Raw genomic sequence first — 57,671 nt, 5'->3', positions numbered from 1 at the left:
CAAATGAATAATGATATTTGTATAGAGATGGTTTTTCAGGAGGTGGCTTCGTTACTTGTTCGGTTTGGGTGTGAGGCTGATGATATAAATACTTGGCAGTTGAATATACTAAATAAATATCAGCCTCTATTTGATAAATATAGGCAAGATATAGAAGTTGTGAAAGATGATTTAGTCTCAATGGGCATTTCTGTTTCTGAGTGTTGGAAATTATTACAGGGCCATACGTTTGCAAATTACTTATTACGGGTTTTAATTGCTGTTTCTCGAGAACAAAAACGTGATAATGAAAAGAAAATTAGGGGAGATGTGAATATTTGTGATAAAGGAGCTTTTATTGATGCGTATCATCGCTCATTGTCATTTGTGACGAATAATTTGAGTGATGAAATTGAATATTATTTTATTAATAAGCCATTTCTTTCTTCACAAGATTATTCTATTAAATTAATCAGAGACCAAATCAGAAATTTGTGATCCATTATTGAGGTAATACAGAGATATTTATTACCGATCTATAGCTGTTTCTTGCACAAATCTTTTTTCAATTTACATATTTATGAAGGTTTTACTGACCGGCTCCGCCGGCTTTATCGCCTCGTTCGTCGCACGGCGTTTGCTGGAGCGGGGGAACGAGGTCGTGGGTTTGGATAATGTCAATGGGTATTATGATACGGCCTTGAAGTATGGTCGCTTGAAGGAGGCGGGCATACGGGAAGAGGAGGTGGATTGGTATAAATTGACTCCGAGCCATACGTATGAGAAATACCGTTTTATCCGGATGAATCTGGAGGATCGGCAAGCGATGCGGATGCTTTTCTCCAACGAGGGGTTCGACGCTGTGGTTAATCTGGCCGCCCAAGCGGGCGTACGTTATTCGATCACGAATCCGTATGCGTACGTGGAATCGAACTTGGATGGTTTTATCAATGTGCTGGAGGGATGTAGGCATCATAAGGTGAGGCATCTGGTGTATGCTAGTTCCAGCAGCGTGTATGGGCTGAACGCTGATGTGCCTTTCTCTGAGAAAACGAGTATCGCCCATCCCGTGAGCTTGTATGCCGCATCCAAGAAGTCTAACGAGTTGATGGCGCATGCGTATAGCCAATTGTATGGGATTCCTACCACGGGTTTGCGCTTCTTCACGGTGTATGGGCCATGGGGGAGACCGGATATGTCTCCATTCTTGTTCGCCGACGCTATCCTGCACGATCGTCCGATCAAGGTGTTCAATAACGGGGATATGCTACGTGACTTTACGTATATAGATGATATCGTGGAGGGAGTGATACGGGTCTTGGACCGGCCGGCTACACCGAATCCGGATTGGGACCCGGAGCATCCGGATCCTAGTTCCTCCTTCGCACCCTATCGTATTTATAATATAGGCAATTCACGGCCTGTCAGGTTGATGGATTTTATACAAGCTATAGAGAGCGCTTGCGGGAAAGAGGCGGTGAAGGATTTCCTTCCGATGCAACCGGGGGACGTGTATCAGACGAACGCCGATACTACATTACTTCAACAGGCAGTGGGTTTTAAGCCTTCAATGGATATTCAAGAGGGTGTTAATCGAACCGTGGCGTGGTTCAAATCATATTATAATCTATAAAAATAAATTCTACGGTATGAAAATAGCGATTGTCGGGACAGGATATGTCGGTTTGGTAACGGGTACCTGTTTTTCGGAGATGGGTGTGGACATTACGTGTGTGGATGTGATGGCCGAGAAGATCGAGAACTTGAAGAAGGGTGTCATCCCGATTTACGAGCCGGGCTTGGAGGATATGGTCCATAAGAATTATAATGCCGGACGTTTGAAGTTCACGACGGATCTCTCCTCCGTTCTGGGTGACGTGGAGGTGGTGTTCAGTGCGGTAGGTACACCTCCGGACGAGGATGGCAGTGCGGATCTGCGTTATGTGCTGGAGGTTGCCCGTACGGTAGGGCAGCATATCAATAAATATACGTTAGTGGTGACTAAAAGTACGGTACCGGTGGGTACGGCCCGGAAGGTCAAGGTCGCTATCCAAGAGGAATTGGATAAACGGGGTGTGTCTGTTGAGTTTGACGTGGCCAGTAATCCGGAGTTCTTGAAGGAGGGAAATGCGGTGGATGATTTCATGAAGCCGGATCGTGTGGTGGTCGGCGTGGAATCGGATCGGGCACGAAAGCTGATGGAGAAGTTGTATAAGCCGTTCATGATGAATAACTATCGCTTGATCTTTACGGATGTGCCTTCCGCTGAGATGATCAAATACGCCGCTAATTCCATGTTGGCTACCCGTATCAGTTTTATGAATGACATCGCCAATCTTTGTGAGTTGGTGGGTGCTGACGTGAACATGGTGCGTAAGGGGATAGGCTCGGACAGTCGTATCGGGAGTAAGTTCTTGTACCCGGGATGCGGCTATGGTGGTTCTTGTTTCCCGAAAGACGTAAAGGCGTTGATCAAGACGGCTGAAAAGAATGGCTATACGATGAATGTCTTGAGAGCGGTCGAGGAGGTAAATGAGCGGCAAAAGAGCGTATTGTTCCATAAACTTCAAAAACATATCCCGGACTTATCCGGGAAGACGATAGCCCTATGGGGCTTGGCTTTTAAGCCGGAGACGGATGATATGCGTGAGGCTACCTCTTTGATCTTGGTTGATTTGCTGACGAAAGCGGGTGCTACGGTCAAGGTGTATGATCCGATCGCTATGGCGGAGTGCAGACGTAGGCTGGGTGACAAGGTCGTCTACGCGAGTGATATGTATGACGCTACGGTGGATGCGGATGCCTTGTTGCTGGTTACGGAATGGAAGGCATTTCGTATCCCTAGTTGGGCTGTACTTAAAAAGCTTATGCGTAATTCCTTATTGATCGATGGCCGTAATATTTATGATGCCTATGAGCTTCATGAGGCCGGTTTTACCTATGAGTGTATAGGGAAATCATAGATCAGTTACCGGAAGTAGTTGGTATTTGATAGAGATATTTAATCAGTTTAAAAGGCAATGTTATTCGTAGCATTGCCTTTTTTGTTAGCTTTGTGGGAGTATAATCTAATTAATATCGTGAAAAGAATGAGTGTAGTCAAGAAAAACGCTTATATCGGAGTGGATTTAGGGGGGACGAATATGCGTGCCGGCCGTATCGCAGGGGATCGATTAGTGGCTCAGGGGAACGCCCCGACTCCCCAGGACGCCGCGGATTGCGGGGAGACATTGGAGGCTTTGATAGAGGTGATCCGTTCCGTGTGGGACGAGGGCGTGGTAGCTATCGGTATCGGTGTGCCGAGCGTGGTGGATCGTGAGAAGGGGATCGTATATAACGTGGTGAATATCCCGCATTGGGAGGAGGTACATTTGAAGGAGATCTTGGAGGCTCGCTTCTCCGTGCCGGTTTATGTGGATAACGATGCGAATTGCTTCGCTCTGGGTGAGCGTATCTTTGGCGACGGAAAGACGGTTGATAACTTCGTGGGCCTCACCTTGGGTACGGGCCTGGGGGGTGGAATTATCCAGAATGGCAAGCTGCTGGCCGACGCTAATTGTGGCTCGGGAGAGTTTGGCATGATTCCCTACCAAGGACAGATCTTGGAATATTTCTGTAGCGGTTCCTATTTCATGAACGTATGGGGCGTGGATGGGAAGGAGATGTACACCCGTGCGATGCGGAAGGACGAGCAGGCGCTGGAGGCTTACCGGCAGTTGGGCGTACATGTGGCCGCCGCTATCAAGATCGTGGTATTGACAGTAGATCCAGAGATGATCGTTTTCGGAGGCTCGGTGACCGCCGCCCATGAGTTGTTTGAGGAGAGCATGTATGAGGACTTGAAGGATTTCGCTTATCCGAACTCTATCAAGAACTTGAAGATACGTTTCTCTAAGCTGGAGAATCCGGGGCTATTCGGTGCCGCTTCCCTTTGTTATTAAATAAAGACGGATAATTTATAGTTTACTTAAATCTTATTCATACCATGAGACATGTATTTTGTAGGAAGATCGTTTTCCTTTTGGCCGCTTTACTGGTTGTATGTGGCATGTCGGCCCGTAAGCCGATCAAGACGTTATTAATAACGGGGCAGAATAACCATAATTGGCAGGTGAGCCATGTGGTGCTTAAACAGATATTGGAGAACTCGGGACGCTTCTCCGTGGATTTTGCGGTCTCTCCGGAGGCGGGGAAGGATATGTCCGGCTTTGTCTTGGATTTTAGTCCTTACGAGCTGGTGGTGCTGGATTATAATGGGGATGCTTGGCCGGAAGAGACAAACCGTCGTTTTTTGGAATATGTGCGAGGAGGTGGTGGTGTCGTGATCTATCATGCCGCTGATAACGCCTTCGTGAACTGGCCGGAATACAATAAGATTTGTGCCTTGGGCGGTTGGGAGAACCGGGATGAGAAAGCGGGACCCTATGTATATTGGAGCGATGGTAAGTTGATAAAGGATAGCTCGGCGGGCGTGGGTGGCTCTCATGGCAAGCAACATGAGTATGTGCTGAATGCCCGGAACCATGAGCATCCGATCATGAAGGGGCTGCCGAATAAATGGAAACATGCGCAGGATGAGTTATATGATCGTATGCGTGGCCCGGGAAATATAAAGGATTGCTTGTATACCGCTTATTCGGACAAGGAGACCGGAGGCTCCGGCCGTGAGGAGCCGTTGATCTTTACGGTTGATTATGGGAATGCCCGTATATTCCATACGATGCTAGGGCACGCGGGGGAAACGGTAGAGAATTGTCCGGCTATGCAATGCGCCGGCTTCCAGATCACCTTGTTAAGAGGTGCGGAATGGGCCGCTACCGGCAAAGTAACCCAAAAGGTTCCCGCTGATTTCCCGACGGAAAAACAAGTATCTAATCGGAGTAATTATAAGCGGTGATACTTGGTTTATTAGAATGCCCATTGTAAGCTCCTTATGATGGGCATTCTAGCAAGCTAACAATGGGCATTCTAAGGAGCTTACGATGGGCATCGTGCTATTTTGCTGAATCCTCGTGCGATAGATAGCCGTCGCTTAATGTGAATCGGGGATCTTGATCCGCCAGAAAGCGGATGGCCGTGAGGCTTTTCTCTTGAGGGAAAGGTAATTTCTCAATAAGTTCTTTCACGGGGATAGGGGATTCCCCGGCCAATACCTTTACGAGACTTTCCCGGATAGCGCTGAATTCCCAATTCATAAGCTGTGATTCATGCTTCGATAGGCATACGTCGCAACAGCCACAAGGGGCGGAATCTTCCTCGCCGAAATAGGATAGGAGCATGCGGCTACGGCATACCCGCTCCTCGTTGATATATTCCAGCACCTTCTCGATCCGTTTCCCGAAACGCTCCTTGCGTTCCTCATACGCCGAGCGGGGTATGGAAAGATACCGCTGTTCCTCCCGGGTCTGGGTATAGATAATCAACGGGGTTTTCTTATGCGGGATGTAGTTTACGATCCGGTATCTGGATAAACCTACCAAGGTCTCATACACCTCGTGAGGCGTTACTCTCGCACGGGTAGCGATTACGCTCTCATCTATATAAACATAATCCGCGAATAACCCGGTGTAAGAACGCAAGATCGTCTGAATCACCTCATCCGTTCGCTTGTTCTCACTTAAATACCTGTAAAGCTCGTCACGGGTAGCCGTGAACATCAGGCGGGAAGCGTTGTCCACCTCCTCCGTATACTCGATATAGCCCGATAACCCAAGGATCTTCAAGGCATGATGTGCTTGCAATAAAGAGAACTTATAAGCGGAACAAAAATCCGTTAACGAGAAATCGTGTACCGTATCTAGCCCGTACCCTACGGCGATCTGGTAATAATTACCCAACGCCTCATAGACCCGGTAGATAAACTCCTTGTCCGGAAACTCATCCGCCAGCCGTTTCTTTAGCTTGGCGCTATCCGTGGAGGAACAAAGAGCCACGGCGAAGGCTTTCTTCTCATCACGTCCCCCGCGTCCGGCCTCTTGATAATATTCCTCCAACGATCCCGGCATATCCATATGCACGACCAATCGCACGTCCGGCTTATCGATACCCATACCAAAAGCGTTGGTCGATACGATTACCCGGCACTCGTTGTTTTTCCAACGGGCCTGACGCAGTTCTTTCTCGTCACGGTTTAATCCGGCATGGAAGAAATCGGCGGAGATACCCGCCTGTTGCAGCACGACGGCGATCTCCTTGGTGCGTTTCCGATTGCGGACATATACGATGGCCGTACCCGGAACTTTTCCTAATATATAAACGAGTGTATTTAACTTATCTTCCGTCTTCCGGACAATATAAGCCAGATTTTTGCGGGCGAAGCTCTTTTGAAATACGTTCTTCTCCTTGAACCGCAGACGCTCTTGTATGTCATTCACCACTTCCGGGGTAGCCGTGGCGGTCAAGGCCAATACCGGAACACCCGGCAATAAGTCCCGGATCTCAGCGATATTGAGGTAAGAAGGACGGAAATCATATCCCCATTGCGAGATACAGTGACTCTCGTCGATCACTAGCAGACAAACTTGCATGGCCTCCATCTTGATCCGGAAAATATCCGTACTAAGCCGCTCCGGGGAGACATACAAAAACTTATACTCCCCGAAGATGCAATTCTCCAGTTGCGTGATAATCTCTTGCCGGCTCATGCCCGAATAAATAGCCGTAGCCTTGATGCCGACCCGGCGTAAGTTCTCCACTTGGTCTTTCATCAAGGCGATCAAGGGAGTGACGACGATGCAAATCCCCTCCATCGCCAAGGCCGGCACCTGAAAGGTGATGGATTTACCACCACCCGTAGGCATCAGCCCAAGCGTATCTTTTCCGGCACAGACGGAATGGATAATATCCTCCTGCAAGGGGCGAAAAGCAGGGTATCCCCAATACTTCTCTAATATCTTATGGTAGACGTCCACCTGTCCTCCTCATATATCGTCGGGTTTGATGTCTTTGATCATCAGCTGGATAGAGGTGTTGCCGTTGTAGGTATTCTCCTCCACCGTGTAGCAGATGTTGAAAGGCTTCATACCCTTGATATGGTCGTTGTGCCTGTGCATGCCGAAAGCGATGGCGTGCATGGGGGTGCTTGAGTTTCCGTCGATCAATTCCAGCTTGAGATGCTCCAGTTCCTTACCCACGAGCTTACTGGTGCCGTAGTCCTTTACGCCAAGCGAGCAGAATACAGGCTTCTGGTTGTCCGGTCCGAACGGGCTCATCTTCTTTAGGTCGTTCACGAACTTCTGGTTGATCTCTTTCAAATCCAAGATAGCGTCGATATCGATCTGTGGGATCATCTGTTCCGGTATGATCTCCTCGGATGCGATCTTCAAGAAACGCTCGGTGAATGCCTCTAGGTTCTCCTCCCGAAGGGAAAGCCCGGCGGCGTAGGTATGTCCCCCGAAATTCTCCAATAAATCCCGGCAACTCTCTATCGCCTTGTAAATATCGAAACCCGTTACGGAACGTGCCGATCCGGTGATCAACTCGGACGATTTGGTAAGAACAACCGCCGGACGGTAATACTTCTCGGTCAAACGGGACGCTACGATACCGATCACGCCTTTGTGCCATCCCGGGTTATACACCACGATCGCCTTCCGGTCATCCATGTTCTCTACTTCGTCGATGACAGCGTTGGCCTCGTCGGTGATCTTCTTGTCCAATTCCCGGCGTTCCTCATTATATTGGTTGATGCTCTCGCTCTTCTCCCGGGCACTGGCGCTATCCTTGGACAGTAGCAGTTCCACCGCCTCCTTCCCGTTCATCATACGGCCGGAAGCGTTGATACGGGGACCGATCTTGAATACGATATCACTGATCGTGATCTCCTTTCCGGTCAATCCGCAGATATCGATGATCCCTTTCAGCCCGAGGCTGGGGTTGCTGTTCAATTGCTTCAGCCCGTAATAGGCGAGGATGCGGTTCTCTCCCGTAATCGGGACGATATCCGAGGCGATACTGACCGCCGTCAGTTCCAACAACTTCTCCAGATCCGAGAACGGGAAATTATTACTCTTGGCGAACGCCTGCATGAACTTGAATCCCACTCCGCAACCCGATAAATGCTCATACGGATAGATAGAATCCGAGCGCTTGGCATCCAATACGGCGACAGCGTCCGGCAAAGTGGCGTCCGGCATATGGTGGTCGCAAATAATAAAGTCGATACCTTTCTCCTTGGCGTACTCGATCTTCTCGATCGCTTTAATACCGCAATCCAGCGAGATAACCAGCGACACGCCGTTCTCGGCGGCATAATCGATACCCTTGTAAGAGATACCGTACCCCTCGTCGTATCGATCTGGGATATAGAAATCCAAGGTAGACGAGTAAGGTCTTAAATACTTGAAGACGAGCGATACCGCTGTCGTTCCATCCACGTCGTAATCGCCGTAGATTAAAATCTTTTCTTTATTCCCCAAGGCTTTGTTCAAGCGCCTCACCGCCTTATCCATATCCGGCATAAGGAACGGGTCGTGCAAATCGTTCAAGCTGGGTTTAAAGAATTTCTTCGCCTCTTCGATCGAAGTGATACCTCGTTGAACGAGCAAGAGACAGATTACCGGGCTGAATCCTAATTCAGCCACCAATTGGTCTCTCTTATGTAACTCTTCTTCTGATGGGGTTTGAAAGTTCCATTTGTTAATCATTATATATTGTTTTTTTCTTTTTTGCTTGCCTGATACTACGGATACCTTGTCATCCTTAATCTACCGTATGACAAAGGCGAGATTTCCGCAATATATTTCAACCCGTAAAGTTAGAAATTAAATATGGTATATCCGGTATGGCTTAAAGAAAATAGTTTTTTTGTTATTATTTTTTTGAAGTAGGAGAATGATTCGTACATTTGCCTAAATATTATAAAATACAATGACGGAAGATATTAAAAAAGCTTGCGAAGTAATGGCCGCAGGCGGCATAATACTTTATCCTACAGACACTATCTGGGGAATTGGTTGCGACGCTACCAATGAAAAAGCCGTACAAAGAGTGTACGAGCTAAAGCGAAGGGCAGACAATAAGGCTATGTTGGTCTTGATGGACAGCGAGGCTAAATTGGATAGGTACGTGTCGGATGTTCCCGATATCGCTTGGGATTTGATTAGCGTGTCTGATAAGCCGTTGACCATCATTTACTCAAGTGCCAAGAACTTGGCGACAAATCTATTGGGAGCCGATGGTAGCGTGGGTATCCGCATCACGAACGAGGAGTTCTCCAAGAAATTGTGCGAGCGCTTCCGTAAACCCTTGGTCTCTACTTCCGCCAACGTAAGCGGCGAGCCTTCTCCCGCTAATTTCAGCGAGGTATCGGAGGTGATCAAGGAGGGTGTGGATTATATCGTGAGTTATCGTCAGGACGATATGAGCAAGGCCGCTCCGTCCGGCATTATCAAGCTAGGAGCCGGTGGGCTTGTGCAGGTAATTAGATAAGGATGAAGAAAAGCGTACAAGCCGGAAAATATATTGTCTCGGATTTTATAGCGTCGTCGGTAGTCTGGTTATTATTTAACCTGATACGCTATGAGGAGGTGGCGGTGTATGAAGGGTTTGATACCGTCGGGGCCTTTTTGCTGCATATCCCCTCGTTGAAGGGGCAGCTATTGATCCCGTTTTTCTGGTTCGTATTATATTGGTTTTCCGGTTATTATAATAAACCGTTCGGTAAGTCGAGGCTTACTGAGTTGTTCTCTACCCTTGGGAGCGTGTCGATCGGTGTCGTGATCTTGTTTTTTGCCTTAGTGCTGAATGACTTGCCCCGTTCCTATCATGTGTATTATGATATGTTTTTCTCTTTATGGGGATTACAGTTTGTCTTGACGTATATTCCCCGGTTATTGATTACGCAGGCCGGGTTACGGAAGATAAAGTGCAGGGAATGGGCGTTGAACGTATTGATGATTGGGGCGGGGAAGAAGGCGGCGTGTATTGCCGACGACCTGTATGGGTTGGGTTATAATATCGTCGGTTTTGTCTCCGATGGTACGGAGAAAAAAGGCGGGGTCGCCGGAGATCGTGTGATCGGTAGGCTGGAATCTTTGCCGGTGATTGTAGAGGAGAAAAAGGTGGATGAGCTGGTTGTCGCCTTGGAGACGGTGGATAATAGCCGTTTGATGGATATCCTGTATTCGTTATATTGCTATAAACGGCCGATCAAGATATTGGCGGATAAATCCAGTTCATTATCGCAAGTAAAGATCAAGGCGATAAAGGGCGTTCCGCTGGTGGACGTGACGGATAACAACTTCTTGCCCATCGAGCAGAATGTAAAGCTCTTTATGGATAAGATGTTATCTCTGATTTTCTTGGTGCTCTTATCTCCCTTGTTCCTGTATATCGCTTGGCGGGTGAAGCGGGATTCCCCCGGCCCGGTGTTTTTCAGTCAGGAACGGATCGGATACATGGGCGAGCCTTTCATGATCTATAAGTTTCGTACGATGTATACGAACGCCGAGGAAGAAGGTCCGTTGCTCTCTTCCGAGGACGATTCCCGTATCACTCCCTTCGGACGGGTGATGCGGAAATACCGCTTGGACGAGTTACCGCAGTTCTGGAACGTGCTGAAAGGGGATATGTCGCTAGTTGGCCCCCGTCCGGAACGTAAATATTTCATCGAGCGGATCGTGAGGAAAGCCCCCTTCTACTATCTGCTGCATAACGTACGTCCGGGAATCACCTCGTTGGGTATGGTGAAATATGGATATGCCGGCAGTGTGGATGAGATGATCGAGCGCTTGGAATATGATATATTATACTATGAGAATATGTCCTTGATTCTGGACATAACGATTCTCATTTATACAGTTAAAACAGTGTTTACAGGTAAAGGTATTTAAAATGGCTAACGAAGGGTTATTCTATAAATTGTTGTTATGGCGGGAAAAGCGCATCAAGGAGAAGCATTTTATCCTTATTATCAGCTTTATCGTGGGAATTTGCACAGCTGCGGCCGCTATCATATTGAAACAATTGATCCATTTCATACAACATGTATTGACGGGTAATTTCAGTGCTGATGGCGTGAACTATCTCTATTTGCTTTATCCGGTGATCGGTATCTTGTTGGCCGGCTTGTTCGTGAAATATATCGTGCGTGACGATATCGGCCATGGGGTGACGAAGATCTTGTATGCCATCTCGCAACGAAAGAGCCGTATCAAGCCGCATAATACATGGACGTCTATCGTAGCCAGTTCCGTGACGATCGGCTTTGGTGGATCGGTCGGGGCGGAGGCTCCTATCGTATTGACAGGGGCGGCTATCGGTTCTAATCTGGGACGGGTGTTCAGGATGGAGCAGAAGACGTTGATGTTGCTCGTGGGATGTGGTGCCGCCGGAGCGATCGCCGGTATCTTCAAGGCGCCTATCGCCGGGTTGGTGTTCGTGATCGAGGTATTGATGCTGGACCTTACGATGACTTCCGTGCTTCCTTTGCTGATCTCGTCGGTGACGGCGGCTACGATGTCTTATATCTTTACCGGTACCGAGGCCATGTTTAAGTTTTCTCAGACCGAGGCATTCGAGATCGAGCGTATTCCTTACGTGCTCTTGCTGGGTGTTTTTTGCGGATTGGTATCCCTTTATTTTACCCGTGTGATGAACAAGGTGGAAGGGATGTACCGGAAGTTGGGTACGTATTGGAAGAAGTTCATGTTGGGCGGCGTGATGCTGAGTATCTTGATATTCCTGTTCCCCCCACTATATGGTGAGGGCTATGATACGATCGGCTCGTTGCTGAACGGGCAGTTCTCGCATATCATGGACAAGAGTTTGTTTTACGATCTGAACGATACGTATTTCGGGGTCTTGATCTTCTTGACCTTGATCTTGCTTACGAAGGTATTCGCTTCCAGCGCCACGAATGCCGGAGGGGGTTGCGGTGGTATCTTCGCTCCTAGTTTGTATCTGGGCTGTATCGCCGGTTTTATCTTTGCGCATACGTCTAATTATTTCCCGTTCACGATGTATATCTCAGAGAAGAATTTCGCTTTGCTGGGTATGGCGGGCATTATGTCCGGGGTGATGCACGCTCCTTTGACCGGTGTTTTCTTGATCGCCGAGCTGACGGGTGGGTATGATTTGTTCCTCCCCTTGATGATCGTCTCGATCAGTTCCTATATCACGATCCTTATGTTTGAGCCTCATAGTATCTACTCCATGCGTTTGGCACAGAAAGGCGAGTTGCTGACGCACCATAAGGATAGGGCGGTGCTTACCTTGCTACGGGCGGATAGCGTGATCGAGAAAGATTTCCAGATGGTGTCTCCGGAGATGACGTTGGGCGATATGGTAAAGGTCATTTCTCGAAGCGGACGTAACACCTTTCCTGTCGTGGACGAGCGGGGCGTGTTGCTGGGTATCGTCTTGCTGGATAATATCCGGAATATCATGTTCCGTCCGGAGTTGTATAATCGTTTCCATGTATCGAAGTTCATGGTTTCCGCCCCGGCCAAGATCGTAATCAACACGCCGATGGATCAGATCATGCAGACGTTTGATGATACGAAAGCGTGGAATCTTCCGGTGGTCGATGAGAATGGCCATTATATCGGCTTTATGTCGAAATCGAAGATATTTAATTCCTATCGGGAGGTATTGGTCGATAACTTTTCCGGGGACTAACTTGTTAAAAACAGATCCAATTTATTGTATATGAAGAAAGAGGATTTACGAATCGTATATATGGGCACTCCCGATTTCGCCGTGGAGAGCCTGCGTGCCTTGGTAGAAGGTGGATATAATGTGGTAGGTGTCATTACGATGCCGGATAAGCCAATGGGCCGTCATGGTAGCGTGCTTCAGCCGAGCGCTGTGAAGCAATATGCCGTATCGGTGGGTCTTCCGGTCTTGCAGCCAGAGAAATTGAAGGACGAGGCATTTTTAGAGGAACTGCGTGCCTTGCAGGCGGATTTGCAGATCGTGGTGGCGTTTCGTATGCTGCCGGAGGTGGTCTGGAATATGCCCCGTCTGGGAACTTTTAATCTGCATGCCTCCTTGCTTCCGCAATACCGGGGCGCCGCTCCGATCAACTGGGCGGTTATCAATGGTGATACGGAGACCGGCGTGACTACTTTCTTTCTTACGCATGAGATTGATACGGGTAAGATCATCCGTCAGAAACATCTGCCGATCGCTGATACCGACGATGTAGAAACCGTTCACGATGCCTTGATGGCGATGGGGGCGGGGTTGGTTACCGAGACCGTGGACTTACTGTTGGATGGAAAAACAGACGCTATCCCTCAAGAGGAGTTCTATAAGGATGCCGCCGAGTTGCGTCCGGCCCCGAAGATCTTCAAAGATACCTGTCATATCGACTGGAACCAACCGGTGAAGAAGATCTATGATTTCGTCCGTGGGCTTTCTCCTTATCCTGCCGCTTGGACGGAATTGATCTCAGCGGATGGCAAACGTATGGTCTTGAAGGTTTACCAGACGAAGAAGCGTCCGGCAACGCATAACTTCCCGGTAGGTTCTATCCATACAGATCATAAATCGTATATCGATGTGGCCGTGAAGGATGGTTTCCTTCGATTGCATTCCTTGCAACTTGCCGGAAAGAAACGGATGAATATAACGGACTTCTTGAACGGTTTCAAGCAAATCGCAGAATATACGGTTGGCTGATGAACGGGACGAGACGTATCATATACATTACGTTAGGAACGTTTTTTCTCATATTGGGAGCGATCGGCATCTTTGTCCCTTTGCTCCCGACCACTCCTTTTTGGTTACTGACTTGTTGGTTTTATGTCCGTAGCTCGGAGAGACTTTATAACCGGGTGATGAGCAATCGTTATTTCGGGCCGCATATTAAGGGCTTTGTGGAAGATAAGGCTATTCCTTTGCGTTCCAAGATTATCACGATCGCTATCATGTGGCTATCTACGATCATTACTTCCCTTTTGCTAGTCGGCTATTGGTGGGTGAAAGCTTTGTTAGGGCTTATCAGTATCGGGGTCTCATGGCATATCCTCTCTTATCCTACTAAAAAAGAATGAGATAACCTGTTCATCCATAGGATTACTGGGGTTATCCCTCTTTTATCGCTTTCTATCGTAGCCTTACTACTTTATCGGTCTTCTTTCAAGGCCTCTTCCAAGCTGATTCCTAGAGCTTCAGCTACTCCCTTACCGTAAGCAGGGTCTGCCTTGTAGCAATTGCGTACGTGGCGTTGCTTGATGAACAGTTGGGCGTTACCCATCGCACGGGCGGTATTTCCGAATAACAACTGTTGCTCTCCCGGCGGCATCAAACGGAATAAGGCACCCGGTTGGCTGTAATAATCATCATCATACTCACGCTCGTTGTAATTATAAACATCCCCGTGTACTTTCAAAGGCGGTTCCTTCTTCTCGGGAGAGTCTTTCCATTCGCCGAAGCTGTTAGGTTCGTAACCCTTTGCGGCTCCATAGTTTCCGTCTACACGCATCGCTCCGTCACGGTGATAGGCATGGAACGGACAGCGGGGCTTGTTCACCGGGATCTGCTCTAGGTTCACGCCAAGGCGGTAACGCTGGGCGTCGCCATAAGAGAATAGACGACCTTGTAACATCTTGTCTGGGGAGAAGCCGATACCTTCGACAGTATTCATCGGGTTGAATGCGGCTTGCTCCACGTCTTGGAAATAATTCTCCGGATTACGGTTCAACTCGAGGATACCGACATCCATTAACGGGAAGTCCTTATGCGGCCATACTTTCGTGAGGTCGAACGGGTTGATCGGATAGGTCTCGGCCTGCTCCTCAGTCATCAATTGGATCTGGAATTTCCATTTCGGGAAGTCCCCACGCTCGATACTCTCGAACAAATCACGCTGATGGGATTCACGATCCTTGGCGATGATCGCAGCCGCTTCCTCGTCACTCAAGTTCTTGATACCTTGCAGGGTTCTGAGATGGAACTTCACCCAGATACGTTCGTTCTTATTGTTGATAAAACTGTACGTATGGCTACCGAAACCATGCATATGTCGATAAGAGTAAGGAATGCCGCGAGAACTCATCGTAATCGTTACTTGATGCAGGGCCTCGGGAAGCAAAGTCCAGAAATCCCAGTTGTTATCCTCGCTTCGTAGATTCGTTTTCGGGTCACGTTTGACCGCATGATTCAAGTCCGGGAACTTTAGGGGATCACGCAAGAAGAATACGGGGGTGTTGTTGCCTACCAAGTCCCAGTTACCCTCCTCTGTGTAGAATTTCATGGCGAATCCACGGATATCACGCTCTGCGTCGGCTGCTCCGCGCTCTCCGGCTACGGTGGAGAAACGGACAAAGCAGTCAGTTTTCTTGCCTACCTCGCTGAAAATAGCCGCTTTCGTATACTTTGTGATATCATGTGTAACGGTAAAGGTACCGAATGCGCCGGAACCTTTGGCGTGCATGCGTCTTTCTGGGATCACTTCACGGTCGAAGTGCGCTAGCTTCTCAATGAACCAAGGGTCTTGTAATACCATCGGGCCACGTGGCCCCACTGTTTGTACGTTCTGATTGTCCGCAACAGGGCGCCCGTTGGCGGCAGTTAGTTTTTTGTCTTCCATAACTTTAGTTTTTATGTCGCAATAAAGAATTTTAGATAAAGTAATCTTTAAATAAAACTGTTTAGAAACAACAATTGTTTTTAACTTCCTAACAAAAATAAGATGTTGTTAGACAGTTGTCAAATAGTTAATATCTATAAATATATAGACGGGTAGTAGAAACTCAGTGGGGATAGGCGCATGAGTTATAAAAGTATCTTAGTTTCATCGCCCCATACACCTAAGATACTTCGCCAATGAACTTAGGATACTTTCTCTATGAAACTAAGATACCTTGTTTAAAAGGTATGGATACAAAAAAGCGGTTGTCTGGTAAGATGCCAAGCAACCGCGGTATGGTTTGAAAAAATCAAATGTTCACCTTCCCGGTAAAATGGGGTGTTACTTATTTATTGTAACCCCATTTCGTTAACTCCGACTGACCGATAGCAGCGAGTGATCTCAAGCAGCTATCCAAAAAATGTCTAATAAAACTTTTCATAGCTCATTTTCTTTTTAATTAATAAATCTGTGCCTTTCGACACGTTCTAAATCTCACATAACTTTTGAAGTCCGAGTAACGAATGAATTGAAAACCTAAACCTTTAACCTTTTAACCTATTACTAACCTAATCCCGGACTTCTGATAACCTTAACCTAAACCTTCCTCTTTTTCATCGTGAGGTTTACCACATGCGGTAAACCCAAATTGTCCAAGGTTGAAACCCTAGCAAATCGATGTAACGTTTAAACAATCTCTTTACCATATTTGCTTTACAATTATGTTTTACGACACAAATATACGGCGTTATTCCATACGTGGTATGTTTTATAGCATGTTTTTTGCGGATTCCTATGTTTTCTTGATCTATGATAAAAAAAGCGGGAATCAGATTCATATAATGATAGTATTTGAACGTTTGGCATGTCTATTGTGTTACCATGCCATTGCGTTTCTATTTCTATTTGCTACATTTGCGGAGCTAAATGTAAGATAATGTAATATATATGAGTAGAAAAGAGGAGTACAAAGAGAAGAATCTATTGTATTTGGACGAGATCGCTTCGGAAGAGGGAATCCGGACATTACCGTGTGGTATATTATATAAGGTAATACAAGCGGGTACAGGCAAAGTCTCTCCTAATCGGGAAAGCGTAGTTTCCGTACATTATAAAGGAACGTTGATTAACGGAAGGGAATTTGATAACTCATGGAAACGGGGTTGCCCGGAAGCCTTTCGCTTGAACCAAGTGATTGAAGGCTGGCAATTGGCTCTTCAAGAAATGCGGGTAGGGGATAGATGGATAATCTATATCCCTTACAATTTTGGTTATGGTAATCGTGCCTCGGGTCCGATCCCTGCTTTCTCCACATTAATATTTGAGGTAGAGTTGTTGGGAATCGCCTAATTCCAATCATAGAATATATAATAATGTATCCGAAGGGAGTAAAAAAGAATAGCCATGGCTAAACCCATGGCTATTCTCTTTTTGCCTCATTAGAGGATTGGAAACTTTCTATTGTTTAGGCGTAACATCCGTCTTCTTTCCTTTATTCAGCCATTTCTCTTGGATGGTCTGCATCAGTTCATAGAAGTTAGGGATGAACATCGTGGCGAATATCGTATTGATAGCCATACCGAATACTACCGCCGCACCTAAGGATATACGGCTGGCCGCTCCCGCTCCGGTAGCGAAAAGCAAAGGCATGACACCCAATACAAAGGCGAACGAGGTCATCAGGATCGGACGTAAACGAACGTGTCCGGCTTCCAAGGCGGAATCCCGTATCGGATTACCTTCCTTTCGGAAATCCCGGGCGAACTCTACGATCAAGATACCATTCTTGGCGGACAAGGCGATCAATAAGATAATACCGATCTGGGTATATACGCTTACCGGAACCCCCATCACCCAGCAGCCGATAATAGCTCCCAACAAGGCGATCGGCAAACCCATGATAGCCGCCAACGGACTTGTCCAGCTCTCATATTGAGCCGAGAGAACCAAGAAAGCGACTAGCAACGCCATGGCGAAAATAATCACCGTCGTAGATCCTGCTTTCGTCTCTTGATAAGCGACCGAGGTCCATTCATATCCAAAATTATCACCTAATTGTTCCTGTATCAGCTCCTCCATCGCTAGGATCGCTTCTCCGGAACTATATTTCGGGTTGGCGATACAAGTAATAGCCGCCGATGAATACATATTATATAGGTTGATCTGGTCTAATCCCAATTGCTCGTCTAATTCGATAAAAGAGGAGAAGGGTACCATCTCTCCTTTACTATTCGCCAGACTCAAACGGAGTACATCATCGATCACTTTCTGCGCCTCTCCGTTCGCCTCGATCTTAACTTGGTAAATACGTCCGAACTCCACGAAATCGTTCACGTACGCCGCTCCCATATAATAGCTGAGCGTGGAGAATACTTGATTCAACTGAAGACCGAGCATCTGCACCTTATCCCGGTCTATCTTCAGTAGATACTGCGGGGTATTGGCCTGATACATACAAGAAAGGTTCAGCAATTGCGGTTTCGAGCGGTAGCTGGCCAGCAATGTCTCCACGGCATGCTGCATCTCCGTCGGACCTAGGTTCTTACGATCCTCCAATTGCAGTTGCAAGCCGCCCGAAGCGCCCAACCCCGGGATAGCTGGCGGTACCATACCGAATACCTGCGCTTCTTGGATAGCCGATGCCTCCCGGTTGAAACGGTTGGTCACGGCCTCTGCCGTATGCTCCTTACCTTTACGTTCGTTCCAGTTCTTTAGGATCACGAAGAAGGTGGCCGTATTGGATTGCTCCCCTCCACCCATCACGGAGAATCCGCTAACGCTGATGAATGATTTCACCTCGGGGTATGTCTTTAGGATCTCGTCGATCTGCTTGGTGACCGCCTCCGTCCGGTTCAAGCTCGCCGCCGGGGGTAATTGGGATACGATTAGGAAATAGCCGTCATCCTCTTCGGGTATAAAGGTTGTCGGCCAACGCATAAACAAGATAACCGCTACCGCCGTGATGATACCGTAAACGATCATCGCCGCTCCCGGTCGTTTCAGCATCCGCTCCACGATCGAGTCGTACATCTTCTGAGTCTTTCCGTATACCTTATTGAATCCTTTGAAGAGGAAGAATTTTGGTTCTTCCGTATTCTTCTCCAAGAAAAGGGCGCAAAGCGAGGGCGTAAGCGTAAGCGAGTTAAATCCGCTTAATACGGTAGCGGCGGCGATTGTCAAGGCGAATTGCTTATAGAGCTGCCCGGAGATACCGCTGATAAACGTTGTCGGGATAAATACCGCCAATAATACCAATACCACGCCCACGATAGGCCCTACGATCTCATCCATGGCCTTCGATACCGCCTCGTGGGCCGTATATTTTCCGGTATCGAGGAGCCGGGTGGAGTTCTCTACCACCACGATGGCGTCGTCTACCACCACCGCTATCGCCAGAATCAAGCCGAATAAGGTCAACGTATTAATGGAGAAGCCTAAAGCCGCCATGACCGCCAGCGTACCGATCAATGAGACCGGAATCGTAATGAACGGGATGACTACCGCCCGGAAATTCTGTAAGAATAAGAAGATAACCAAGACCACCAGCAAGGTTGTCTCCAAGAACGTGATAAGCACCTCATGGATGGAGGCGTCGATCACCTCTGTCGTATCCAAGGTCACTTTGTATTCCACGCCTTCGGGTAAGGAACTGCCTAATTCTTTCATCTTGGCCTTTACCACCTTCGATACATCCAAGGAGTTGGAGCCCGGCAGCTGGTAGATCGCTATCGCAGCCGTCGGCTGTCCGCTTAATTTAGAGACCACGTTGTAAGAGGAGCTGCCCAACTCTATGCGGGCGATATCCTTCAATCGCAGGATCTTGCCACCTTGTCCGGTCTTAAGGACAATATTGCCGAACTCATCCGGTGTCGTCAACCGTCCTTTCACGGTCAAGGTATATTGATAGGGGTTATCCGCCCGTAGAATCGGTTGGCCTACGTAACCGGCGGATACTTGGGCGTTTTGCGTGGATATGGCTTGATAGACCATGTCCGGCGTCAAGTTACGGATACGCATCGCCTCCGGGTCTAGCCAGATACGCATGCTATAGTTTCCGGCTCCCATTACCTGTACCGAGCCTACACCCGGCAGGCGGGTTAGCTGGTCTATCATATTTAAGGTGGCGTAATTACTTAAATACAACCCGTCGTAAATGGAATCCTTGGAACTTAGGGTAAGCATCATCACGATATTGGAGGATTGCTTGCGGGTGGTGATACCTTGTACGATCACGGGTTCCGGCAAGCTACTTTGGGCGATACTCACTCGGTTTTGCACCATGACGGTCGCCATGTCGATATCCGTTCCCACGGCGAAGGTGATCGTCAGGGAGTAAGCCCCCGAACTGGAGGAGTTTGAACTCATGTAAAGCATACCGTCCACGCCGTTTACCTGTTGCTCGATCGGTAAACCTACGGTTTGCGCTACCGTCTGTGCGTCCGCCCCGGGATAAACGGCGGATACCTGTACGGTAGGCGGCGTGATCTCCGGATACTGGGCGATCGGTAATATATTGAGGGTGACCAAACCCGCCACGACGATGATCAGAGCAAGTACGGTGGCGAATATCGGTCTGTTAATAAAGAACTTTACCATAGCTTGCTTATTTTATAGGTTTGATAGTCATGCCATCTCGTACCTTAAGCAGGGCGGAGGTGACATAGGAGTCTTTGGGGCTGATACCGGCGGTCACTTGGCGAAGCGTATCGTCTACCAATTGGCCCACCTCGATAGGACGGTATCGTACGACATTGGAGTCGTTCACGATATAAAGGTACTTCCCTAATTGGTCGGTACCGATCGAGGCGTCGCGAACCAAGACCGCATTCGGCTGCTCGGCATACGGCAGGGTGATGGTGACATATAAGCCACTCTTCAATACATGCTTCGGGTTATCCAGATTGGCACGTACGTTCAGGGTACCGGTCGATAGGTCGATATTTGGGGATAGATAATCCAGCCGGCCCGTATACGCATTGCCGCCATCCTTGCCTATGCTGACGAGGATCTCGGTCGGAAGCTTCACGGTGCTATCGTTGCGGGCGGCTTCCAGCATCATCTTCATGAACTGGTTATCCTCGATATTGAAATTGGCGAACATCAAGTCGTCCTTGTATAAGGTGGCCAAGGTAACCGGCTGGACGGCTCCGTTGATGTAATTACCTATATCGTAGCTGGCCCGGGTAACCGCACCGTCGAAAGGCGCACGGATATAGCAATAGCTCAAGTTGGTCCGTGCGGTATTCAACTCCGCCTCGGCATTCTTCACGGCAGCCTCAGACTCCGATACGGTAGCCTCCGCTTGGATCACTTGTATCTGGCTTACGGCGCCGCTCTTAGCCGCCTCCTTCATACGCTCGTAGTTACTGCGTGCATATTCCAGCTGGGCTTTGGAGGTCTTTACGGAAGCCTCGGCTTGGGTGACGTTATCTTGATAGGTGTCCGGTTCGATCACGAAGATAAGATCGCCCTTCTTCACCCGGCTTCCGGCCTTGAGGTAAGAGGTACGCAAGTATCCGTTGACACGGGCTACCAAGTCTACTTTCAGTTGTGAACTAAGGTATCCGGGGTATTCTTTCGTCAAGGTAATGTCCCTCACGATCGGAGTGGATACGCTTATGGAGGGCACGGGCGTTTCCATCGGCTTGCTTTTCCCCTTGCAAGACGCCAGTAATAAGGCGGAGGCTCCGATAATCCCTATGTAAACAAATGTCTTCATATCTTTTGTCTTTAATGATTATTTATATTAATTGTTTGAGTGGGCTTTTGTTCGATCGGATCGAACGGCCTACATAGGATTCCATCCTCCGCCCAATGACTGATAAAGCTGTATCAAGTTCAGTAGTGAGCTACCTTGAGCCTGTGTCAATTGGTTCTGGTAGGTGAGGAGGGAGCGTTGCGCGTCCAGTACGTTTTGGAAAGGCGTAAGGCCCTGCTTATAGAGGTCAAGGGAAAGATCCAAGGTCTGTTTTCCTTGGTTTACCACTTCCCGGAGGGCTACGATCTGCTTGATCGAGTTCTTGTACGAGCTCATGGCGTTATCCACTTCCTGTACGGAGGTAAGCACGGTCTGGTTGAATTGCCGGATCGACTCGTCCAACTGGGCTTTCGCCAACCGGGTAGCCTGTATCTTCTGGGTGCCTTGGAAGAAGTTCCACGTAAGGGTAGGGGCGATCTCATAGGTCAAGCTATTATGATTCGCCAGCTTGTCGAAGTCGTGGGAGGCGAAACCGATCGAACCTTTCACGAATACTTTCGGCCACCAATCGGACTTAGAGGCCCCGAGCGAGGCGGCAAGCGCATTGACCTGCCGTTCTGCCGCACGTACATCCGGACGGCGTAGCAACAGGTTTGCCGGTAGCCCTACACCGACCGGCTCGATATATTCCGGCAAGGAGGCCTCTGTCTCCATGATCTTTTGCAGATCGGAAGGGTACAGGCCTAGCAAGATCGCCAAGGAGTTCGCATATTGGATGATACCGGCCTCCAGCATCGGTAGGGAGGCTTTCGTGCTGTAGTATACGGATTGCGCCTGCGCTACATCCAGTTTGGAGACTAGCCCGGTCTCATACCGTTTCTGGGTGATCTGTACGACGGTCTGTTGGGAGCGGCAGTTCTGTTGCGCTACCTTTACCTCTTGTTGCAGTTCCCTCATATTGATATAGGAGGAGGCTACTTGAGCGCAAAGGGAGACCATGGCGGCGTTGTATTCCTCTTTCGAGGCGGCGAAATTCTCTTTCTCCGCTTTCACCCGGTTCCGGATACTCCCGAATACGTCCACCTCCCAGTTCATATCTACGGTAGCGCTGGAATATTGGGTGATCGCCTTGGGTACCTGATTGATATTGCCGCTACTTTGTTGCCGTGTCCATCCAGCGGAAAGCCCTAGGGTGGGCGAGTAGCTTCCTTGTGCCGACCGCAGGTTGGCTTTCGCCATGGCGATCCTGTCCATCGCCATTCGCACGGAATAGTTTTGTTTCACGGCTACTTCTATCAGCGAGTCCAGTAACGGGTCCTTAAAATTTCTCCACCAATTATCTTCTACGGGAAGTGTCTGCTGGAAATCACTCCCTTCCTCAGACCATGACCCGGGTAGGGCACGGTCTAAATACGTATGCTCTGTCTGCGCCATTACCCCGATCGGTACCAGCAAGCACAACAAAGCATAACATGTCAGGCGTAAATGTTTGTGCATAAATATATATGTTTAGATTTAGCTTTTAGCAAAACAGTTAAGGGTGGGAAATGTTTGTATCTTTGTCTATTTATATATCCTAAAAACTGAAATGTATGGATATCTTATTGGTTATACTAGGCGTTATCTGTTTGTTGGTGGGATTGGCGGGGGGTTTTTTGCCGGTCTTGCCGGGGCCGCCGGTGGCGTATTTGGCTTTGTGGCTGCTGCATTTTACAGGCTATGCGGAATTCACGGTTACGGAGTTGGTCGTGTGGGGATTGCTGGTCGTGTTGGCACAGGCGATGGACTATGTTACGCCCATGCTGGGGACTAAGTATAGCGGAGGGTCCAAGTGGGGAAATTGGGGATGTGCCGTGGGAACCGTGGCCGGCATATTCGTGTTTCCGCCTTGGGGGATCTTGCTGGGTCCTTTCGTGGGGGCTTTCGTGGGGGAACTTTTGGGAGGCAAGGCGTCTGGGGATGCGTTGAAGGCTGGTTTTGGGGCGTTCGCGGGTTTTTTATTGAGTGTCGTGCTGAAGGTTACCCTTTGCGGCTATTTTATTTATAGCTTTGTGAGAGGGATAATTAATTGAAGATGGTAATTAATAATGTGAGATATGTTTGAGAAAATAGTAGTGGTAGATTCTACCGGGTTGAATACATGGGGAGTGGAACGTTTGAAGGAGCTTGGAAAAGAGGTTGTTTTTTATACCGGCATTCCGGAAACGGATGAGGAGACCGTGAACCGGATCGGGGACGCAGATTGTGTGCTCGTCTCTTATAATACACAGATCCGGAGGAACGTGATCGAGGCTTGCCCGAATATCAAATACATCGGGATGTGCTGTACCCTCTATAGCGAGTCTAGTGCGAATGTGGATATCGCCGCCGCACGTGAGCGGGGGATAACGGTCTTGGGCATCCGCGACTATGGCGATGAGGGAGTCGTGGAGTATGTCATTAGCGAGCTGGTCCGTTTGTTGCATGGTTTTGGCGGGAAACAGTGGAAACATAAGGCGTATGAGCTGGGCGGGCAAAAAGTAGGCATCGTGGGATTGGGTCGCACCGGGAGAATGATCGCTGACGCTCTTCGTTTCTTGGGGGCTGAGGTTTATTATTTCAGCCGTACCCGTAAGCCGGATGCCGAGGCCGCCGGTATCGCTTACCTGCCTTTGCGGGAGTTGCTGCCGGAGGTGGATATTTTATGTACTTGCTTACCTCGTAATACGATTCTTCTGGGGGCGGGTGAGTTTCGTTTGTTCGGTAATCTGAAGATATTGATCAATACGTCGGTAGGGCCTACTTTCCGTGTCCCGGATTTACAACGTTGGCTTAGCGCCCATAAGCGGAATTTCTTCTTATGCGATGAGGTGGGTATCGGGAACTACGCGGATACCTTGACGCAATTCGATAATGTCATATATACCCCGAAAGTCTCCGGCCACTCGGAGCAATGTATGGAGCGATTGTCGCAAAAGGTAATAGCGAATATCGAAAGCTATCTAAATTGACATGACCCTGTGTCAAAACTCTTGGTGGTCTATCTTTTAGACGCAGATGACGCAGATGACACGGATTTATTTTATTCTTATCCGTGTTATCCGTGTCATCTGCGTCAAAACTTATCTATTTTCTTTCTCGATCTGCTCCTGAACGATAGCGTCTACGACAGCTACGGTAGTCAGGTTCACGATATCACGGGTAGAGCTTTCTACGTCGGTGAAGTGGATCGGTTTGTTCAATCCCATCTGGATCGGGCCGATCGTCTCGGTGATACCCAGCGTATCCAATAGCTTATATGCGCTGTTGGCGGAGCTTAGGTTCGGGAAGATCAAGGTATTCACGTCTTGTCCTTTCAGCTTGTTGAACGGGTACATATCGTCGCGCAGCTTCTTGTCGAGGGCGAAGTTTACTTGCATCTCTCCGTCTACTACCATGTCTGGGTATGTCTTATGCAAGAAGTCGATCGCCTCGTGTACTTTCAGCGGACTGCCCTGCTTGTCGGAACCGAAGTTCGAGTAAGACAACATCGCCATAACCGGCTCGTGAGCGAAGAACTTCACGGCGTCGTGCGTCAGGCGGGCGATATCGATCAATACCTCGGCCGACGGATGACGGTTGATCAACGTATCGGCCATAAAGAACGTACCCTTCTTGCACGTCAGGATGTTCAAGGCACCGAAATGCTTGTAACTCGGGCGGATGCCGATGATCTGCTCCGCCATCTTGGTAACCTCCGAGTAGCGGCTGTATACACCCGTCACGAAAGCGTCAGCGTCGCCGGTAGCCACCATCATCATACCAAAGGCGTTACGGTCTACCATTTTCTCGCAAGCCTCCGAGTAGGTCACGCCCTCGCGCGCCTTCTTGTCGGTAAGGATACGGGCGTAGCGGTGGCGGCGTTCCGTCTCACGGTCGTGGCGGAGGTTGACGATCTCGATACCGTCCAGACTGATATTCTCCTCGGCGGCGATCTTGGCCAGACGCTCCTCGTTACCCAGCAAGATCGGGAAACAGATACCTTCCGCTTTCGCCTCGGCGGCGGCTTTCAGCATATTCACGTGGTTCGCCTCCGCGAATACCACCCGTTTCGGGTTCGCTTTCGCCATATCGGTGAACGAGCGCAAGAGTTTATTATCGTACCCCATCATCTCACGCAAATGGTTGGCGTAGCCCTCCCAGTCGGTGATCGTCTTGCGAGACACGCCCGAGTCGATAGCGGCTTTCGCCACGGCGCAAGATACACGGGTCAGCAAGCGGGGATCGAGCGCTTTCGGAAGGATATAGTCGCGTCCGAAAGTGGTTCGTTTCAGCTTATAGGCGGCGTTCACCACGTCGGGAACCGGCTCCTTGGCAAGGTCGGCGATGGCGTAGACGGCGGCCCGCTTCATCTCCTCGTTGATCGCCTTGGCGTGCGTATCCAAGGCGCCGCGGAAGATATAAGGGAATCCCAGCACGTTGTTGATCTGGTTCGGATAGTCGGAACGTCCGGTAGCGAAGATGATATCGTCCCGCGAGGCCATCGCATCGGCGTAGGAGATCTCCGGGTTCGGGTTCGCCAAGGCGAATACGATCGGGTCGGCGTTCATGCTACGTACCATCTCCTTGGTCAATACGTTCGCCACGGAGAGGCCCAAGAATACGTCGGCTCCCACCACGGCCTCCTGCAAGGTCTTGATCGGACGGTCGGTAGCGAACTCCCGCTTGGCGGCGTTCAAGTCCGGGCGGCTGGTAGAGATGACGCCCTTGCTGTCGCACATGACGATATTCTCCTTGCGCGCTCCCAGCATCACGTACAGTTTCGTACATGAGATGGAGGCGGCTCCGGCGCCGTTCACCACGATCTTCACGTCCTCGATCTTCTTGCCGGCGATCTCCAAGGCGTTGATCAGCCCGGCGCCGGAGATGATTGCCGTACCATGCTGGTCGTCGTGCATGACGGGGATATCCAGCTCGTTCTTCAGGCGAGTCTCGATCTCGAAACACTCCGGTGCCTTGATATCCTCCAAGTTGATTCCTCCGAACGTGGGCGAGATCGCCTTCACGGTCTGGATAAACTTCTCCGGATCTTTCTCGTTCACCTCGATATCGAATACGTCGATGCCTGCGAATATCTTGAATAGCAATCCCTTGCCTTCCATCACCGGCTTACCGGCCAAGGGACCGATATCGCCCAGCCCGAGTACGGCGGTACCGTTGGAGATTACGGCTACCAAATTACCTTTCGCCGTATATTCGTACGCGTCCAGCGGATTCTTCTCGATCTCCAGACACGGCTCGGCTACGCCCGGCGAATAAGCCAGGGATAAATCCGTTTGCGTGCTATGAGGCTTTGTCGGGATAACCTCGATCTTACCCGGTTTGCCCTCGGCATGGTACCGAAGGGCCTCCTCTTTTGTAATCTTTGCCATAGGTATGTTTATTAATTATGTTGTTCCTATTTAAAACCACCGCAAAAGTAACAAATTATTATGAGTTGGCTAGGTTTTGCTTACAAATAGTTTTTTCAAGAAAGTGCGAATAGTAATCCGGTTTTAACTTGTGAGAGTGGAACTCTATTGTTATCTTTGAAGATTTAATAATCAGGGCCTCCATCCAAGAGAGACCTATAAATCTATTTATCATGGCAATACTAGTAAAACCCGTGCAACGAATAAACCCTTTGGACAAGGAAGCGCCTAAGAAATGGTATGTAACTCAAGTAACTACCGCCCAAGCGGACGAGACCGAGGTAGCGATGGAACTCGCCGACGAGACTACGTTGAATCCTTCCGAGGCGATGATGGCCATCCGCCAGCTTCGTAAGATCTTGCTTCGCAGGCTGCTGGGAGGAGAGAGCGTGAAACTGGGTAACTGGGGTAGTTTCAGCGTTACGCTTTCCAGTTTGGGGGTACCTACCAAGGAGGAGGTCAACGCCAAGAATATCAAAAGTGTGAACCTTAACTTCCAGCCTGACGAGGCTTTCAAGACGGATCTTCAGAAGGCTACTTTCGCTTGGGTGGACAAGCTGGCGGAAGGACGACCGGGTGGCTCGGGCGGCTCCGACTCGGAATCTCCGGACGAGATATAGGCTAGGATGATAGCTGCGGGCCGGTATCCGGGCAGGTACTTACATGTACCCGCCCAGATACCGGCTTTTTGTTGCCCGGATACAAGCGGGTACCCGTACGGTTACGTTCTTGCACTTACGTATCTGCGTCCTTGTATCTACGTATCTGCATCTTCGTATCCGTACGGATACACGGATGCAGATACGTAGATACAAGAATGTAGCCGTACGGATACGAGTAAGGAAGATGCCGGGTAGATAAATAATCGTGGAAGAGGTGTAGGCGTTGTCCCTGCGGGACTCTGGTTGATTATGAGATCAAAGATAATAATATTTATTAAATAGCTGGTGAAAATCAATAATAGTCTTAAGAAAAAAACAATAGTGTTAATGAGCGGAGTGAAATAAAACCATTTACCACCAGAGTCCCGCAGGTACTCGTAAACTTAAAGAACCATGAAACACCTACTTTATATATTTTTAGTTTTAGCAACCTTGCTTACGGGGTTGTACTTGCTACCTAAGCATACTCCCTTATTTGAGTATTATAGGCTGAGGCCTGTTTTTGAGGTAGCTACTATCGTATTTTTAATCGGTGTCTTATGCTTGTATGGGCGGGAGAAGAGGCAAGTCAAGATGATCTTCTCCCGTCTGTCTCAAAAGAATTTCTTCTTGGATTTGGCCATACAGTGTGGAGGCATATACATCTGGGAGTTTAAGGACGAGGAGTTCTTTTTCGAGTATCCTGTCGGTGACCAGTCATCACGGATCGAGTTGGAAGAGATGTGGAGGCTGATACATCCCGATGATCTCACTGCTTTCAAATTACTTTGGCAATCCTTATGGAAGGCGGACAAGGAGGTATTCCAATGCCGTGCCCGCTTCGCCGGATCTGATTATGAATGGTGGGAATTCCGCTTTAGCGCCATGCCTGCGTTAGATAATGCGGAGGGAGGCAAAGACGTGAGTGGTATACTTATCAATATCAATGACATGAAGAAACGGGAAAAAGAGCTTATCCTCATGAGGGGATATGAGCAAAAGTTCTTGGCGAACATGAGCCATGAGATACGTACGCCGCTGAACTCTATCGTAGGCTTCTCGAACCTGCTGGCCTCGGAGAAGGACTTAGACGAGGCCGACAAGCAGCTGTTTGCCAAGACGATCAATCAGAGCTGCGATCTGCTGTTGGTGCTCATCAATGATATTCTGGAGGTTTCGAGACTTCAATCGGGACAAATGAAATTCGAGAAAGAGAGCTGCTCCGTCAAGGAGTTGGTAGACGATCTTTACCTCGCCCATCAGTTATTGGTCCCCGCCCACCTACGATTCTCGAAAGAGGCGGAGGGGGATTTGTTTATCTATACGGATAAAAAGAGACTTTCGCAAGTTATAACCAATTTCTTGACAAACGCTTGTAAATTCACGAATAGCGGATATATAAAGTTGGGATTTAAGCATCTGAGGGGGACGGATGAGGCGGCGATTTTTGTCGAGGATTCCGGGATCGGTCTATCGGAGGAGGAACAAGAGAAGGTATTCAGCCGTTTTTTCAAGCAAGATGAATTCAGCCAAGGGGCCGGTCTAGGGTTGTCTATCTGCCAAGGAATCGTACAAAACTTGGGGGGACGGATAGCGCTGAGTTCTAAGCAGGGAGAAGGAAGCCGCTTCTCGGTCGTGCTGCCGGTATATAAGGGGGGATACGCTTGATCATTCGTCTTTTTCATTCTACCAAAATCTGATATCTGAAGGGAAAGAAGTACATTTGCCGGATCAAAATAGAAGAAGATAAATGGCATTGAAACTTATCCATACGGCCGACTGGCATCTGGGCCAGACCTTTTTCGGCTACGACCGGGAGGCGGAGCACGAGGCTTTCCTCGGTTTTCTGACAAATCTTTTGGTGGAGCGGCAGACGGATGTCCTGTTGATCGCCGGCGACGTGTTCGACGTGACGAACCCTTCTGCGGGGGCGCAACGCCGTTTCTATCGTTTCCTGCGGGAGGCGAATCGCCTGAATCCGGGCTTGCAGATCGTGATCATCGCCGGCAACCACGACTCCGCGATCCGTCTGGAAGCCCCGAATCCCTTGCTGGAGGAATTGAATACCTCGATTGTAGGTATCGTGGGGAGGACGGATTCCGGGGAGATCGATCTCGGATCGCTCGTTGTCCCCTTGAGGAACCGGGCGGGAGAACGGGAGGCGCTTTGCCTGGCGGTGCCTTTCCTCCGCCAAGGGGATTACCCGGCGGTGCCCGAGGGAGAGCTTGATTCGTATGTGGCGGGTATCGGTCGGATGTACCGGCGGCTCTACGCCTATGCCGATGCCCAGAGGAATCCCGGCGAGGCGATCGTAGCCTTGGGACACCTCCACGCTACCGGAGCCGAGTTGTCGGACGACGACCGGAGCGAGCGCGCCATCATGGGAGGTCTGGAGTCCGTATCCGCGGATACCTTCGACGCCGGGATCGCTTATACGGCGCTGGGGCATATCCATAAAGCGCAACGGATCGGCGGGCGCGAGGCGGTACGTTACGCCGGAAGCCCGCTTCCCATGTCGTTCTCGGAGAAGAATTACCGGCATCAAGTGATAGCCGTAGCGGTCGAGGAGGGGAAGGTCGCTGGTATCGAGGCGATCGAGATCCCAAGAGTTGCGGACTTGATGCGTATACCGGACAGCCCGTTACCTCCGGAGGAGGTCTTGCGATGCCTCGCCGGGCTTCCGGAGCCGGAGGAGGGCAGGGAGGACGAGAGCCGCTGGCCTTACGTGGAGATACGGGTCCTGCTGACGGAGCCGGACCCTACGTTCCGCCATCGGGTAGAGGAGGCGTTGGTCGGGAAGGCGGTCCGCCTCACCTCCATCGTTCCTTCGTATCCCCGGCGGGAAGGGGAGGCGGAGGAGAGGGCCTTATCGTATAACGATTTGCAAAAGATAGCCCCGCTGGATATGCTGAGGCATACGTTTGCCGCGAGATACGGAGGCGAGTTGCCCGAGGAGATAGAGACATTGTTTAATGAGGTGATGAGGGAGGTTTCTTTATGAGAGTGCTGGCGATCAGAGGACGCAATCTGGCGTCGCTGGAAGGAGAGTTTTCCATTGATTTTACGGAAGAGCCTTTGGCTTCGGCGGGTATCTTCGCTATATCCGGGCCTACCGGGGCGGGAAAATCCACGTTGCTGGATGCCATGTGCCTCGCCCTTTTCTCCCGTACGCCGCGAACGGAGCTGGCGAAGGAGAATAACGTGCGGCTGAGGGACGTGCAAGAGGATGTGTTGCCGCAAAGCGACCCCCGCTTCCTCTTGCGCCGCGGGACGGCCTCGGGTTACGCCGAGGTGGATTTCGTGGCGCTGAACGGGTGCCGGTATCGCGCCCGCTGGTCCGTATCCCGGGCCCGGGAGAAGGAGAGCGGACGTTTGCAGGCTGCCCGCCTTACATTATATAATATAGATGCCGGGAAAGAGGAGCCGGGAACCAACAAGGACCTGCAAGCCCGTATCATCGAGCTGATCGGCCTGACTTTCGATCAGTTCACCCGCTCGGTACTCTTGGCCCAGAACGATTTCTCTACCTTCCTAAAAGCGGAGCAGGGCGAGAAGGCCTCCTTGCTGGAGAAACTGACCGGTACGGAGCAATACTCGGAGATCTCCCGCCGGATCTTCGCCAAGAACGCCGAGGCGAAGGAGGCCTACGAGCGGCTATGCGCCCGCGTACAAGGCATAGAGCTTCTATCGGAGGAGGAGGTGGAAGCCTCCCAAACCCGCCTTTCGGTCTTGGAGGGGGAGATGGCCCGTTTGGAGAAGGCGAAGGCCGAGCGGCAAAGCTTACGGGAGGCCGTGAAAGCGGCCGAGGTCCAGATCGCCTCGAAGGAAAAACAGCGGGAGGAGAACGCTCGTTTCTTGGAACGGGCGTTGGCATCGCTGGAAACCGCGAGGAAGGAGTATGAGCAAGGAGAGGTGCGATTGGCGAGGACGGATGAGGAATCTAAGCGTCTGCGACTGGAATTGCAACAGGCCCGGAAACTGGACGTGCAACTGGAATCGGCCTTGAAAGCCCGCTCCGAGGCCGATGAACGGATGAAAGACTTCTCCCGGCGGAAGCAGGAGGCGGAAGAGAAACTCCGGAAGGTGGAGGAGCGGCAGAAGAAAGCCTCGGAGGAATGGGACAAGCTGACGGCGTGGCGTGAACGCTACCGGAGCAAGGAGGGGATCGCCGAGCAACTGTCGGCCTTGCTGATCCATCTGGATACCTGCCTCACGGCTCGCCGGGCAGCCGAGCGGTCGGACAAGGCCTTGCTAGCTATCCGACAGAAAATCCAGCGGTTGGAGGTGCGAGGACAGTCCTTGCGGCGGGAGGCGGAGACGCACGCCAAGGAACAGGTAAAGATCGAGGAAGAGCGGAAGTCCGTAGCGCTAGCCCTCAAGGAATTGGAACCGGAGGCTTTGGATCGATCGATCGAGACCTGCCGTACGGAACGGGAGCGTTTATTGCTGGAGCAAGCCCAGTTCGTGACGACTGGCGATATCAAAAGCCTGCGGGACAAGCTGACCGCCGGAACGCCTTGCCCGGTCTGCGGAAGCCTTGAGCATCCTTTCGCCTCTCACGAGGCGCATGAGCGTCTGTTGGCCTTGGCGGATCGCATCTCGGAAGCTACCCTGCGCCTCAAGCGGTTTCTCGACCGGAAAGAACGGCAGGAGGCCTGCGGGAAACAACTCGCCGCCCTGCAACAGAAAGAACTGGAGCTGCATAAACAACTCGCCGCGGACGAGAACGCACGGACGGAATTAAGGAATCAGCTACAATCCCTGTCCGAGCAAATCGACCGGGAAGAATTGGATAAGCGGGAGCAACAGGAGAAGCTGTCCCAATCCCTATCAGCCGCCAACGTCTTGTTTGGGAATGACGCATGGCAGACGGGCTGGAACAAGGACCCGGAAAGCTTCCGGGAGACCTTGACGGATTTCGCCCGGCAGTGGCAAGCCAACGGGGAACGCTTGCGGGAACTGGAACGGGAGCGGAGCGCCTATCAAGCGGAACGGGAGTCGTACGAGGCTTTCCTCCCTCCCTTGCGTAAGCAGTACGAGGACGCCGCGAAAGCCTACGACGAGAAGAATCAATCCTATACCCGTTTGCGTTCGGAGCGGAATCTCCTGCTGGGAGGCCAGCCCGCCGACCAGGTGGAACGTACCTTCCACGAACGAGTGGAAACCTTGAAGAGCCATTTGAAGCAGTTGCAAGAGAGCACGACGAGGCACGCCGGCGAGGTGGAGCAATACCGGGGGATTACGGAACAGATCAAGAAGGATCTGGCGGAGACTTCCGGTCTCCTTTCCGCACGCCGGCAGGAGCTGGATAACTGGATGGTCGCCTATCAAGAGAACTCCGAGGGGAAGACGCTGGAGGAATCTCTGTCGGAAATGACGGCCCAAAAGTCTGAATGTAGTTTCCGTCTGCGTACGCACGAGGAGAATAAGCGGAAGATAGCCGGCTTCCAGCAAGAGCTCTCGGAGCGGAGGGCGATGAGCGAGCGTTGGGCGAAGCTGAATGAATTGGCAGGCTCGGCGGATGGCGCCAAGTTCCGTAGGATCGCCCAAGGCTACACCTTGGATGTCTTGTTGAGTTACGCAAATGTGCAATTGCGGCAACTATCTCGGCGTTACCGATTGGAGCGTGTGCCGGATACCTTGGCCTTGCAGGTGATCGACCAGGATATGTGCGATGAGATCCGTACCGTGCATAGCCTTTCCGGAGGGGAGTCTTTCTTGGTCTCGCTGGCCTTGGCGCTAGGCTTGTCCTCGCTCTCCTCGAACCGGATGAAGGTTGAGAGCTTGTTTATCGATGAGGGCTTCGGCTCTTTGGATGCGGAGACATTGCGGGTCGCTATGGATGCCTTGGAGAGCCTGCGTACGCAAGGGCGCAAGATCGGCGTTATCTCGCACGTACAGGAAATGACGGAACGTATTCCCGTGCAGATTCGGGTGAACCGGGCGGGAAACGGACGGAGTTATCTGGAAGTCATATAGCTTTACCAGCCATTGTGATGGATCTGTTGGACGTTGTATTTGTTTTTGGGAGTCTCTTTCTGCATGGGGTATCCAACAGGTATGACGTTCAACGGCATGATATGATCCGGTAGCCGAAGCTCTTTCCGAACGATCTCAATCCGGTCCGGATAGGGGTAAACAGCCGTCCATACGGCTCCCAATCCCATGGATTCGGCGGCAAGTAGCAGGTTTTGCGAGGCGGCGGAACAATCCAGAAACCAAGCGTTGGAGGATTTGATCGTATCGCCGCAAACGACGATCGCTTGCCTTGTCTCTTTCAGCATCCGGGCGAAGGGAAGGCCTTCGGCCATCGTATCCAAGGCTTTCCAGTCGGTTACGATAATGAATTCCCAAGGTCGCCTGTCACGGGAGGAAGGGGCGGCCATTCCGGCTCGTATCAGTTTGTCTATCTTTTCCTTTTCTACCGGGCGATCTTTGTACTTACGTACGCTTTTGCGGTTGAGTATCGTTTCCAAGGTCTGGTTTTCCGGTTCCTGCCGTTGGCTTTCCGTAGAGGAGCAGCCCATGAGGAAAACGGTGATCAAGAAGAAAAGACAGATTCTCATAAAGACGGGTTTATATGGATTTATAACGGATTATTTGCTTAATATCAACGTAGAAGGCATCTTCTGCAAGGCTTCTTTCCGGTGCTCGGAGACATCGTTCCATGTCTTATAACTGATCAGCATGAAGTTGAAGCCGTTGAAAGACTGGGGTGTAAGGTCTTTCTCTCGTAGAAGCGTGGTCTGCTTCACGTCTTCCGTGAATCGCAGGATTCCTTCCTTGATCACCTCGTTCCCCGGGGTCGTACTGCTGGATTTATCAAGTACGCTGGCCGAGCCGTGTGTAGACTTCAATAAGGTCTGGGCGTATCCCAACAGGAATAAATCCTCCTCGGAGTCGATGACCACGATCACGTTCGATGCCTTGACGAAATTCCGGTTCACGAATACACCTACCGGGCAATTGCTTTGCTCGATAAACATCTTCGTCTTGTCTTTCAATAAGGCACCCGGATAAAACCAGGATTCCGGAGCCTTGAAGCGTTTGAAATAACGGTTGTAGAACGAGGCCCGATAATGGCTTGCCGCTATATCGTCCGGCGTGTTGCTCATCGATATCCCGGAACCGACCAGAAGGAAATCGTACCCCTCATTGTTTACGATGCTACAAATATCCACTCCGGCGTTGTTCGATACCTCGTAGCGGGTCTGTATCTGAATGCCCAGCTTCTTGGCCCCGTAAAGGATCGGGCCGAAGCTGACTTCCTCGAAATTATCCGTGTGTAGCGGGTTTACGTCCGAGCCAACCGTTAAGTGCAGTGCCGTCAGCTCCAGCTTGTTTTTGCCTTGGGCGAACATCTGGTAGGCTACGTCCAGCATGATCTGTCCATTTCCGGCTCGTCCGAAGGACAACAGTACCTTGAATATCCCCTCCAATGGCATTCTCTCTTTTTGCTCCATCAGCTTGTCATGCGCCCGGTAACAGAATTTGATGAATGAGACCAACGGTGTTGTCATAAAGGTGGTGACCAGCGTCATTAGCACTAAGATCACGAATACGGAAGGTGTCAATATCCCCATCTCGTACCCGATCGTCAATACGACCAGCTCCATCAACCCGCGGGTGTTCATGAGCGCCCCTATGTATAGGCTATCCTTCCAGCTCTCACCCACGAATCGGGCGGAGAACATCGCTCCCCCAAACTTTCCCGCGATGGCCACGACTATGAAGATAAGGCATAGCCACCATAACTCAGGCTTGTTTAGAAGACCTATTTCCGTACGTAATCCGGTGGATACGAAGAATAAGGGAAGAAATAGCGCAAGGGATACATCCTCTACTTTCTCGGTCATGATCTTGCGGAATTTGACATTTCCCGGCATCACCACCCCTGCGATAAAAGCGCCGAACAAGGCATGCAATCCCAATATCTCAGTCAGATAAGCCGAGGTGATCAATAGCAAGAAGATGAAAGCGACCAGCCCCTTGTCGATTACCTCCTTGTTGTGGTAAATATGTCCGATCATCCGCAGGAATGGCCGCACCGCCAAAAACATAAACATTATGTAAAGGACCGAGAATAAGATGTTGTAAACGGCACTTAGCATCGAACCCGCTTGTGCGATCGCTATGACAACCGCTAGCAAGCACCATGCGGTGATATCCCCATTCGCCGCGCTTGCCAACGAGATGGTACCCAAATGTGTCTTGGTAAGTCCTTTCTCTTGGATAATACGTGCCAATACGGGAAAGGCGGTAATACTCATGGCGATACCTATAAACAAGGCGAAAGAGAGGAAAGGCGTACTCTTATCCGCATATTTGTCGTACACGAAATAGGCGGTCAGCATACCGAAAAAGAAGGGGACGATCGTACTGGTATGACTGATTAAGATCGTCTCTTTCAGCTTTTTCCTTACCTCGGAGATATTAAGTTCCATCCCGATAGCGAACATAAAGAGTATAAGTCCGAATTGACTCAGCATATTTATATTCACCAACGATTCCACAGGGAAAAGGAAGGCGGAAGCCTCCGGGAATAAATTGCCTAATACGGACGGCCCTAGCACGATTCCGGCAACGATCTCGCCGATGACGGTGGGTTGCCCGATCTTCTGGAATAACCAACCGAACAAACGGCACGTAAGCAATATCGTGATGATTTGTAAAAGCAGAATTCCTATGGAAGACTCGATATTATGTACTAATAATTGAGTAAATATGGTAAATCCCTCTTCTAAATTACTAGGTGCGTTTTGGATGGACGCAATCGAATTTTCCAGTTGCTGACTTTCCCCTTCTTTGGCGATAAAGTACATCAGCGAACCGAAAATGAGGATCATCATTAGGTAAAAGGCTATACTTTTTGTTCCTTTGCTCATCTTTGTACGGTTTACCGCGAATATAAGAAATATCCTAATATTATCAATGGGTATGTTTTTTTCTTTTATCTTTGCCGAGAACCAAATTATAATAAATCATGGAGTCTCTAAATCTGATAAAAAATGACCCGTGGCTGGCCCCTTATGAGGCGGCTATAGAAGGCCGGTATCAATACGTGATTGATAAAGAAAAGAGCCTGACGAATAATGGTAAACTAACCTTATCCGAGATGGCTTCCGGATATCTTTATTTTGGGTTACACAAAACCACGAAAGGGTGGGTGTTCCGTGAATGGGCACCGAATGCTACCGCTATTTATTTGATTGGAACATTCAACGGATGGCAGAAAGATAATAAATACAAGCTTAAACGTAAGGCGAATGGCGTATGGGAGATCGCTTTGACCGATGCGCAGATGTATCATGAGGACTTGTTTAAGTTGCTGGTCGAGTGGGACGGCGGTAGCGGAGAACGTATTCCCGCATGGACTCGCCGGGTGGTGCAAGATGAGCAATCTAAGATATTCAGCGCTCAAGTATGGAACCCGGAGAAACCTTATAAATTCAAGAATAAACGATTCAAACCTAAGAAGTCTCCCCTTTTGATCTACGAGTGCCATATCGGTATGAGCACCAACGAGGAGAAGGTGGGGACGTATAATGAATTCCGTCAAAATATATTGCCTCGTGTAGCGAAGGATGGTTATAACGCCATTCAGATCATGGCTATACAAGAACATCCTTATTATGGATCGTTCGGCTATCACGTAAGTAGCTTCTTCGCCGCCTCTTCCCGTTTCGGTACGCCGGACGAGTTGAAACAACTGATTGACGAGGCGCACGGGATGGGGCTCGCCGTGATCATGGACATCGTACATAGCCACGCCGTAAAGAACGAGGTGGAGGGATTAGGCCGCTTTGACGGTTCGTATGACCAATATTTCCTGAGTGGCGAACGCCGTGAGCATCCGGCATGGGATTCCCTGTGCTTCGATTATGGAAAGAACGAGGTGCTTCATTTCTTATTGTCGAATTGTAAGTTCTGGCTGGAGGAGTATAAGTTCGATGGTTTCCGTTTCGATGGCGTGACCTCCATGCTTTATTACAGCCATGGCTTGGGCGAGGCTTTCTGTAATTACGGCGATTATTTTAATGGCCACCAAGATGGCGACGCTATCGCTTATCTAACCTTGGCCAATAAATTGATCCATGAGGTGAACCCGGGTGCTATAACGATCGCCGAGGAGGTGAGTGGCATGCCAGGCTTGGCAGCTAAGATAGAGGATGGTGGTTATGGCTTTGATTATCGCATGGCTATGAACATCCCGGATTATTGGATCAAGACGATCAAGGAAAAGAAGGATGAGGATTGGCATCCGTCTTCGATCTGGTGGGAGACGACGAACCGTCGTGCCGATGAGAAGACGATCAGTTATGCCGAGAGCCACGATCAAGCCTTGGTGGGTGATAAGACGATCATCTTCCGCTTGATCGACGCCGATATGTATTGGCATATGCAAAAAGATGACCATAATTTCATGGTAGATAGAGGTATCGCCTTGCATAAGATGATCCGTTTGGTTACGGCTTCTACTATTAATGGCGGTTATCTGAACTTTATGGGAAATGAGTTCGGGCATCCGGAATGGATCGACTTCCCGAGGGAGGGCAATGGATGGTCTTATAAATACGCTCGCCGCCAATGGGATTTGGTGGACAACTTGGATTTGAAGTACCATTTCTTGGGCGATTTCGACCGTGAGATGTTGGAATTGATCGGGGATGTGAAGAATTTCCAAGATACCCCTATCCAGAAGGTTTGGGATAATGATGGCGATCAGATATTGGCTTATATGCGTAAAGACTTGGTTTTTGTGTTCAACTTTAGCCCGACGAAATCGTTCACGGATTACGGTTTCTTAGTTCCGAAGGGAGAATATGAGGTCGTATTGAACACCGACGCTACCCGTTTCGGGGGGTTTGGCTTGGCTGATGATACCATAAGGCATTTCACGCAATTTGATCCGTTATATAAGAAAGAAAAGAAAGAATGGCTGAAACTTTATATCCCGGCACGTAGCGCCGTCGTATTAAGGAAAGTGAAGGTCAAAAAGTAAAACTCTATACACAAAACACGTTATGTTATATCCATTTACATTTAAGCCGATCCTCAAGAAGGTGATTTGGGGCGGTTCAGATATCTGCCCGTTTAAGGGTATTACTCCGGTTGAGAATGGTGTAGGCGAGAGCTGGGAGCTTTCTCATGTTGAGGGAAATTATTCAATCGTCGATAATGGCGAGTTGGAAGGTAAGTCTTTGGATGAGTTGATCCGCTCTTATGGCAAGGAATTGCTGGGAGAGAAGGTGATGGAGAGATTCGGGACGACTTTCCCCTTGCTTATCAAGTTTATCGATGCCCGTGATAATTTATCCATTCAAGTTCACCCGGACGATGAGCTGGCGAAAAAACGCCACAACTCTTTCGGTAAGACGGAGATGTGGTATGTGATCAAGGCAGAGAAAGGCGCTGGCCTGTATTCCGGTTTCTCTGAGCAAATCGACGCTGAGGAATATGTGAAACGTGTGGAGAACAATACGATCATGGATGTGCTTCAACGTTACGACGTAAATGAAGGCGATGTATTCTTCTTGCCGGCGGGACGTGTGCATGCGATCGGAGCGGGTTGTTTTATCGCCGAGATCCAGCAGACCAGTAATATCACGTATCGTATTTACGATTACAACCGTAAAGATGTGAACGGTAATGGCCGTGAGCTGCATACGGAATTGGCGAAAGACGCTATCGATTATACGTTGTATCCGGATTACCGTACTCACTACAAAGGTCATACGAATGCCACGGTAGAGTTGGCGGACTGTAAATATTTCACGACAAACCTTTTGGATCTGGATACGATTATGGTTCGTAATTTCTCGGAACTGGATTCTTTTGTCGTTTACATCTGTATGGCAGGCAAGGCTTCCATCCGTGATAATAAAGGAAACGAGATCTTTGTTCACCAAGGTCAAACTGTCTTGATCCCTGCGGATACGGAGGTAATAACCATCTCTCCGGCTCCGGGCGCTAAGTTCATGGAGACTTATATCGGTCAATAAGATCACTCACTAAAATAATAATGAAGGCGGGAACATGCTGTTTCCGCCTTTTTTATTATCTTTTTCGGCAAACGCAGTCCATCAGATGATCGTTGATAAATCCCGAAGCCTGTAGGTGGGCGTAACAAATTGTGGCTCCGAAGAATTTGAATCCTCGTTTCTTCATATCTTTGCTCATGGCTTCGGATTCGGGAGATGATACCGGAATCTCACTCAATGACTGAAAGGTGTTGATAATTGGTTTTTGGTTAGGAAAGAATGATAGGGTGTAATTATAAAAGCTACCGAACTCTTTCTGTATGGAGAGAAACTGCCTTGCGTTTGTGATTGTCGATTTAATTTTCTGACGGTTTTTCACAATTCCCTCAAACTGCATCAACCGTTCAACATCTTCATCGGTCATTTGCGCCACTCTTTCGATATCAAAATCACAAAATGCCTTGCGATATCCCTCACGCTTCCTAAGGATAGTTATCCAACTTAACCCGGCTTGAGAACTTTCCAGCACAAGAAACTCGAACAGTGTTTTATCGTCAGTCACCAACTTTCCCCACTCTTGATCATGGTATCTCATATACAACTCGTCAGTTCCGCACCAACCACAACGCCCGTTTATTAGATCTTGCATAATTATGATATTTCTGTTTTCTTCGGATAGGGATAAAAAGACAATCCATTATACATAAATCGATAAGTAGGGACATCAACGCCGAGCTTCTCCGCTTGACGAATTACATATCCTGTCAATGTTTCCAACTCTGTTTTTTTCCCGGCGAGAAAATCACTATGCATGGAAGTCGTGGAGCCGGCCGGCATCATCTTTTGCGTCTCGATGGAAGTATAGACGATGTCATCGGGTAAACGGACTCCCATAGCCTCTGCTACGCTTTTTAATTCCGTACCCAAAGCGATGAACAGGTCGATATGTTGGGCTAGTACTTCATCAATGGGCTGGTTGAAGAAACTCGTAGCCGTAGCCGCCGTAGAGATCATGAAGAATTTCTTCCAGATGCGTAGGTCTATATCCGCTGGATTAAAAGCGTTTAACCGGGCATACATAAGTAATTTAAGCAACTCGGTTTGCTTATCTTTGTTTGCATCTTTGTTGCCGAAGAAAATACGTTCTTTCAAGGAGAATTTCTCGACAACACCCGGCTCTGTCAAGCGAGAACCGATGTAAACACATCCTTTCCAGACCTCTTGTTCGGGTAGTATATTATGGATTCGTTCTTCGATATCCAATCCGTTTAGCAAGGGGATGATAACGGTCTCAGGTCCGATAACAGGCTTTAGCTGCTGGATGTTTTCTTCTAGATCGTAACTTTTTGTACAACAGAAAAGGTAGTCTACCGGCCCTATCTCGGCGGGATTATCGGTGGCTAGTGCCGGAGCCGTATGGATTGTCCGGATGCCTAGTTGCATTTGTAAACCGTTTTCACGGATAGCCTTTAGATTTTCTCCACGGGCGATAAAAAAGATATCTGCTTTTATTGTTCCTTGATAGCGGGCGGCGACCATACCTCCGTAATAACCACCCACCGCACCGATACCAGAAAACGCTATTCTTAATTTAGCCATACTATTATATTCCTTTTATTTGCAAATATGAGAAAAAAAAGGCTCTCATTTATATCAGTTTCAGTTCTTTTAGTAAATCCGGAATGGATTGTTCGAAGTTCACGCCAAAGCGATAATCCGTTTGCGCCTTGAATGTTCGAAGAATACTTTCTGTCGTGAAGCGAACGGCTATTTCCGCAGATCTCTCCAAGTTGAAATTATTTAACAAACCGGACAGTAAAGCACTTGCGAAAACATCTCCCGTACCATGATAATAACCGGGTATTTTCTCTGTTAAAACATACTCTGTCGCATTTCGTTCCATATCGAAAGTGGCGGCTCCCAGTTCTTTCTCGTCGAAATAGACACCGGTCAAGACAACTTGCTTAGGGCCTAGCTGACTTAGTTTATGTAAAATACCATCGATATAAGCTTTGGTATAGGGACCTGCTTGGTAGGGTTCGCCCAACAATAATGCGGCCTCCGTCAGGTTCGGTACGATAATGTCCGCTTTTTCACAAAGGGATCTCATTCCTTTGGCGAATTTAGGGGTGAATATCTTGTATAGTTCTCCGTTATCGCCCATGACAGGATCGACTAGAATCAGGTTATCTTCCCGCTTGAAAAGGGAGAAGAACTCTTTTACGATATCTAATTGCTCGAAAGATCCAAGAAAGCCGCTGTAGACGGCGTCGAAACGGATATCCAATTCTTTCCAATGCTTCATGAACGGACGCATATCTTCCGTCAAGTCTCTATAAGTATAGCCGAGAATACCTCCTGTGTGTGTAGAAAGTATGGCCGTAGGTAAGGCGCTTGTCTCTATTCCTGCCGCCGAGAGGATCGGGAGGGCAACTGTCAATGAACATTTGCCAAATCCCGATAGGTCATGAATGGCGGCTACTCTTTTTTGTTGTTCCTTATTCATCTTGAATCGATTAAAATGTGATAGGAAAACAAGAGCGGATCGGGAAAGGTTTATTTTACTTTCCTAGAAATAGTTCCATGTCTTCGTCCACGCTACCTATTCCGGCGATCCCGAAATTATCGACCAATACTTTGGCTACATTCGGCGACAAGAACGCTGGCAATGTCGGTCCTAAGTGAATGTTTTTTACGCCTAGGTAGAGTAGGGCGAGTAATACGATTACCGCTTTTTGCTCGTACCATGCGATATTGTATGCGATAGGTAATTCATTGACATCATCCAGCCCGAAGATCTCTTTTAACTTGAGGGCGATCATCACCAATGAGTAACTGTCATTACATTGTCCGGCATCTAATACCCGTGGAATACCTCTGATCTCCCCCAAAGGCAGTTTGTTGTAACGATATTTGGCACAACCGGCGGTTAATATGACGGTATCTTTCGGTAATTTCTCGGCGAATTCGGTATAGTAGCTACGGCTCTTCATTCTTCCGTCGCAACCTGCCATGACAAAGAATTTACGTATCGCTCCTGATTTTACGGCATCGATAACCTTGTCGGCTAATTGGAATACCTGCTCATGAGCGAATCCACCGATGATTTCTCCGTGTTCGATTTCCGTTGGAGGGGCGCATTTCTTTGCGTGTTCGATTAACGCAGAGAAATCCTTAGAGCCTCCGGGCTTACGATCGGCGATATGTGGGAATCCTTCGAACCCGGTAGAGCCGGTCGTATAGACCCGATCGGCATAAGTGGCGGAAGAACGGGGAGGGACAAGGCAGTTGGTCGTAAACAGGATAACTCCGTTGAATGTCTCGAAATCAGATGTTTGTTTCCACCAGGCGCTACCGTAGTTTCCTACAAAATGCTTATACTTCTTGAAAGCCGGGTAATAATGTGCAGGAAGCATCTCGCTATGTGTATAGACATCTATGCCTGTACCTTCGGTTTGTTCCAGCAAGTCTTGAATGTCTCTCAAGTCGTGCCCACTGATAAGTATACCCGGGTTCTTTCCTACGCCGATATTCACTTTCGTAATTTCCGGGTTGCCATAGGTGGAAGTATTCGCTTTATCTAATAAGGCCATGGCTTTTACTCCGTATTCGCCGCAGGTGAGTACCCATCGGGTTAAATCGGCGACGGTCAGGTCCGATTGAGTCGTTGCGACCAAGGCGTCTTGGATAAAGGCATAGAGGCTGGTATCCTCGAAGCCTAGATTGTAAGCGTGTTCCACGTAGGCAGCCATACCTTTTACCCCATAAGTGAGTAATTCTCGTAGAGAGCGGATATCCTTGTTTTCTGTGGCGAGAATACCTACTTCTTTCGATTTGACCTCCATTTCCTCTACTTTGTCCGATTTCCAAGTCAGACAATCGCAGGTTAAGGATGGATGGATTCCCTGTCGATGTAGCTCGTCGAGAAGGTTCTCCCGTAGCTGATAGGCTTCTTTGATCTTTGATACGAATCTGGATGAATCGAAATTGGCGTTTGTGATGGTCATGAAAAGTCCGTCGACGATAAACTTATTGGCCGTGGATGATTCCACGCCTCGCTTGCGTAAAGTCGTTGTTAGTTTGGAGATTCCCTTCATTAAGTACATCAGTAAATCTTGTAATCCGGCCACTTCGGCGGTCTTACCACATACACCTTTTAATATACAGCCCTTTCCTTGGGCGGTTTCTTGACATTGATAACAGAACATAGCTTTTATTTTATAAGTTTATCGCGAATGTAGGGGATAGAAGATCGTTTAACCTGTAACAGTTGTTACACTCTTTGATTATTTTCTTTATCTTTATCCGCAAAAGGAAGTTTTATGAATCTGAGTTTGTGTCCTATTTGCGGAAAATTGTCTGAGGAAGAGCAAACCGCTCTTTTCAGTTCGTTGGATTATTCGACAAGGTCGTTTAAGAAAGGTGACTGGGTGGCTCGTCAGGGAGATGCCTTATCTTCGCTTTATCTATTGAGTAAAGGACGGGTAAAGACTGAGATGATCACCGAAAGCGGGACAATTCTGGAAGTGGAGACTTTATCGGCGCCTACTCCTTTGGCCTCCGCATTTTTGTTTGCGGAAAATAATCGCTTCCCGGTAGATGTTATCGCCTTGGAGGAATGCGAGATCATTTTAATACCTAAGAATGCGGTGATGCGTTTGCTGGCGACAAACGAGCATTTTCTTCAAAGCTATATGGCTTTTAACGCCAACCGGACACAATTTCTTTCTGAACGTCTTCAATTATTATCGATTAAGACCATTAAAGGTAAACTGGCTTACTATATACTTAAACGTATTCAAGGAGATCATTATAAGCAGGATCGTAATCAAACAGAGCTTTCGGAATATTTTGGAGTGGCCCGTCCTTCATTGGCCCGTAGTTTCTCGGAAATGATAGAGGAAGGGGCTATTTCCCGGGAAGGGAAAATAGTTGATATGAATAAGCTGAAAAGCTACGTGCTTTGAAAATCCATCTACGAATGTACTTGTTCTCGAAACAACTTCCTCTCTATATATGTTACTAGAGTAGATGATTTTTCATTCGACATGGTTATGATGATAAATGAATTAAATACAGGCTTGATTGAAGCTTTAAAAGAAAAACTTCCCCCTAAGACAAATTTGGCGAATCTGTTGATGGATACCCTTTATATTGGCAGAGAAGCCATTTATAGGCGCTTACGTGGCGAGGTTCCTTTCACCTTGGAAGAGGCAGCTCTTATCTCAAGGAAATTGGGTGTGTCATTGGATAAAATAGTAGGGGTTAGTTTTAGTGCCAATGCCGTGTTCGACTTGAATGTGGTAGATCACGATGATCCTTTTAATGCTTATTTTACGATCTTGTCTAGATATGTGAAGATCTTTAGGGCCTTTCAGGATGATCCTACTACGGCTTTGGGTACCTCTTCCAATACTATTCCTCAGACCCTTTATTTGAAGCATGACCTTTTGTCAAAGTTTCGTTTATTTAAGTGGATGTATCAGAATAAGCATATCCAATGCAATCATTTTGAGAATCTGAAGATACCGGAAAAACTGGTTGATACCCAAAGAGAATTTGTATCGTTGACACAGTATATCCATTCTACGGATTATATTTGGGATAATATGATCTTCCATCATTTGGTCAATGACATTAAATATTTCTCCGATATCCATCTTATTTCCTGTGAGGATATACAACGTATCAAAGAGGAGTTATTAGTGTTGGTGGATGAATTGGAAGAACTTGCTATGAGAGGAAAGACCGAGGCTGGCAATAGTGTACGAATTTATGTATCGCATATTAACTTTGAGGCTACGTATAGTTATCTGGAAACAAGTTCTTTGCAGTTAAGTATGATACGGGTTTACTCGATAAATTCTATTACGACACAGGATTCTGAGATGTTTAATAGCTTGAAAGACTGGATTCAATCTTTAAAAAAGTTCTCTACCATGATCTCCGAGAGTGGAGAGATGCAACGTATCCAGTTTTTCAATAGACAAAGGGAGATTATAAATACGCTTTAGAGTTTGAACTTGTTTCGATAAATGAAACAACCTAGATCTTCCGATTGCGCGATTCGAAATTTATAGGTGCTTTTTTAGTTTAATTTCGTTTTCTATCTTTTTCTGTCTGTATTTGCTTTAATTAGAAAAGGAACAATTCTCATAGGCTTGCTTTATCGTACAAAACTATCGTTTACATGTTTTACATTTGCCTAATGTATCAAGGAATATTAATAGTTGGAAATAAGGTATAAGGCAATGAAAGATAGTATTGTAAATGAATTGATAACCGCAATGAAAGATAGGCTTCCTCCCGGACAAAATCTTGCTAATTTCTTGACGGATACTTTATGTATCGGGAGAGAGGCGGTGTACCGCAGGCTTCGGGGAGAGGTCGCTTTTACGATTGATGAGGTTGCGCAAATTTCCTATAAGTTGGGGATCTCCATAGATCAGATCATAGGAAATCACTTGCATAATAGAGTGACTTTCGATATGAACTTGCTCCGGTCTGCCAATGCGATAGAAAGTTATTATGAGATTATTGATCGTTACTTACGGATATTTGACTATGTGAAAGGAGATAAGAGTACGGAGGTTTGTACGGCATCGAATGTTTTGCCTTTTACGCTTTATTCCTCTTTTGAATATCTGTCTAAGTTCCGTCTTTGCCGCTGGTTATATCATCATGGACAGATAAAGACTCCAAATTCTCTATATGGGATGGCGGTGGAAGAACGAATTATAAATGTACATAAAAAATTAAGTTATAGCGTAAAGAATTGTCCGAAAACCAGTTTTATCTGGGATATGAATATTTTTGTTTCTTTCGTGAAAGAGGTCCAATACTTTGCTTGCCTGAATTTGATATCGAAAGAGGATGTTCTGTGCTTGAAAGAGGAACTTTATCAATTACTTACTCATATGGAGGCTTTATCTATCACAGGAGAGTTCAGTGAGGGCCATAAGGTGTTTTTCTACTTATCAAGCATTGATTTTGAGGCAACCTATACTTATATAGAGAAGCTGGATTTCCAAATTAGTATGCTACGAGTTTATTCAATCAATTCTATGGACTCCCAAAGTCCGCAGATTTGTAAAATGCAACGAGATTGGATTCAGGCATTGAAACGCCATTCTATCCTAATATCCGAAAGTGGAGAGGCACAACGTATCGATTTTATAAAAAGACAGAGATCGGTTATTGATATATTATAATTATAGATAAGACGAAATATAACGGACCTAATTTCTACATAAATGAATATTATAAGGGATGTTTATTGAGCCTTTAAGCGATCTTTCGTTTAAGGGCTTTTTCGTGGATTCTTATTAATGTGATTTGTTTCGATAATCGGAACTGTTTGATAAGAGTCTTGCGTATAATAGAAAAATAGAGCCTTTTGATCTTGTTTTTCTGGAAACTGTAACGGTCTGAAAAATAATTGCATAATTAGATGTAAACTGTGATTCATATTGTCATTATTGGGTGCATATTTAGTTTATTGTGACTTTTTATATCGTGATATTTGCATTATAACATTAGAGCAATTTTTATGATAGTGGAAGAGTGTAAAATATATAAAGGTTTCGTGGCAGTCTTGTTATTGATAATCCTTTTCTCATGTACGGATGAGACAATGATTAGCGGTAATGTGGAAGGAGCCTATATTTCTATTAGGAATATAGATTCTCAAAATACGACTCATTCGGGTAGCGAAGAGGACTACGACGTGAATACGCTTCGTGTTTTGGCTTTCAATAAGACAACGGGAGCGTGCATATCTAATATTCACTATAGTAAGAATCAATGGATAGAAAATATCATCCGGCATCCAATCGTAGCTGGGAATTATGATTTCGTATTTTTGGCGAATGAACCGACGGATAACGTTATAGCCAATAAACTGAACACTCTTTCACGTTATGACGATTTGAATCTTATCGCTTATCCCGCAAGCTCTTTTTCTTCGGAGAAATCGATCCCAATGATGCAGGAAATAAATAACGTAGAGGTTTTACCAAAAGGTAAAGGGGCTAAATTGAGTGATGGGACAACGGTTTCTTTATTACAACTGGCCCTTAATCGTCTGGGAGTTCGAGTAGATGTTGTTTTGGAGGCGGCAGATAATTTCGATGATATTTTTAATGGAGTTATATTTAGTGGTATCCCTAATTTGATCCCATTGACAGCTCAATATAGTGGCTCTACTATTGAGAGGAATGTAACACGTAATTTTACATTGAGAGAAGATGGTGATTATTTCTCCTCTGTTACTCCAAATATTCCCGGAATGAATTGGGCTCGGAAGATCACTCGTATTATTTTGCCCTCTAATGAGTTGGAGAGAAAGAACGATCCGGCAAATGCGGTGGTTTTTACGGTAGATATGGAGGATAGCTATAATCCCTCCTGTGAGTTGAAAATAAACTCAGAGCCGGTTGATTATAACTTGCCTAAAAATACGAAGCTAGATCTTACCGGGATCATTAAACAACCCTTGGAGATGAATATACAGGCATCGGATTGGGATTCAATAGCAAATGATTGGAATATATCTGGTAATAGAGTGCTAAATGTGTCACATACGGAGGTCGATATTACCGATTTTAACGGGGCACGAATCTCTTTCTCGTCCAATATGCCGGTTGTGAGGGTTTTTGATAAAGTAAAAGTGCTAAGTACAAACACTTATAAGGAAACGAATGAGGTGTTTAACGCTTTGTCGAGTCAAGAGTGGCAGCCGAACGCTGATGAGAGGATTTCGTATGATCCGAGTACTGGAGCGGGCTATATGGATATCTTACTTGATTTGCCAAACTATATTATAGGTAAGGAAACCTATGAGATTACATTGATGGCTGCGGAAGACTTCTCGGGGAAGAACGCTATTCGGAGAACGATAACCGTAAAGGTCAGTCAATATGGAAATCGTTATCCGTTTGATATTAATTCAACGAATCATCTATGGTCTAACCCTTATGTAGGGGCTTTCTATAAGGATGATGAAAGTGGAGAAAGGATAATTAGTGGGAACAAGTGGAGTTATTGGTATCAGTGGCGTGTGGAAGTTCCAACCGAATATCAGGATTTTATAGTGATAAGCTCGACACCTAGCTTTGATCCTAACGTTGGAACAGGTTCTCCGGGAGATCCGGAAGACTATCCGGTTATTCCTAATTCACAGAAAGGTGAGACAGGCAGTTTTGTACAAGGAAGAGGACGTGTTTACTTCCGGATAGGATTGAAGAGCAAGAATCCTAGAAAAGGAGTGCCTAGATATGGTGTCGTAAAGCTTTCTTATACGGAAAATGGGACGACTTACGAAACTGATTTATATGTCCGCCAAGGAGAGGCGCCTGATTATATAATGCGGAGGGGTACAAACGAGGGGCCGGATTTAGGTGTAAAATTTAGTGCGTACAATTTGACAGCTCGGTCATTCTTAAATGATGTTGATACAAAGGATGAATGGAAGCAGATAGATAAAAGCACTGATCAAGTTGATTTTGTTAAGTATCCGACTCAAGCCGGCGCTCATTTTCAATGGGGATTACCGGTAGCATATGCTTCTTTAGCACTTCGTGCGTATCACCCTACCAACGTGAATAATAAGAGTGCTACGTGGGAGTTATCGGAATGGCCGATAAGACGTATTGAGACTCCCACTTTTTGGGATGCTACGAGCGGGGATAAACTGAAAGATTATTACGAGATCTGTCCCCCGGGTTATCATCGTCCAAGCGACGGTCCCTTGGATAGGATTGTGTTGAATAGTTATACCTATAATGATGTATATAAATCCGAGATAAGAATGTCGTTATTCCGTAATCCAATGAAAGGGGATGGAAATTGGGTGACGGCTGAAAAACCGATTGATCCACAGAATAAACCGGAGAAATATATCCCTAAGATTCTGGAAGAGATCAAGTACGGATTCTATGCGGATGGTTTTTTCGACAGGCGTCCTATCGTGGAAAGAGATATGATCGATGGCATAGAAAGAGGTTCGGGGAAAGTCAGTAAGTATAAAGGAGTGTCTTTAGATACGACGGAAGCGGCTTATGGGGGTGTCTTGATATTTAATCCGGACAATAACGCCTCTATTTTCTTTCCGGCCGCAGGCCGAAGATGGCATACGGATGGTAGTTTGGAATATGCGAGTGAGACAGGGTATTATTGGTCTTCTTCGGCGGCTCCGGGGTGGACTGATACGTCAAGTGGAGAAGAGAAAGGTTCTGCTCACGGTAATATTTGGGGGATAGAGTATAATTATTTAGCGACAACTCCCAAGTCTTCGAGTCATCAATTTGGTTTTACAATTCGTTGCGTGAAAGAATGAGAATAATTAGTATGCATATGATCGGTTTTTGGGCTCTGTTATCCCTATTAATGCTATCTGGCTGTGAGCATGAATTTGCTTTGTCTGAACAGGTAGGAGAGGAAGAAGTCTTTTCTGAAAAAGTACAGCTGGAGATTTTCGCCCGTGCTAATTCGTACCATCTCCCGTCAACAAAAGGACTTATGGATGAGGGTACGGTGGGTAAGAACCCATGGATGTTTGTTTTCAAAGGAGAAGGGCCTAACGCTACTTTTGTGGAAGCCGTGCAAGCCTTTGAATTAGCGGGAAAAAGATATGTGATATTGACTAAACAATCGAATGACAGTAAATATCAGTTATTGATATTGGCTAATTCACCCGATAGATTTTATTATGGGGATGCGGTTACGGAATATGGATTCGATGAAACTGGATTTTCTGCCCAATTGATGCAAGGTTTGACGACATTGGCTGATTTCTGTACGAATATGCTGACGGCTCCATTGGCGGTACCTTCGGTTTCTGTCATTCCTTATAGTGGTAACGGGCAAGTGATCCCGATGAGTTATTTACTGGAAGTAGATAAGATAGATCATACAACAAAGATCGAGAATACGGACGGAACGCCCTTGATGCTTACCCGGGCGATCGCTAAAATGGTAATTGTCAATAAGGCGACGAACTTTGAGCTAAAGGGAGTTGTGGCGGTTATGAATGTACCTAGGCAAGGACCGTTTCATACGCTGGATGGTCTCATTAGGGATAATACCTCTAATTTGACTGAATACAGGAATGATGCTGCTTATTCATCCTTATTGGTTCAGGCAGATTTCATAGATGGGGGGGAGAGTACTGAGAATGATCCAGTCTATTTATATGAGTCTGATATGCGGAATAATACACACTTGATTATTCAAGGTGCGTATGGGGGACGGGATTATTTCTATAAAATGGCGATCGTCAATAAGGATGTCCAGTTAATGGATTTACAACGTAATCATTCTTATCAATTCACTATTGTTACGGCAAAAGGTCCCGGCTATGATACGGTAGAAGATGCAAAAGCCTCTAAACCTTCCAACACAGCTCTGGATTATGAGATCTCAGTTGATAATAGAGACTCATACGAAGTTGTAGCGAACAACGATTTCTTTCTGGGAGTCAGTAATTCGGTATTTATCGCCTATACGAGTGAGGGTGCCAATTTTGAGGTTTTTAAATTGATTACGGATTGCCGGACTCGTTTTCCGAATGCCTGCCGGATTAGTGATAATGGAAACGAGGTCGGCATTGGGGTACCCTTGCTGGTAAACCCATCTAATGGAGCGAGAATACCGATCGTGGATGATACGACATCAGATCCGAATATCACGGCTGTGGAAGCTCAAATATCGAATGGCTTGTTAGATCATGCGTATATCACGCTGAAATTGGGGACTCTCGAAAAGACGGTGCGTATTAGGCAAAGATATGCTATACCGGCGGCTGGAGTGACAATTAAATATATGCCGGCTGCGGATAGCAGCGATAGTTTCGATATGAACTACTATTGTCTTTCCGCATATGTGGAAGATGGGGCGGATGATCCTAAGAGCTGGATAAAGCTGCGTCCTTCCGTCGGCGCTGTACGGGAGGACACGGATAAGATCACGGTTGATGATGGGACAATTTATATTGAAGTCTTGGGGAATACAATGTCCAAACAGAGAAGTGGCATTATATACCTGACTACTATAAAAGATCCCGGTGTATCCTCGAATACTAATTCTGTACAACGTATAAAGTTAAATATTAGTCAATTATCCCAAACGGTCGTGACGGATTAAAAGATGACTAAGAGATAAAAAGTGATAAGTGTTTAGTTAGAAACAGTTTAATTGTTGTAAAATGAAAAAGAAAAGACTTTTTATGTTTGCGCTTGCGACGCTAGTGTTTGCTGCGTGTAGTGATGACCATGCTATTTCGGATGGGAATAGCGATGTAGTAACCGATCCTTCGGGCGATGCGTGGGTGGCTTTGAATATTAAGACTCCCGCCGCCGTTACCCGTGGATTGAATATCCCTAATCAAGAGAATGCGATAACAGGCGAATATGAGATTGAGGATGTTAAAGCGATTTTCTTCGATGGCGATCAAGATGCGAGTCTAGTTACAAAAGTGATAGACCTAAGTACCGGCTCCGGTGATTTGACATCTTCCGGCGCAAGCAGTAGCAGTAAGGCTTTTCAGATTCCGGCTACTTCTAAGACAATACTGATTATCGCGAATCCGGGTGCCGGTTTCTCCAGCGTCGGGGAAGGCTCTAGTTTCGTGGATGTGAACAAGGCGGTGAAGGATGAGTCGATAACAACGAGTGTCGCGAAAACAGGAACATTTTTGATGACAAACTCAAAAGGTCATCTGGAACCTTCGGATAACTCGGGAAATACGATAAACTTAACTCTTTATAAGAGCCAAGATGTCGCGGTAAAGAATCCGCTAGCGATTTATATAGATCGTGTTGTCGCTAAAGTACGTGTATATACCAGCGATGGCACTATGGATAATAGCACGGCATCGATCTATAGCCCGAAATGGATTCTGAACGTTACTAATAAATGGTATTATCCTGTATCGAGGAGGATTAAGACTTGGAATGAAGATCCTGCCAATACTCCGGATGCTCGCGGTACTTGTGTCACTCCATTCGATAGGTATGAGATCGGTTCATACCGGGTAGACCCGAATTACAACAATACGAATATCGGTGAGTGGAACGAGGCGAATCAAGTGGCGTATACGAATAATTACAATTTTGTGTCTGCTTCGACGAACGCATCTGCTATATCTTGGAATGAGATAAGTTCAGCATCTAATCCCGTTACTGAATATTGTCTGGAGAATACACAAGAAAAAGAGTATAACAACCATGCTTATACGACCCAAGTCCTTTTACAAGCGAACTTCGCGCCGAAGAAACTGAAAAAATTAGATGGCGGTACGGTTGATGTGGGAGAGGGTGAGTCTTGGATGATCGTAAATGGCGTAAGCTATACATATGATACCTTGATGGACTGGATAGAAAATGAGTTGACAAAGAAATATAAGGATGGGAACCCTGACGGTTATCCAACCTCTATATCAACAGCCTTCAACCGGTATGTAAAATACGTGGATTCCTCCAAGGAGGTTACTATTCCAACCGGAGATGAATTTAAGCAATCCGGTCAAAGCGCAGAAACGCAGGCTGCGGCACTTAAACAAAAATTTGTAGACGCAAGGCTTGCCGTAGAGAATAAAGGGGCGGGTAGTTATGGTACGGTCTTTTATTATGATGGTGGTGTAAGTTATTACAAGATCATGATTAAACATGATGACTCGGATAAGGCGATGAATGAGTTTGGAGAGTTTGGGGTTGTGCGTAATTCCGTTTATGATATTAATATCAAGGGATTTAATAATCCGGGTTATCCTACTATTCCGGATCCGGACCCAGATACGCCAGATGAGAATGATGAGACATGGTTGTCTATCCAGATTAACGTGAACCCGTGGACTTGGTATAGCCAAGAGGAGATCTTATGATTTTAGGTTATTAGTTAGGTATCGCAGGTTAGAGAAGGGGAGTTTCCAAACAGTGTTTTTCCTTCTGGGAACTCCCTTTAATTAGAGTAAGGATTAATTAGAAAAATAGAAAAATATGAAACAGAACCGTCTTATACGTTATACAATTTGGGGAATCCTTATTATCTGTCCGTGGATATTGACCTCTTGCGATATGTTTCATGAGGATCTTCCCGAATGTCGTTTATTTGTCAAGTTTAAGTACGACTATAATATGCTTTTCACGGATGCGTTCCATACGCAGGTGGATAAAGTGGAGCTTTATGTATTTGACAAAGACGGAAAGTTTCTGTTCAGTCAAGTAGAGGAAGGTGAAGCGTTGGCGACAGGCAATTACCAAATGGAGGTAAAGCTTCCGATAGGAGAATACCAATTTTTGGCTTGGGCCGGCGCACGTGACTCCTACGATATTTATACGCCTAGGGGAGAGAATACGATTACTGATATGAGGTTAAGGCTGAAACGTGAGGAGTCTCTTATCATCAGTAAAGAACTGGAGCCTCTTTGGTATGGTTATATCAGTGACGTTGATTTTACAGGGACCAGCCATCAGACTGAGACGATTGATCTGATAAAAGATACGAATAAGATACGGTTTGTTTTTCAAGGCTATTCCGATAGTTATATCCGGGCTACCTCCGGAGATAATTGGAATGTGAACATGAATGATTATGAATATGAGATCATCGAGTCGAATGGCCATCTGGCCTATGACAACTCGTTATTGGAGGATGATGTGTTAAGTTTCCGACCTTATTATATGGAACAAAAGTCATCATCGGCGGCAGCTGTCGAGTTGAACACGATGCGGCTGATGGAAGATCGGCCGACACGTTTTGTCGTAACGGAGAAGTCTACCGGCAAAAAGGTATTCAATATTAATTTGACAGATTTTTTAGCCTTGACTAGTATGGAGGGAAATAATATGGATGTACAAGAATATCTGGATCGCCAAGATAGATATAAGATTATCTTTTTCTTTGCTGATAATACATGGAATGCCGTACAGGTAAATATAAATGGCTGGACATGGTATCTCCAGTCCGAGGGGATATGAAGGGGCTTTACACGATAAAGGTTAAGGAACTAGCTAACTTTGCCCGGATTCTACTTAAGGATTGAGCCGTGACACCTAGATAAGAAGCTATATATTTTAGGGGGACGGATTGGATGATTTCGGGCTGCTTGTCCAATAGAATGGCGTAACGTTCAATGGCGGTTCGTTTGTAAGAACTTAACCATGAAGTCTCGATCTCAAGCATAAAATTCTCTAGAATCCTTCTTCCGATATTTGCTAATTGCACGGAGGATTGAAATAGGATTTCTAGTTTCTGTTTGGATAGGCAATACGCCTCGCTTTCCGTAACGGCTTCTATGGTATAAAGAGAAGGAGAGCCGGAAGTATATCCCCATACCGGGAGTGCGATCTCGCTCTCCACGGCGAACCAAAAGGTATCTTCCGTCCCATCTTTAAATGTATAAGCCCGCCAGATTCCCTTGGATAAGATATACATATTCGTGTTTATCTCACCTTCATGTACGATTATATCTTTGGGGACAAACGACATCATCTCTGCGCTTTCCAGCAATAACTGCATGGCCTGCTCAGAGATTGAAAACCGTTCCATCACTTTCTGGCGAACTTCCTCTTTCATGCTCTTCTACGTTTCAATAGATAGTATACCACTATGATTACAAAAGTAATTAATTCCGACAAAGGTACGGCCAGCCAAATACCTTTAATTCCGCAGACAACAGGTAGGTACATGAAACTTAGGGTGATAATCACGATTCCTCGTAGAATAGTGAATAGCGTAGCGGGTTTGAAACGTTCTATGCTCTGGTAGTACCCGATACAAACGATATTGAGAGCGAAAAAGACATATCCCAAAGAAAAATAGGGAATGCCGGAGACCGCTATCTCGTAAGCGTTGCCATGATTACCGAGAAATAAGGAGGAGACTTCCGGGCAGAATAAAATAGTACCCACGCAGGCGAGTCCTCCGCACACGACAGCGCATAGCAGGGCTAACTTAAACGCCTGCCGTACTCTTTTCCACTGCTGTATGCCATAGTTGTAGCTTATGATCGGCTGGGTAGACTGGGCGATCGCATTGTTCACCATGAATACGATAGGAAAGCAATAACAGGCTACACTATAGGCGGCAACCCCGTCTTCCCCAAGGTATCTCATGAATATATAATTACCCACCAGCATCATACAAGCGATAGCTGCCTCAGTTAAGAACGCGGAAGAACCAAGCTTTACCATGTATCCGATATTGCGGATTGTCAATAAGATACTTTTAAGCGAGAATTTAGGGCGGTAAAGATGTAATACTTTAGAAAAACCTACGATATAAACCACGATCATAATACTTCCTACGATTACGGAAATAGCGGAAGCTAAAGCGGCTCCCATTAATCCCCAATGCAATGGGAAAACGAAAATATAGTCTAATGTTAGGTTTATCAGGGCCGGGATAGCGCTGCATAACATGGCGTATGTAGGTGATCCGTCTAACCGGATAATGAATAACCCGATATTCAATAACATGTAAAAGGCAAGGAACGGGGCGATCCAGTTCATATATTCCAATACGGAGGGCAATAATTGTTCGGAACTACCCAATAAAAGAGCGACCTCAGCACGGAATGTCATCACTAACAAGGAAAGCGATAACATAATACATAATGAGACCGAAAGCGCTTGCGTGATATTAATATTCGCTACCTTGACTTTCTGGTGTGAAAGGTGGATCGAGGCGACGATAGATGCGCCTACTCCGAACATAAGCCCGATTCCGGTTGCTAACATGAAAAAAGGAGCCACGATATTTACCGCAGCCAAGGCGTCACTTCCTACGCCTCTTCCTACGAATATTCCATCGGCGATATTAATAGTGGCGGAAAGGATCATACCTAATAAGGTAGGGATAAACATCATACGGAACAACTTCGGAATGTTCATTGTTCCAAAATCAATACTGTCTTGCATCGTCAGTTTCTTTTCTTTTTATTTTTGCGGCACAAAAGTAGGCTTCTCCATTTAGAAAAAAGTTACCATTAGGGTAAAAAACGGAGTATTTATCAAGTTTGAATTCGATAGCTTATATTTCCTTTGTACATTTGTCCATAATTAAATATTATAGTGACATAATGAAAGACGCATTTATAAAACTGCATATATCTATTATTTTGGCAGGTGCGACGGGCATATTTGGAAAATTGATTAGCTTGAATGAAGCCCTATTGGTCTGGTATCGTATGATGCTTGCGTCTTTGTTGTTTTTACTCGTTTTATCCGTCGGCAAAAGATTGAATCGAATTTCTTTCGGGGATGCCTTGAGGATAGGGGGAGTAGGGTTATTGCTGGGATTGCATTGGGTTTTCTTTTATGGAAGTATAAAGGCTTCGAATGTGTCTATTGGAGTGGTTTGTTTTTCTCTGGTAGGTTTCTTTACGGCTTTTCTAGAACCATTGATTAATTGTCATAGAGTGTCTTTCAAGGAGGTTGCTTTTAGTTTGTTGACTTTATTCGGGGTGGTGCTGATTTTCCATTTCGATACTCGCTATCGTTTAGGAATAGGTTTGGGTATTATATCATCCGCTTTAGCGGCTTTGTTCACGATCACGAATAAGAAGATCGGAAATAATTATTCAACAAGTACCATGCTCTTGTATGAAATGGTAGGTGGCTTTATCGGGCTTTCCTGTATTTTACCGTTCTATTTGCGATATTTTCCTGTATCGACGATTGTTCCCGGGCTATTAGATTTTACTTATTTATTGCTTTTAGCTTCTGTTTGTACGATTGGTTTGTATTTACTTCAGATACAAGTCCTGAAAAAGATCTCTGCGTTCACGGTAAACTTGAGTTATAATCTGGAACCTATTTATAGCATTATCTTGGCTATGCTTCTTTTTAGTGAGGCTAAAGAGTTGAACGCCGCTTTTTATATAGGGCTAGGGGTAATAATATTGTCTGTCATCTTACAAACACTAAGTGTTATTCGATCAAACAAGAAGATTTAGTGTAGGTAACAAAAAATTTAAAAAGTCCCACAAATCGTTGGATTTATGGGACTTAACTGTTTATTGTCTGGTTAGTTCTGCGGAGAGAGCGGGATTCGAACCCGCGAAACCCTTTAGGGGTTTACACGCTTTCCAGGCGTGCCTCTTCAACCACTCGAGCATCTCTCCAAGGTCTTGTTGAAACCGGGTGCAAAGGTATTGATTTTTTTTGATTATGCAAGAGTTTCGCTTGCGAATTTACATAGAGATGCAATGTCTGGATGCGATTACTTGGCTCACCCGATATTTATTGGGAACAGAGTTAATTCAAAGGGATAAAACAAGAATCGCGGATGTCAGCTTAATGCGATGAATAGTATCTTTTTGATTGAAATGCCTTCTTTTTCACGACACGGCTCTCTGGCTATAAAAGCCAA

The 57,671-nt window shown here is 47.1% G+C and carries 42 protein-coding genes and 1 tRNA gene (1 of these 43 running past the window's edge); 27 read left to right on the top strand and 16 right to left on the bottom strand.

What is annotated here, in order from left to right:
* The 5 genes from DWX33_RS19790 to DWX33_RS19770 all read left to right on the top strand — a co-directional run.
* Positions 1–477, top strand: the 3' end of a protein-coding gene (locus tag DWX33_RS19790; protein ID WP_122380943.1) for a DUF4435 domain-containing protein. 549 nt of this gene lie to the left of the window's left edge; 477 of the gene's 1,026 nt are visible here — the last part of the coding sequence; its start codon lies beyond the left edge, outside the window; it ends in the stop codon at positions 475–477.
* An 82-nt stretch (positions 478–559) separates the two neighbouring features.
* Positions 560–1,612, top strand: a complete 1,053-nt coding sequence (locus tag DWX33_RS19785; RefSeq protein WP_122380942.1) for an NAD-dependent epimerase — start codon at positions 560–562, stop codon at positions 1,610–1,612.
* Positions 1,613–1,628: 16 nt separating this feature from the next.
* On the top strand, positions 1,629–2,942 hold the full coding sequence (locus DWX33_RS19780) for a UDP-glucose/GDP-mannose dehydrogenase family protein (RefSeq protein ID WP_122380941.1): 1,314 nt from the start codon (positions 1,629–1,631) through the stop codon (positions 2,940–2,942).
* A 126-nt stretch (positions 2,943–3,068) separates the two neighbouring features.
* Positions 3,069–3,920: an ROK family protein gene (locus DWX33_RS19775; RefSeq protein WP_122380954.1), complete on the top strand. Its 852-nt coding sequence runs from the start codon at positions 3,069–3,071 to the stop codon at positions 3,918–3,920.
* A 44-nt stretch (positions 3,921–3,964) separates the two neighbouring features.
* Entirely contained in the window at positions 3,965–4,876 is a 912-nt protein-coding gene (locus tag DWX33_RS19770) for a ThuA domain-containing protein (protein ID WP_122380940.1), read from the top strand.
* Positions 4,877–4,973: 97 nt separating this feature from the next.
* Here the strand turns inward: DWX33_RS19770 and DWX33_RS19765 are convergent, their stop codons facing one another.
* Entirely contained in the window at positions 4,974–6,890 is a 1,917-nt protein-coding gene (locus DWX33_RS19765) for an ATP-dependent DNA helicase RecQ (protein WP_122380939.1), read from the bottom strand.
* A 9-nt stretch (positions 6,891–6,899) separates the two neighbouring features.
* A complete protein-coding gene (gene recJ / locus DWX33_RS19760) occupies positions 6,900–8,624 on the bottom strand; it encodes a single-stranded-DNA-specific exonuclease RecJ (RefSeq protein ID WP_005866190.1) in 1,725 nt (574 codons plus the stop codon).
* 223 nt (positions 8,625–8,847) lie between these two features.
* Between recJ and DWX33_RS19755 the strand changes: the two genes are divergently transcribed.
* The 5 genes from DWX33_RS19755 to DWX33_RS19735 are packed head-to-tail and all read left to right on the top strand — an operon-like array spanning position 8,848 to position 13,976.
* On the top strand, positions 8,848–9,408 hold the full coding sequence (locus DWX33_RS19755; RefSeq protein WP_008774182.1) for an L-threonylcarbamoyladenylate synthase: 561 nt from the start codon (positions 8,848–8,850) through the stop codon (positions 9,406–9,408).
* A gap of 2 nt (positions 9,409–9,410) precedes the next feature.
* Positions 9,411–10,811 carry a sugar transferase gene (locus tag DWX33_RS19750; protein ID WP_005866194.1) on the top strand — a complete coding sequence of 467 codons (1,401 nt, stop codon included), beginning with the start codon at positions 9,411–9,413 and terminating at the stop codon, positions 10,809–10,811.
* 1 nt (position 10,812) lies between these two features.
* Positions 10,813–12,597, top strand: coding sequence for a chloride channel protein (locus tag DWX33_RS19745; RefSeq protein ID WP_005858223.1), 1,785 nt, complete (start codon positions 10,813–10,815; stop codon positions 12,595–12,597).
* A 30-nt stretch (positions 12,598–12,627) separates the two neighbouring features.
* On the top strand, positions 12,628–13,602 hold the full coding sequence (gene fmt / locus DWX33_RS19740) for a methionyl-tRNA formyltransferase (protein WP_122380938.1): 975 nt from the start codon (positions 12,628–12,630) through the stop codon (positions 13,600–13,602).
* Positions 13,602–13,976 carry a YbaN family protein gene (locus DWX33_RS19735; protein ID WP_005866200.1) on the top strand — a complete coding sequence of 125 codons (375 nt, stop codon included), beginning with the start codon at positions 13,602–13,604 and terminating at the stop codon, positions 13,974–13,976. The genes fmt and DWX33_RS19735 overlap by 1 nt, the downstream gene beginning before the upstream one ends.
* Before the next feature lie 71 nt (positions 13,977–14,047).
* Here the strand turns inward: DWX33_RS19735 and DWX33_RS19730 are convergent, their stop codons facing one another.
* Positions 14,048–15,514, bottom strand: a complete 1,467-nt coding sequence (locus DWX33_RS19730) for a catalase (protein ID WP_122380937.1) — start codon at positions 15,512–15,514, stop codon at positions 14,048–14,050.
* Between the two features lie 987 nt (positions 15,515–16,501).
* On the opposite strand from DWX33_RS19730, the gene DWX33_RS19720 reads away from it, so the two are divergent.
* The gene (locus DWX33_RS19720; RefSeq protein ID WP_005866204.1) at positions 16,502–16,903 is read left to right on the top strand and encodes an FKBP-type peptidyl-prolyl cis-trans isomerase; all 402 of its coding nucleotides are present in this window, start codon (positions 16,502–16,504) and stop codon (positions 16,901–16,903) included.
* A 108-nt stretch (positions 16,904–17,011) separates the two neighbouring features.
* Here DWX33_RS19720 and DWX33_RS19715 read toward each other — a convergent pair whose 3' ends face one another.
* The 3 genes from DWX33_RS19715 to DWX33_RS19705 form a co-directional block, all read right to left on the bottom strand.
* Positions 17,012–20,149 carry an efflux RND transporter permease subunit gene (locus DWX33_RS19715; RefSeq protein WP_057325955.1) on the bottom strand — a complete coding sequence of 1,046 codons (3,138 nt, stop codon included), beginning with the start codon at positions 20,147–20,149 and terminating at the stop codon, positions 17,012–17,014.
* Between the two features lie 7 nt (positions 20,150–20,156).
* Complete coding sequence (locus DWX33_RS19710) at positions 20,157–21,272, bottom strand: efflux RND transporter periplasmic adaptor subunit (protein ID WP_005858206.1); 1,116 nt, start codon at positions 21,270–21,272, stop codon at positions 20,157–20,159.
* A gap of 69 nt (positions 21,273–21,341) precedes the next feature.
* Positions 21,342–22,748 (bottom strand): efflux transporter outer membrane subunit, encoded by a 1,407-nt coding sequence (locus DWX33_RS19705; protein WP_087345911.1) that lies wholly within the window; start codon positions 22,746–22,748, stop codon positions 21,342–21,344.
* A gap of 95 nt (positions 22,749–22,843) precedes the next feature.
* Here DWX33_RS19705 and DWX33_RS19700 point away from each other — a divergent pair, with 95 nt between their 5' ends.
* Positions 22,844–23,323, top strand: coding sequence for a DUF456 domain-containing protein (locus DWX33_RS19700; RefSeq protein WP_122380936.1), 480 nt, complete (start codon positions 22,844–22,846; stop codon positions 23,321–23,323).
* Positions 23,324–23,347: 24 nt separating this feature from the next.
* Positions 23,348–24,241, top strand: coding sequence for a D-isomer specific 2-hydroxyacid dehydrogenase family protein (locus DWX33_RS19695; RefSeq protein ID WP_122369326.1), 894 nt, complete (start codon positions 23,348–23,350; stop codon positions 24,239–24,241).
* A 111-nt stretch (positions 24,242–24,352) separates the two neighbouring features.
* On the opposite strand, the gene DWX33_RS19690 is transcribed toward DWX33_RS19695, so the two are convergent.
* Positions 24,353–26,641 carry an NADP-dependent malic enzyme gene (locus DWX33_RS19690; RefSeq protein ID WP_022192243.1) on the bottom strand — a complete coding sequence of 763 codons (2,289 nt, stop codon included), beginning with the start codon at positions 26,639–26,641 and terminating at the stop codon, positions 24,353–24,355.
* 212 nt (positions 26,642–26,853) lie between these two features.
* Here DWX33_RS19690 and DWX33_RS19685 point away from each other — a divergent pair, with 212 nt between their 5' ends.
* The 4 genes from DWX33_RS19685 (at position 26,854) to DWX33_RS19670 (ending at position 33,300) form a co-directional block, all read left to right on the top strand.
* Complete coding sequence (locus DWX33_RS19685) at positions 26,854–27,300, top strand: DNA-binding protein (RefSeq protein WP_005858196.1); 447 nt, start codon at positions 26,854–26,856, stop codon at positions 27,298–27,300.
* A 435-nt stretch (positions 27,301–27,735) separates the two neighbouring features.
* Positions 27,736–28,989, top strand: coding sequence for a HAMP domain-containing sensor histidine kinase (locus tag DWX33_RS19680; RefSeq protein ID WP_122380935.1), 1,254 nt, complete (start codon positions 27,736–27,738; stop codon positions 28,987–28,989).
* Between the two features lie 82 nt (positions 28,990–29,071).
* The gene (locus DWX33_RS19675; RefSeq protein WP_122380934.1) at positions 29,072–30,322 is read left to right on the top strand and encodes an exonuclease SbcCD subunit D C-terminal domain-containing protein; all 1,251 of its coding nucleotides are present in this window, start codon (positions 29,072–29,074) and stop codon (positions 30,320–30,322) included.
* Positions 30,319–33,300, top strand: coding sequence for an AAA family ATPase (locus DWX33_RS19670; RefSeq protein WP_122380933.1), 2,982 nt, complete (start codon positions 30,319–30,321; stop codon positions 33,298–33,300). The genes DWX33_RS19675 and DWX33_RS19670 overlap by 4 nt, the downstream gene beginning before the upstream one ends.
* 2 nt (positions 33,301–33,302) lie before the next feature.
* Here the strand turns inward: DWX33_RS19670 and DWX33_RS19665 are convergent, their stop codons facing one another.
* On the bottom strand, positions 33,303–33,887 hold the full coding sequence (locus DWX33_RS19665; protein WP_005866231.1) for a nitroreductase family protein: 585 nt from the start codon (positions 33,885–33,887) through the stop codon (positions 33,303–33,305).
* Positions 33,888–33,917: 30 nt separating this feature from the next.
* A complete protein-coding gene (locus tag DWX33_RS19660; protein ID WP_044544765.1) occupies positions 33,918–36,206 on the bottom strand; it encodes a cation:proton antiporter in 2,289 nt (762 codons plus the stop codon).
* Positions 36,207–36,304: 98 nt separating this feature from the next.
* On the opposite strand from DWX33_RS19660, the gene DWX33_RS19655 reads away from it, so the two are divergent.
* Together DWX33_RS19655 and DWX33_RS19650 are read left to right on the top strand one after the other, a co-directional pair.
* Positions 36,305–38,323, top strand: a complete 2,019-nt coding sequence (locus DWX33_RS19655; protein WP_122380932.1) for an alpha amylase C-terminal domain-containing protein — start codon at positions 36,305–36,307, stop codon at positions 38,321–38,323.
* Between the two features lie 22 nt (positions 38,324–38,345).
* Positions 38,346–39,323, top strand: coding sequence for a type I phosphomannose isomerase catalytic subunit (locus DWX33_RS19650; RefSeq protein WP_005866237.1), 978 nt, complete (start codon positions 38,346–38,348; stop codon positions 39,321–39,323).
* Between the two features lie 55 nt (positions 39,324–39,378).
* On the opposite strand, the gene DWX33_RS19645 is transcribed toward DWX33_RS19650, so the two are convergent.
* The 4 genes from DWX33_RS19645 to hcp are packed head-to-tail and all read right to left on the bottom strand — an operon-like array spanning position 39,379 to position 43,510.
* Entirely contained in the window at positions 39,379–39,951 is a 573-nt protein-coding gene (locus DWX33_RS19645) for a DNA-3-methyladenine glycosylase I (protein ID WP_122380931.1), read from the bottom strand.
* Between the two features lie 2 nt (positions 39,952–39,953).
* A complete protein-coding gene (locus DWX33_RS19640) occupies positions 39,954–40,901 on the bottom strand; it encodes a ketopantoate reductase family protein (RefSeq protein WP_122144145.1) in 948 nt (315 codons plus the stop codon).
* Between the two features lie 49 nt (positions 40,902–40,950).
* The gene (locus DWX33_RS19635; protein WP_005866243.1) at positions 40,951–41,808 is read right to left on the bottom strand and encodes a pyridoxamine kinase; all 858 of its coding nucleotides are present in this window, start codon (positions 41,806–41,808) and stop codon (positions 40,951–40,953) included.
* Between the two features lie 55 nt (positions 41,809–41,863).
* Complete coding sequence (gene hcp / locus DWX33_RS19630) at positions 41,864–43,510, bottom strand: hydroxylamine reductase (protein WP_005866246.1); 1,647 nt, start codon at positions 43,508–43,510, stop codon at positions 41,864–41,866.
* Between the two features lie 114 nt (positions 43,511–43,624).
* Here hcp and DWX33_RS19625 point away from each other — a divergent pair, with 114 nt between their 5' ends.
* The 7 genes from DWX33_RS19625 to DWX33_RS19595 all read left to right on the top strand — a co-directional run bounded on the left by DWX33_RS19625 (position 43,625) and on the right by DWX33_RS19595 (position 54,277).
* Positions 43,625–44,269: a Crp/Fnr family transcriptional regulator gene (locus DWX33_RS19625; RefSeq protein WP_005866248.1), complete on the top strand. Its 645-nt coding sequence runs from the start codon at positions 43,625–43,627 to the stop codon at positions 44,267–44,269.
* A gap of 87 nt (positions 44,270–44,356) precedes the next feature.
* Positions 44,357–45,316: a hypothetical protein gene (locus DWX33_RS19620; RefSeq protein WP_034532310.1), complete on the top strand. Its 960-nt coding sequence runs from the start codon at positions 44,357–44,359 to the stop codon at positions 45,314–45,316.
* Positions 45,317–45,553: 237 nt separating this feature from the next.
* A complete protein-coding gene (locus DWX33_RS19615) occupies positions 45,554–46,513 on the top strand; it encodes a hypothetical protein (protein WP_122380930.1) in 960 nt (319 codons plus the stop codon).
* Positions 46,514–46,851: 338 nt separating this feature from the next.
* Positions 46,852–49,638, top strand: a complete 2,787-nt coding sequence (locus tag DWX33_RS19610) for a fimbrial protein (protein ID WP_122380929.1) — start codon at positions 46,852–46,854, stop codon at positions 49,636–49,638.
* Positions 49,635–51,443: a hypothetical protein gene (locus tag DWX33_RS19605; RefSeq protein ID WP_048927771.1), complete on the top strand. Its 1,809-nt coding sequence runs from the start codon at positions 49,635–49,637 to the stop codon at positions 51,441–51,443. The genes DWX33_RS19610 and DWX33_RS19605 overlap by 4 nt, the downstream gene beginning before the upstream one ends.
* A 61-nt stretch (positions 51,444–51,504) precedes the next feature.
* The gene (locus DWX33_RS19600; protein WP_199713341.1) at positions 51,505–53,181 is read left to right on the top strand and encodes an Mfa1 family fimbria major subunit; all 1,677 of its coding nucleotides are present in this window, start codon (positions 51,505–51,507) and stop codon (positions 53,179–53,181) included.
* A 115-nt stretch (positions 53,182–53,296) separates the two neighbouring features.
* A complete protein-coding gene (locus tag DWX33_RS19595) occupies positions 53,297–54,277 on the top strand; it encodes a FimB/Mfa2 family fimbrial subunit (RefSeq protein ID WP_048927773.1) in 981 nt (326 codons plus the stop codon).
* 7 nt (positions 54,278–54,284) lie between these two features.
* On the opposite strand, the gene DWX33_RS19590 is transcribed toward DWX33_RS19595, so the two are convergent.
* Together DWX33_RS19590 and DWX33_RS19585 are read right to left on the bottom strand one after the other, a co-directional pair.
* Positions 54,285–54,875, bottom strand: coding sequence for a Crp/Fnr family transcriptional regulator (locus DWX33_RS19590; RefSeq protein ID WP_008779579.1), 591 nt, complete (start codon positions 54,873–54,875; stop codon positions 54,285–54,287).
* A complete protein-coding gene (locus DWX33_RS19585; protein WP_122380927.1) occupies positions 54,872–56,218 on the bottom strand; it encodes an MATE family efflux transporter in 1,347 nt (448 codons plus the stop codon). Before DWX33_RS19585 ends, DWX33_RS19590 begins: the two co-directional genes overlap by 4 nt.
* A gap of 161 nt (positions 56,219–56,379) precedes the next feature.
* Here DWX33_RS19585 and DWX33_RS19580 point away from each other — a divergent pair, with 161 nt between their 5' ends.
* The gene (locus tag DWX33_RS19580) at positions 56,380–57,255 is read left to right on the top strand and encodes a DMT family transporter (RefSeq protein WP_122380926.1); all 876 of its coding nucleotides are present in this window, start codon (positions 56,380–56,382) and stop codon (positions 57,253–57,255) included.
* Between the two features lie 80 nt (positions 57,256–57,335).
* Here the strand turns inward: DWX33_RS19580 and DWX33_RS19575 are convergent.
* Positions 57,336–57,423, bottom strand: a tRNA-Ser gene (locus tag DWX33_RS19575).
* Between the last annotated feature and the right edge of the window lie 248 nt (positions 57,424–57,671).

It is taken from the genome of Parabacteroides sp. AF19-14 (assembly GCF_003635485.1).
Taxonomy (GTDB): domain Bacteria; phylum Bacteroidota; class Bacteroidia; order Bacteroidales; family Tannerellaceae; genus Parabacteroides; species Parabacteroides distasonis.
Note: the sequence above shows the minus strand (reverse complement) of the source record. Positions and strands in the feature narration are given on the sequence as shown.

Excerpts from the sequence above, each read along its gene's own strand:
- DWX33_RS19785 (WP_122380942.1), top strand. The coding sequence starts at position 560 with ATGAAGGTTTTACTGACCGGCTCCGCCGGCTTTATCGCCTCGTTCGTC.
- DWX33_RS19780 (WP_122380941.1), top strand. The coding sequence starts at position 1,629 with ATGAAAATAGCGATTGTCGGGACAGGATATGTCGGTTTGGTAACGGGT.
- DWX33_RS19775 (WP_122380954.1), top strand. The coding sequence starts at position 3,069 with ATGAGTGTAGTCAAGAAAAACGCTTATATCGGAGTGGATTTAGGGGGG.
- DWX33_RS19770 (WP_122380940.1), top strand. The coding sequence starts at position 3,965 with ATGAGACATGTATTTTGTAGGAAGATCGTTTTCCTTTTGGCCGCTTTA.
- recJ (WP_005866190.1), bottom strand. The coding sequence starts at position 8,624 with ATGATTAACAAATGGAACTTTCAAACCCCATCAGAAGAAGAGTTACAT.
- DWX33_RS19755 (WP_008774182.1), top strand. The coding sequence starts at position 8,848 with ATGACGGAAGATATTAAAAAAGCTTGCGAAGTAATGGCCGCAGGCGGC.
- DWX33_RS19750 (WP_005866194.1), top strand. The coding sequence starts at position 9,411 with ATGAAGAAAAGCGTACAAGCCGGAAAATATATTGTCTCGGATTTTATA.
- DWX33_RS19745 (WP_005858223.1), top strand. The coding sequence starts at position 10,813 with ATGGCTAACGAAGGGTTATTCTATAAATTGTTGTTATGGCGGGAAAAG.
- fmt (WP_122380938.1), top strand. The coding sequence starts at position 12,628 with ATGAAGAAAGAGGATTTACGAATCGTATATATGGGCACTCCCGATTTC.
- DWX33_RS19735 (WP_005866200.1), top strand. The coding sequence starts at position 13,602 with ATGAACGGGACGAGACGTATCATATACATTACGTTAGGAACGTTTTTT.
- DWX33_RS19730 (WP_122380937.1), bottom strand. The coding sequence starts at position 15,514 with ATGGAAGACAAAAAACTAACTGCCGCCAACGGGCGCCCTGTTGCGGAC.
- DWX33_RS19720 (WP_005866204.1), top strand. The coding sequence starts at position 16,502 with ATGAGTAGAAAAGAGGAGTACAAAGAGAAGAATCTATTGTATTTGGAC.
- DWX33_RS19715 (WP_057325955.1), bottom strand. The coding sequence starts at position 20,149 with ATGGTAAAGTTCTTTATTAACAGACCGATATTCGCCACCGTACTTGCT.
- DWX33_RS19710 (WP_005858206.1), bottom strand. The coding sequence starts at position 21,272 with ATGAAGACATTTGTTTACATAGGGATTATCGGAGCCTCCGCCTTATTA.
- DWX33_RS19705 (WP_087345911.1), bottom strand. The coding sequence starts at position 22,748 with ATGCACAAACATTTACGCCTGACATGTTATGCTTTGTTGTGCTTGCTG.
- DWX33_RS19700 (WP_122380936.1), top strand. The coding sequence starts at position 22,844 with ATGGATATCTTATTGGTTATACTAGGCGTTATCTGTTTGTTGGTGGGA.
- DWX33_RS19695 (WP_122369326.1), top strand. The coding sequence starts at position 23,348 with ATGTTTGAGAAAATAGTAGTGGTAGATTCTACCGGGTTGAATACATGG.
- DWX33_RS19690 (WP_022192243.1), bottom strand. The coding sequence starts at position 26,641 with ATGGCAAAGATTACAAAAGAGGAGGCCCTTCGGTACCATGCCGAGGGC.
- DWX33_RS19685 (WP_005858196.1), top strand. The coding sequence starts at position 26,854 with ATGGCAATACTAGTAAAACCCGTGCAACGAATAAACCCTTTGGACAAG.
- DWX33_RS19680 (WP_122380935.1), top strand. The coding sequence starts at position 27,736 with ATGAAACACCTACTTTATATATTTTTAGTTTTAGCAACCTTGCTTACG.
- DWX33_RS19675 (WP_122380934.1), top strand. The coding sequence starts at position 29,072 with ATGGCATTGAAACTTATCCATACGGCCGACTGGCATCTGGGCCAGACC.
- DWX33_RS19670 (WP_122380933.1), top strand. The coding sequence starts at position 30,319 with ATGAGAGTGCTGGCGATCAGAGGACGCAATCTGGCGTCGCTGGAAGGA.
- DWX33_RS19665 (WP_005866231.1), bottom strand. The coding sequence starts at position 33,887 with ATGAGAATCTGTCTTTTCTTCTTGATCACCGTTTTCCTCATGGGCTGC.
- DWX33_RS19660 (WP_044544765.1), bottom strand. The coding sequence starts at position 36,206 with ATGAGCAAAGGAACAAAAAGTATAGCCTTTTACCTAATGATGATCCTC.
- DWX33_RS19655 (WP_122380932.1), top strand. The coding sequence starts at position 36,305 with ATGGAGTCTCTAAATCTGATAAAAAATGACCCGTGGCTGGCCCCTTAT.
- DWX33_RS19650 (WP_005866237.1), top strand. The coding sequence starts at position 38,346 with ATGTTATATCCATTTACATTTAAGCCGATCCTCAAGAAGGTGATTTGG.
- DWX33_RS19645 (WP_122380931.1), bottom strand. The coding sequence starts at position 39,951 with ATGCAAGATCTAATAAACGGGCGTTGTGGTTGGTGCGGAACTGACGAG.
- DWX33_RS19640 (WP_122144145.1), bottom strand. The coding sequence starts at position 40,901 with ATGGCTAAATTAAGAATAGCGTTTTCTGGTATCGGTGCGGTGGGTGGT.
- DWX33_RS19635 (WP_005866243.1), bottom strand. The coding sequence starts at position 41,808 with ATGAATAAGGAACAACAAAAAAGAGTAGCCGCCATTCATGACCTATCG.
- hcp (WP_005866246.1), bottom strand. The coding sequence starts at position 43,510 with ATGTTCTGTTATCAATGTCAAGAAACCGCCCAAGGAAAGGGCTGTATA.
- DWX33_RS19625 (WP_005866248.1), top strand. The coding sequence starts at position 43,625 with ATGAATCTGAGTTTGTGTCCTATTTGCGGAAAATTGTCTGAGGAAGAG.
- DWX33_RS19620 (WP_034532310.1), top strand. The coding sequence starts at position 44,357 with ATGATGATAAATGAATTAAATACAGGCTTGATTGAAGCTTTAAAAGAA.
- DWX33_RS19615 (WP_122380930.1), top strand. The coding sequence starts at position 45,554 with ATGAAAGATAGTATTGTAAATGAATTGATAACCGCAATGAAAGATAGG.
- DWX33_RS19610 (WP_122380929.1), top strand. The coding sequence starts at position 46,852 with ATGATAGTGGAAGAGTGTAAAATATATAAAGGTTTCGTGGCAGTCTTG.
- DWX33_RS19605 (WP_048927771.1), top strand. The coding sequence starts at position 49,635 with ATGAGAATAATTAGTATGCATATGATCGGTTTTTGGGCTCTGTTATCC.
- DWX33_RS19600 (WP_199713341.1), top strand. The coding sequence starts at position 51,505 with ATGAAAAAGAAAAGACTTTTTATGTTTGCGCTTGCGACGCTAGTGTTT.
- DWX33_RS19595 (WP_048927773.1), top strand. The coding sequence starts at position 53,297 with ATGAAACAGAACCGTCTTATACGTTATACAATTTGGGGAATCCTTATT.
- DWX33_RS19590 (WP_008779579.1), bottom strand. The coding sequence starts at position 54,875 with ATGAAAGAGGAAGTTCGCCAGAAAGTGATGGAACGGTTTTCAATCTCT.
- DWX33_RS19585 (WP_122380927.1), bottom strand. The coding sequence starts at position 56,218 with ATGCAAGACAGTATTGATTTTGGAACAATGAACATTCCGAAGTTGTTC.
- DWX33_RS19580 (WP_122380926.1), top strand. The coding sequence starts at position 56,380 with ATGAAAGACGCATTTATAAAACTGCATATATCTATTATTTTGGCAGGT.